This is a genomic window from Nocardioides sp. WG-D5 (genome assembly GCF_054031175.1).
Genome location: NZ_CM132928.1, coordinates 2,225,261 through 2,281,624, shown reverse-complemented (window position 1 = coordinate 2,281,624; position 56,364 = coordinate 2,225,261). Strand labels below are relative to the sequence as shown.

The window sequence follows — 56,364 nt, the reverse complement described above, 5'->3', positions numbered from 1 at the left end:
GGAGGCCCCGCCCACCCCGCCGGATCGCACTACTCGGCCACCGACCCCGGCCTGATGTGGTGGACGGCGGCGTTCGCGCTCGACTCGGTCGAGTTCATGTACGACGCCCTGGTCCGTCCGCTCCGCCCGCACGAGCGCGAGGAGCTCTTCGACGGATTCGTGACCTGGGCGGGTCTCTTCGGCATGCCGGCCGACGCCGCGCCGGCGTCCTATCCCGACTTCCGGCGCCGCTTCGACGCCTGGCTCTCCTCGGACGACCCCTACCTGGTCGACGAGGCCCGCCTGGTCGGGCGCCACATCGCCGGGAGCGCCGGCTACCACCTGCCCGGTGGAGCCCCGACCTCCGAGACGCTCCGGACCGTCGTCCAGGGCAGCCTTCCGGCGATCGTCCGCGAGCACTACGGCATCCCGTGGTCGGCCGCGGCCGAGACGAGATGGCGGGCCGTACGCACCGCCAGCCGCCTCGCCCACGGCCGCCTCTCGCTCCTCGGGCCCACGCCGTTGCTGCGGGGGAGGAGCGAGCACTTCTACAAGGTCGTCCAGCGCGGTGAGCAGTCCTTGGTGCGCCGGGGCGGTGTCAGCATCCCCGGCGTCTCCGACGTCACGCCGGCTTGACGTCCAGCACGACCTCGAACTCCAGCAGGTCGGCGCCGGTCGAGACCGGCTTGCGCGGTGCCTCGCCCGGCGGGGTCGCGTGGGCGGCTCGCGCGTCCCCGTCGCGCCAGGCCGCGAAGGACTCCTCGGAGTCCCAGTGGGTGACGACGAAGTAGCGGTCGTCGCCGGCCACCGGGCGCAGCAGCTGGAAGCCGAGGAAGCCCGGCGACTTCTCGACGGCGCCCGCGCGGGCCGCGAACCGCTTCTCGAGCTCGGCGCCCGCACCCTCCGGCACCTGGATTGCATTGATCTTCACCACAGACATGCCGCAAACCTATGCGAGGGCTGGGGACGCGGCGTACGTGCCTGCGACGATGGACGGCATGTCCGAGCCGGTAACCGTGACCATCGCCCGCCGAGTCTCCGTGGAGCGCCGCGACGAGATGGTCGCCTGGATGCAGGCGGGGATTCGGCTGGCCAGCGAGTTCCCCGGCTTCCTCGGCGCGGGCTGGGTGCGGCCGTCTCCGGACTCCGACCAGTGGCATCTGCTCTATCGGTTCGACTCCCACGAGACCCTGGGGCGCTGGGACAACAGCCGCCAGCGCGGCTGGTGGCTGGGCGCGGGCGAGCCGTTCGTGGAGGAGACCCGGATCGAGCGGCGCACCGGGATCGAGGGCTGGTTCGACCCGCCCAGCACCTACGACGTCGAGCAGGTCTCCGGTGTCGCGTCGCCTCCGCCGCGGTGGAAGCAGACGATCACGATCTTTCTGATGTTCTACCCGGTCAGCCTGCTCGCCAACTGGCTGATCGGACCGCTCGTCGCCGAGTGGACGCTGCCGCTGAAGGTGCTCGGCGTGATGGTCGTGACGCTGCCGTTCATGACCTACTTCGGGCTGCCGTGGATCACCCGCAACATGGAGTGGTTCCTGCACGGGCGCCCGGCGCCCTGGCGCCGCTAGGCCTTCGGCTTGCTGTCCTCCGCGGAGAGGACGGCGTCGAGGAGCCCCGGGAACCGCGCGTCGAGGTCCTCACGGCGCAGCGAGAGGCGACGCGCGCGGCCGTTGGCCTCGTTGCGGACCACCCCGGCCGTACGCAGCACCTTCATCAGGTGCGACTTGGTCGACTTCGGCACGTCCGGGTTGCTCAGGTGGCATTCGGCCATGTCGAGGGGGCCGTCGACCAGCTGACGGGCGATCGCCAGGCGCTCGGGGTCGCTGAGCGCGAAGAGCACGGTCGTCAGTGAGAGCTCCGACCGCTCGGGATGCGGAAGGTCCGGGGAAGAACTCATGGTTCGATAATAGTTGCACAGTCGTCGGGAGGCACGTACTCTCCTAAAAGGTTCGAAAAAATTCGAACGATGGATGGAGTGGTGATGTCGGCAGAGGTAATGAGCGCGACGACGACGGACGTCGTCGCAGGGCGGCGGCTCGGCGCCGGGATGGCCCTCGGGGCCGTGGTGCTGATGATGGCCGGGGCCAGCGCGCCCTCGCCCTTCTATCCCGACCTCCAGGTCGGGCTCGGCCTGCAGCCCTGGGTGATGACGGCGGTCTTCGCCGTCTACGCCGTGGCGCTGCTGGGCACGCTGCTCGTGTTCGGCTCGGTCTCCGACCATGTCGGCCGACGGCCCGTGGTGACGGTCGGGTTCCTCCTGCTGGCGGGCAGCTTCGCGCTCTTCCGGGGAGCCGATACGGCGGCCTTCCTCTTCGAGGCGCGGATCCTGCAGGGGGTCGCGAGCGGCCTGCTGCTCTCGACGCTGTCGGCCACCGTGGCCGACTTCGAACGACCGTCGCGACCCGGTTCGGCCGCGGTGGTCAACGCCGTCGCGCCGATGGTCGGGCTGGCGCTCGGTGCCGTCGTCGCCGGCGTGGTCCTCCAGGTGAGTGGTGACGCGCGGCTCCTCGTCTTCGACGCCCTCGTCGTCCTGTCGCTCATCCTGGCGGCAGCTGTCTGGCTCGCGCCCGAGACCGCGCCCCGCCACGAGGGTCTGCTCGCCTCGCTGCGTCCGCGGGTCGCCGTGCCGCCGGGGATCCGGGGCCTGCTCGCCCGCAGCGCCCCGGCGATCTTCGCCGGCTGGGCCACCGGTGGGCTCTTCCTCTCCCTCGGGGCCGCGATCGTACGCAGCGAGCTGGGCGCCACCAGCCACATCCTCCAGGGGCTGGCGATCGGAGCCCTCGCCGGAGCGGGGGCGGTGGCGGCGTACGTCTTCCGCAACCGGTCGGCCCGCGCGACGACGCTCTACGGCACGGCCGCACTGGCCGGCGGCACCGTGCTCAGCCTGCTTGCCCTGCTGACCGGCTCGGCGGCGGCGTACCTCGTCGCCGTGGTCGTGGCCGGCACCGGCTTCGGCACCGCCTTCTTCGGCATCCTGCGCACGATCATGCCGCTCCTGCCCGCCCACGAGCGGGCCGAGGTCTTCGCGGTGATCTTCATCGTGTCCTACCTGGCCTTCGGCATCCCTGCCGTCGTCGCCGGGCTGCTGACGCCGGAGATCGGGCTCGCCGCCACCACCTACGGCTACGGCGCCGTCGTCGTGGTGCTCTCCTCCGTGGCCGGGCTGCTGCGCTGGCGCAGCAACGACTGACCGCCCCCGCGGCCGGTCAGCGCCGTCAGGGGTGGGCGATCGCCCCGCCGCCCTTCCGCTCCTGGTACGTCGCCGAGAGCTCGTCGTAGGTCCGGCTGATCCGGGCGAGGTGCTCGGGGTCGGCGAGCGGGGCGAGGGCGGTGCTGGTGAAGTAGTCGTTGGTGCGGTTGTAGAGGTCGCGTGCCGGGTCGACCTCGTCGCGGTCGGGGTCGGGGACGGCGTAGACGCCCTTCAGGATCGCCAGGTCGTAGGGGATCGCGAAGGAGGCGGCCGAGTCCTGGTGGCTGAAGAGGTAGGCGAACTCGGGGATCCCGGACCAGGCCACGCCCGAGAGGCACAGCGAGCACGGCTCGTGGGTCGCCAGCAGCAGGCTGTCGCCGGGCGCCGGCCGATCATCGGCCGGCAGCTCGAAGAAGCGCTTGATGGCGTGGATCTCCCCGTGCCACAGCGGGTTCTCGGTCTCGTTGTTGGTCTCGGCGACCACCATGGACAGGTCCGCCCGCCGCAGGATCGCGGCACCGAAGATCTTGTTGCCCGCGGCCACGCCGGCACGGGTCAGCGGGACGATCTCCTGCTCGATGACGTCCAGCAGGCGGCGTACGTCTGCCTCGTCGAACCGGACCTCCGGCGACATCAGATCAGGGCCTCGCCGCCGTGGGTGGCGAGCTTGCGGGCGACCTCGGCGAGGTCGGCGCGCCAGATCTCGGCGGGGCCGGGCGGGAGGATGTCGTCCCAGTCGGGCGAGAAGCTGCCGCGTACGGAGAGCAGGTCCTGCGGACGGGCCAGGAACCACATGTGCAGGTGCTCGGCGCCGTCGCCGATGCGCATCGCGTGGCAGCGGGCGATGTTGGGCAGGCTCTCGATGATCCGGACGAGCCGCACGGTGAGGACGCCGAACTCGGCCGCCTGGTGCTCGTCGAGATCAGGCAGGTCGTAGTGCTCGAGCGGCTCGAGGATCAGCACCAGCGGGAGGCCGGACTGCTTCAGGTGCTTCACCCGCCAGCTCTCGTCCTGCCAGATCACGCCCGGCAGATCGGTGCCGCACAGGTTGCAGTCGACGCCGTCCTCGCCCGAGCGCGGCTCCTCCGGAGCCGGAGGAGCGAGCGGCTTCGGGGCGATCTCCCCGTCGCGGACGACCCACGGGAAGACGTCCCACTCGGTGACGCTCGGGGCGGGCAGGTCGCCGGCGGCCTGGACGCGGGCGTAGATCTGATCTGCTGTCTCGGCCATGGCTCGAAACCATGCCATATCCGGCGCCACCGCGCGGCGTGGTTTCTTAGTCGAGTGAGTGACTTGACTAAGATGCCTCCATGACCACCGGTTTGCTTCCGTCCCTCCCGTCCTACGACGGTGCCGAGCTCGTCATCCCGGCGCCGGGCGAGGGCCCGGGCAACTGGGCCGGCGCCGCGAGCGCCGTCTTGGTCGACGGCGTCTTCTGGCTGACCTGGCGCAACCGGCGCCCGCTCTCCGACGGTCGCGGCGTGACGGTCAGCGTCGCCCGGTCGACCGACGGGGTGCGGTTCGAGACGGTGACCGAGGTCCACCGAGACCAGTTCGGCTGCGAGTCGCTGGAGCGGCCGGTGCTGGTCGCGCTGCCCGAGGGCGGCTGGCGCCTCTACCTCTCCTGCGCCACCTGGGACTCCAAGCACTGGTGGGTCGACAGCCTCACCGCCGACACCGTCGAGGGTCTCCCGGGCGGCGACCGCCGGGTCGTCCACCCCGGCAGCGACACGGTCGCGGTCAAGGACCCCGTGATCGCGATCGACCCGGTGACCCAGACCTGGCAGATGTGGCTGTGCTGCCACCCGCTCACCGAGCCGGGCCACGAGGACCGGATGACGACCCGCTACCTGACGAGCACCGACGGCCTGGAGTGGCACGACGACGGCGAGGTCCTCGCCGGCCGTCCTGGCCGGTGGGACGCCCGCGGTGCCCGGGTGACCACGGTCGTCTCGCACGACCCGCTCGTCGTCCTCTACGACGGCCGCGCCGACGCCGCGTCCAACTGGTACGAGACCACCGGCGTCGCCCGCTGGGACGGCACCCGTCTGGTCGCCGACCCGGAGACGGCCCCCATCACCAGCCCGCACTCCGACGGCGCGTTCCGCTACGCCAGCGCCGTGCCGCTGCCCGACGGCCGGATCCGCTACTACGTGGAGGCCGCCCGCGAGGACGGCGCCCACGACCTGATCACGCTGGTTCGCTGAGCGGCCGAGCCCGCTCCTGGAACGACCCGCGGCTCGCGGTGGAGAGCCAGTCGGAGAAGTCCTGGCCGCTCACCTTGGTGAGCAGCTCGATGTCCTCGGCGAAGGCGGGCAGGAGCTGCTCGCGCTGCTCCGGTGTCAGCCGGGGACGGTGGTGGTCGCCCGGCCCGGCGAGCTGGCGCAGCAGCGGCGGGTAGGTCCTGCGCCAGACCTCCGGCGGCGCGAACTGGGCGAGCCAGGCACCGCCCCTGACCACCGGACCGAGCACCTTCGGGCGCCAGCCGGGTTCGACGTACGTCCTGCTGTTGTCCCTCGGGATGTGGTCGACGTGGCCCTGCTCGATGCCGAGGAAGCGGCAGGCGCGGTCGACGGTCGCGGCCGGCTCGTCGACGATGTCGCGATAGCGCACGACCAGGACCCGGTCCTCGCCGACCAGGTCGTAGAGGTGGTCGAGCTGCCGGCCGTAGAGCCCGAGCTCGCGGTAGCGCCAGAACGGCGCCCAGCCGTCGTGGGCGCGCTTGTCCTGGAGCCGGAACGCCGTGGGGAAGTCGGCGACGGGCTCCAGGCCGTCGCACCACAGGTGCATCCAGTTGGAGTAGGCGCGGTCGATCGGGTCCCGCACGACCGTGATCAGCTTCACCCCCGGAAGCTCCCTCGCGATCCGCCGCTGCGCGCTGGTGGACCAGAGGTAGAACGGCGTGCTCTCGCCCCGCACCGCGTGCTCGGGGGCGGCGGCGAAGAGGCGGTCGTAGTCCTGCCGCCGCCAGACCCACTCCTGCTGGGAGTGCTTGTCGCCCGGGCCGCGCCAGTGCGGCGGGGGAGCGTCGTCGCAGAGCCAGTACTTCGGCTCCTTCGGCGTCGTCGCGAACACCTGCGGGTGCGTCGCGAGCGCCGAGTGCAGCGCCGTGGTCCCGGCCTTCGGTGCCCCGATGATCAAGAAGTCTGGCTGTGGTCGTCGTTCCATGGGCGGCCCTCCCGCTTAAATTGCTCGAAACAGTCTACTTAAGCGAGAAAAGGTTCTGGAAGTCCATCTCTTAGGCTGATCCCGTGGCTGAACTCAACATCCCTCCGGCGCCGGCGATCCCAGGCGCGAAGCACCTCCACTCCGGAAAGGTGCGCGACCTCTACGAGCTGGAGGAGGGTCCGTACGCGGGCCAGCTCCTGATGGTCGCCAGCGACCGCATCTCGGCCTTCGACCACGTCTTCGACACGGTCATCCCGGACAAGGGCGAGATCCTCACCAAGCTGTCGCTGTGGTGGTTCGAGCAGTTCGAGGACCTGGTGCCGACCCACGTCCTCTCGACCGACGTGCCCGCGGCCGTCGAAGGCCGGGCGGTGGTCGCCCAGAAGCTCCACATGCTGCCGGTCGAGTGCGTCGCGCGTGGCTACCTGACCGGCTCGGGTCTGCGTGAGTACGAGGCCACCGGCGAGGTCTGCGGCATCCGTCTCCCTGCGGGCCTGGTCGACGGCTCCCGGCTGACCCCGCCGATCTTCACCCCGGCGACGAAGGCGGAGCTCGGCGACCACGACGAGAACGTCACCTATGAGTACATCTCCCGGCTGATCGGCGAGGACGACGCCGCCGCGGTGCGCCGGCTGACCCTGGCCGTCTACCAGCGCGCCGACGAGATCGCCCGCGGCTGCGGCCTGATCCTGGCGGACACCAAGTTCGAGTTCGGCGTACGCCAGGACGACCTCGGCATCCGCACGATCGTGCTCGCCGACGAGGTGCTCACCCCGGACTCCTCCCGCTACTGGGACGCGAGCCAGTGGCACCCCGGCAGCGCGATCCCCAGCTTCGACAAGGACGTCATCCGCCGCTGGCTCCTCTCGCCCGAGTCCGGCTGGGACCGGGCCGCCGGTGATCCGCCGCCCGAGCTGCCCGAGGAGATCGTCGCGCGCACGCGGGCGAAGTACGTCGAGGCGTACGAGAAGCTCACCGGCCACCGCTTCTGACGAACGCCAGGCAAAGTTTCAGGGACACGTGTCGCACTAAAGTTGAGACCGTGTTCCCTGAGAACCTACGCACGGGTAGGTTGTGACGCGTAACACGCACACCACTGGAGGCCATGTGTCCACGTACAACCTCGCTTCGCTGCTCGAAGACTCCGCGGCGAACTACCCCGAGCGCACCGCGATCGTGCTGGGTGACATCCGTCTGAACTACGCCCAGGTCAACGGAGCCGCCAACCAGGTCGCGAACCTGCTGGCGAGCAAGGGCATCGGCGCGGGCGACCGGGTCGCCCTGATGAGCCCGAACCTGCCCTACTTCACGATGGTCTACTTCGGCATCCTCAAGGCCGGGGCCACGGTCGTGCCGCTCAACGTGCTGCTCAAGGGGCGCGAGGTGGCCTACCACCTCCAGGACTCCGACGCGAAGGCCCTCTTCGCCTTCGAGGGCACGCCGGAGCTGGCCATCGGTGCCGAGGCGCACGCGGGCGCGCAGGAGGCCGGTGTCGAGAACTTCTTCCTGATCACCGCCGACCCGACCGCCGCCTCGCCGATCGAGGGCGTCACCACCCTCGGTCAGGGCATCGGCACCCAGCCGCCGACCTTCGACACCGTGGCCACCGACGAGGACGACACCGCGGTCATCCTCTACACCTCCGGCACCACCGGGCAGCCCAAGGGCGCCGAGCTGCGTCACCGCAACATGCGCGACAACGCCCTGGCCGGCACCGAGCTCTTCGGTGCCTCCGCCGACCGGCCCGACACCTACCTGGCCGTGCTGCCGCTCTTCCACGCCTTCGGCCAGACCGTCGTGCAGAACGGCGCGATCGCCTTCGGTGGCACCGTCGTGCTGCTGCCCCGCTTCGACGCGGCGGCCGCGCTGGCGACGATGCTCAAGGAGAGCGTGAGCTTCTTCGCCGGTGTCCCGACGATGTACTGGGGCCTCCTCGGCGCCCTGTCGGAGGACACCGACGTGGCCACTCTCGCCAAGAACCTGCGCGTCGCCGCCGCCGGTGGCTCGGCCCTCCCGGTCGAGATCCACAAGGAGTTCGAGAAGCGCTTCGGCGTGACCATCCTCGAGGGCTACGGCCTCTCCGAGACCTCCCCGGTGGCCTCGTTCTCGCTCTACGGCCAGCCGGTGCGCCCGGGCTCGATCGGTGTGCCGATCCCCGGTGTCGAGATGCGCCTGATCGACCCGGCGTCGTGGGACGACATCGAGTGGACCCCCGACGCGATCGGCGAGATCGCGATCAAGGGCCACAACATCTTCAAGGGCTACTTCAACCGCCCCGAGGCGACCGCCGAGGTGCTCACCGCGGACGGCTGGTTCCGCTCCGGCGACCTCGCCAAGCGCGACGAGGACGGGTGGTACTACATCGTCGACCGCGCCAAGGAGCTCATCATCCGCGGTGGCTTCAACGTCTACCCGCGCGAGATCGAAGAGGTCCTGCTCACCCACCCGGCGGTCTCGCTGGCCGCCGTCATCGGCGTCCCGCACGACTCCCACGGTGAGGAGATCAAGGCCGTCCTCGTCCTCAAGCCCGGTGCCTCCGCGACCCCCGAGGAGATCGTGGCCTGGTCGAAGGAGCAGATGGCGGCCTACAAGTACCCGCGCATCGTCGAGATCGTCGACGCCCTGCCGATGACCGCCACCGGCAAGATCCTCAAGCGCGAGCTGAAGTAGGGCATTCCGTACGCCGGCAGGAGCCGTAGCCCGAAGATCGCAGTCACTCCGTGGCTGCGATCTTCGGCTTCTGGTCGGTCCGGAAGGCGAGCATCGGCCGGGACGTGGCGCCCACGGCGGCCAGGGCGAGCAGGCAGGTGAGGCCACCGCTGACCAGGGCGAACGGGCCGGAGGTGAGCTGGGCGACGGCGCCGCCGCGGAGGTTGCCGACCTCCGGCCCGCCGGCCCCGACGATCATCTCGATCGCGGCGGTCCGGCCGCGCAGGTCGTCGGGCACCGCGAGCTGGATCAGGGTGCCGCGCGTGACCACGCTGACCGAGTCGGCCGCGCCCGCGACGGCGAGCAGGGCGAGGCACAGCCACGGTGAGGTGACCAGCCCGACGGCGCCGAGGCTGAGGCCCCACACGGCGGCGGCGCCGATCGTGATCACGCCCGGCCGGCTGCGCCGTGTGAACGAGCCGGAGACGAGGGACGCCGCGACCCCGCCGACCGCGATCGCGGTCAGGAACAGCCCGAGCGTACGTGGGTCGCCGCCGAACCGGGCCTCGTTGACCAGCGGGAACAGGCTCACCGGCATGGCCAGGACGGTGGCCGCCAGGTCGACGAGCAGCACGCCGCGTACGACCGGCTGGGTCGCCGCGAAGCGCAGTCCTTCGAGGACTCCGTCACCGCTCGTCCTGGCGGCGGGAGCGAAGGCCGGGAGGCCGAGGACCCCGAGGAAGCCGGCGGCGAAGGAGGCGGCGTCGACGGCGTACGCGATCTCGAGACCCGCGTAGCCGATGATCAGGCCGCCCAGCGCCGGGCCCAGGAGCATCGATCCCTGGAAGCTCAGCCGGTTGAGGGCGAGGCCGGCGGCGACCTGATCGGCCGGGAGCAGGCGCGGGATCACGCCCATGCCAGCGGGGGCGGCGACCGCGCCGGTGGCGGCGATCAGCGCGACCAGCGCGAGGACGGGCCCGAGCGATGCGGGGGAGGTGCCGAGCCAGCTGGCCTGGGCGACCAGGAGCAGGCCCAGCATCAGCTGGACGACGGTCGTGACCATGAGGATCGAACGCCGGTCGGCACGGTCCGCGACGGAGCCGCCCCAGAGCCCGACGGTCAGCATCGGGACCAGCTGGACGAGGGCGACGATGCCGGACCAGAACGGGCTGTGGGTCGACTCCCAGACCTGGTACATGACCGCGACGACCGAGATCTGCCCACCGAGCCCCGAGACCGCCCGCCCGATGAAGAAACGGCGGAAAGCGGGTGACGTACGCAACGGCGTGATGTCGATCAGCAGATGGCGCACGAGGACCGACGGTAAAGCCCGTGATGGCCGAAGGCCAACGGTTTAGGTGAGCGGCGTATGGCCCACCTAGACTGCAGCCATGCCTCGCGTTGTCGTCGACGTCATGCCCAAGCCCGAGATTCTCGACCCGCAGGGGAAGGCCGTACTCGGCGCCCTGCCGCGGCTCGGGTTCACCGGGGTCACCGAGGTCCGTCAGGGCAAGCGGTTCGAGCTGGAGATCCCCGAGGTCACCGACGAGGCGCTCGCCCAGATCGAGAAGCTGGCCGAGACCTTCCTCGCCAACACGGTGATCGAGAACTACGTCGTCCGCGTGGAAGAGCCGGCCAAGTGAAGATCGGCGTCATCACCTTCCCGGGCACGCTCGACGACGTCGACGCGCAGCGCGCCGTCCGCATCGGTGGCAACGAGGCCGTCGCGCTCTGGCACGGCGACCACGACCTCCAGGGCGTCGACGCGGTGATCCTGCCGGGCGGCTTCTCCTACGGTGACTACCTGCGCTGCGGTGCCATCTCCCGCTTCGCCCCGATCATGACCGAGGTCATCGAGGGCGCCCAGAAGGGCCTCCCGGTCCTCGGCATCTGCAACGGCTTCCAGATGCTGGTGGAGTCCCACCTGCTCCCCGGCGGCCTGCTGCGCAACGACCACCTCAAGTTCATCTGCCGCGACCAGAAGCTGCGCATCGAGAACACCTCGACCGCCTGGACCTCCGCGTTCACCCAGGACCAGGAGATCGTGGTCCCGCTGAAGAACGGCGAGGGGCAGTACGTCGCCGACGCCGACACCGTCAAGCGGCTCGAGGACGAGGGCCGCGTCGTCGCGCGCTACCTCGACGTGAACCCCAACGGTTCGGTCAACGACATCGCCGGCATCACCAACGAGGCCGGCAACGTCGTCGGCCTGATGCCCCACCCCGAGCACGCGGTCGAGACCCTCACCGGCTCCGGCCTCGACGGGCTCGGTTTCTTCACCTCACTTGCGGAGAAGGCCTTCGCCTGACCTCTCGCCTCAGCGACCCCGAGACAGGTCGTACCAGGTGATGTCGGTCGCCATGCCGTTGGTCGTGCGCCCGAGGCGCCGCTGGTAGGCGACCAGGCCGAGGTGGGTGGTCCAGTCAAGGACGCCCGTGACCTTGACCCGCTCCTCGGTGCGGGTGGTCGAGTTGAGCGCGCGCTGGAGGTCGCGGACCTGGTCCCCGGCGGAGCCGCGCTTGAGGATCGGATGCCGGTTGGCGGCCCACAGCGTCTTCCAGGCACCTCGGGTCCACAGGTCGCGAACGGCCAGGCCGTGGCTGCGCTGCCAGTCGTGGACGGCGGCCCGAAGCGCCGACCCGTAGTAGCCGCTCATCACACCGTCGAAGGTGCCGCGGGTGCCGAGCATGCACTTGAGCGCCTTCACGTACGCCGCGGGCGGGGTGTAGGTCGACGTCGCCGGCGCGAGGTCGGGGTAGTAGTCGAAGTCGACGCGTACGCCGCCGCAGCGGACCACGGGCGGGGCGTAGGACCCACGGCCGACGTCGAGATAGTCGGAGTCGATGTTGATCGTGACGCCGCCGTGGGTCTCGTCGTGGCCACCGCGATACTGCTTGACCCGGTCATGGTCGCTCCACACGGTGTCGGGGATGTAGGTCGTCGAGGTGTTCGCCTTGCCGTCCCAGTCGGCGATCCACAGGTCCGAGGGGAACGTGAACCCGCTCGGCTGGGCGCGCCAGACGTCGTAGATCGCCTTGATCCCCGACGCCGCGCTGGAGTACATCGCCGAGCGGTAGCCCAGCACCTTGATCCGGTAGCTCCACGCCGAGATGAACCACATCGCCGACTCGCGACAGGTCCGGTTGGCGATGTCGAAGGCCTCGAGGTCGTAGAACATCGTGCTGCCGGCAGCGATCCCGTACGCCTGCGCCGCGGCCACGGCCGCGTTGGCCTCGGCGATCGCCTGACGCCTCGCCGCCGCGTAGCCGTCGGCCGGGTCGGGGTTGATCTTCGGGTCGTCGCCGTAGCGGGGATAGCGCGGGTTGCACGAGGCCTGCGGGCCGAGCGTGATCGGCAGCAGTCGCCAGCCGCGGGCCTGCTGGTTGCGCACCCAGGTCGCCGAGAGGTACGTCTGGACCCGGCAGGCACGGGACCTGCCGGCGATGTAGATGCCCACGCCGGTGAAGTTCGAGTGCTTCCACCACTGGTCCATCGCGGTCTGCGACGGGGCCTGGCACTGGTCGAACCCGAAGCCGGTGAAGTTGCCCGGGGTGACCGGGTTCGCGGACGTCGCGGGACCGGCAGAAGCCAGTCCCGCGACGACCATCATGCCTGCGATGACGCCGGCGCCGAGTGCGCGCCGGGCGCGCCTGATACTGATACCCCCCATGGTTCACGGGATAGCACCAGGCGGCACCCTGCGCCATAGCCCGGGCTAGTCATACCGCGGGCCCACCTGAGCGCGACGGCTCAGTCGACCTCGACCGCCGCCCGCCCGGCGACGTACGACCGTGCTCCGGAGGGGCGCCGGAGCACGACGCTCAGCGAGGCGATGATCCCGAGCGCACCGAGGGCGGCGGCGGCGTAGAAGGCCTCGCGCATCCCCGGCACGACCTCGCCGGGAGTGCCGTTGGCGACGTAAACCGAGGCGATCACGGCCAGGCCGATCGACCCGCCGAGCTGCTGCATGGTCTGCACCAGGCCCGAGGCCGAGCCGGCGTGGGCGGCGTCGACACCCTCCAGGCCCAGAGCCGTGGTGGAGGTGAAGACGAGCGAGGCGAAGGCACCGTTGAGGAGGAACGGAGCCAGGACGGCGCCGGCGTACGTGCTGGTCTCCGACAGCGTGCTCAGCCACAGGAACGACACCGTGAGACCGGTGGCGCCCAGGACCAGCACCCGCGACATCCCGATCCGGGCCGCGATGCGAGGCGCGATCCGGGACATGCCGAAGATCATCAGGGTGAGCGGAAGGAACGCCAGCCCGGAGGCGAGCGGCCCCATGCCGAGCACGCCCTGCAGGTAGATCACGGTCAGGTAGAACGTCGCGAACTGTGCGCCGACCAGCCCGACCGCGGCGATGAACGCGGCGACACGACGGTGGCTGTTGAAGAGGTGGAGCTGCAGCAGCGGGTGCGCCACCCGGCGCTCGGTGAGCACGAGGGCGACCAGCAGGAGCAGGCCGACGGCGATGCCGCCGATGGTGCGTACGGAGGTCCAGCCGTGCTCGGGGGCGCCGATCAGCGACCAGACGATCGCGGCCGCACCACCGGTGGCGGTCACGGCCCCCACCATGTCGAAGCGTCCCGGTCGCCGGGCGGTCTCGGAGACGAGGCGGCCGACGAGGGCGAGCACGACGAGCCCGATGGGTACGTTGATGAACAGCGTCCAGCGCCACGACGCGATGTCGGTGAGGATGCCGCCGAGGATCAGGCCGATCGACGCGCCGCTGGAGGAGACCGCCGCGAAGAGCGCGATCGCCCGGGCCCGGCCGGCCTCGTCCTTCGCCGAGGTGGTCAGCAGCGCGAGCACCTGAGGTGCGGCGATCGCGGCGCCGAAGCCCTGAAGCGCCCGGGCGATGACGAGCAGATCGTCGGTCGGGGCGAGCCCGCCGGCCAGGGAGAAGAGGGTGAAGACGGACAGGCCGGCGACGAACATGCGCCGCCTGCCGAAGACGTCGCCCAGGCGACCGCCGAGCAGCAGCAGGCCGCCGAAGGCGAGGGTGTAGCCGTTGAGGACCCAGGTGAGAGCCGCCGGGGTGAACGCGAGGTCGTCGGCGATCCGGGGGAGCGCGACGTTCACGACCGCCGAGTCGAGCACGATCATCAGCTGGGCGACCAGGACCAGGGCGATCCCGGCGCCGGCGGCCTTGGTGGCCGCGGGTGGCGTGGGTGGTGCCACGGTGGTTGTCATTCGAGAGCTCCTGTTGGAGACGGAAAAGGAGTACAGTGAAGCGGAGGAAGTCTCCGCTTGCATGGAACACTACCGGAGGGTGTCTCCGTTTAGCAACGCGTTTATCCGTGCCGGTGGTGACTGCTGTTAACGTGAGGCCCCCGCAGAGCGGCGGGAGCCACTGAGGAGGTCCGGATGAGAGCCGACGCGCAGCGCAACCGCGAGCGGCTGATCGAGGTCGCCCACGCGGTCTTCAAGGAGCGCGGTCTCGACGCGCCTCTCGACGAGGTCGCCCGGCGTGCGGGCGTCGGTCCCGGCACCCTCTACCGGCACTTCCCCACGCGTGAGGCGCTCCACGAGGCGATCATGGCGACCTGGATCGAGGAGGTCTCCGCCCACGTCGAGAAGGCGATGGCGACCGAGGGCGGGTGCCGCGAGAAGCTGCTCGCCTGGTTCGAGGAGTACGTCGCGCTGCTGACCCGCCACCAGGGCGCCGCCGCCAAGATCACGGCCTCCCTGGGCTGCCAGGACTCCCCGCTGCGCACCAAGTGCCAGACCTACGCCGACGCCAACCAGAGCGTCCTGGCGGAGATGGCCGAGCACGGCGTGCTGCGGGAGGGCGTCGACAACCTCGACGTGTGCCGTCTCCTCGGCGGCGTCGCGACCATGGCCGACCAGTCCTCGCTCGACCCCCAGGACGTACGTCCCATGCTCGACGTCATTGCGAACGGCGTCCTCAAATCCTGACCTGCTCTGGGGCAGACTGGGGGTATGTCCTTCACCTCGCCGGTCGGCGGCCCGCAGAGCCCGCTGAAGCTGGAGTTCCCTCAGTCGCTCGCGACCTATGACGACTACGCGGCCGCGCAGAAGTCCGTCGACTTCCTCTCCGACAAGGAGTTCCCGGTCGAGAACTGCATGATCGTCGGCACCGAGTTGAAGCAGATCGAGCGGATCACCGGACGCCTCACCTGGAGCAAGGTCGCGCTCGCCGGCGTCCTCTCCGGTGCCTGGCTCGGTGTCTTCGTCGGCCTGATCATGTCGCTCTTCGGCGGTGAGAACTTCCTGTTCATCCTGCTCTCGACGGTGCTGCTCGGCGTCGTCTTCGGCCTGATCTGGTCGCTGATCGGCTACGCCGCGACCAAGGGCACCCGCGACTTCTCGAGCGTCAAGGTGATCGTCCCGACCAAGTACGAGGTCCTGGTCGAGCACAAGGTCGCCGCCCGCGCCCGCGAGCTCCTCGCCGACCTGCCCGGCGCCCTTCCCAACCCCTTCTCCTGAGCGCCCACCGCCGCACACGTCTCGGATGATGAGACGTGTGCGGCGTTCGTGTGTAGCCACGCGTGTTCCGGGGAAGAACTCCGTTGAAGAGGGAGGCCCCGATGTCATCTCAGATCAACGTACGTCCCGGCGAGCTGGTCAAGCTCGCCGACCGCTGCATCGACTGGGCGATGGACCTGACCGCTGCGACCACGGACAACGCCGGCGCGCTCCACGTCGCCCAGCGCGATGCCGGCAACACCCAGGGCGGCTACGACACGACGGCTGCCCATGGGCCGTTGGTCGAGGCCGCGTCGAGCGCACTCGAGTCGTTCGCGGCGGTCTTCGAGGCCGACGCCGACGCCCTGATGCTGTGTGCGTTCGACCTCTCCGCGACCGATGAGGAGACGGCCCGAGCCGCCCAGTCGAGCAACTCGCTGCCTCCGGGGCCGCTGCCGCGACCGCCGGAGCCGACCCCGGGTCCGAAGCCGCCGTCGCCCACGCCGAGCCCGTCGCCGGGCCCCACCCCGACCCCGCGCTGAGGAGCACGAGATGTCCGAAGGCACCTGGAAGCTGTGGGACGACGCGGCCTCGATCGACGAGGCGTCGCGAGGCTGGGCCTCGGTCGCGAAGGCGCTCGACGGCGTCACCGAGTCGTTCATCAGCGGCTCCAAGGACGTGGTCGCCGACTGGGAGGGCCGGACGGCCGAGTCCTACGAGGCGCACCGCAAGACGCTGCTGACCGACCTCGACAAGGCGCGCGAGCTCGCCGACAAGGGGTCCGCGGCGATGGCCCGGATCGCCGGCACCGTACGCATCGCCCAAGGTCACCTCGACCAGTCCTGGGCGACCGTCGCCCACATTCCGCACCAGGGCAGCCCGTCGGGCGACATCCGGTTCCAGCCCGAGACCCCCGAGGACAGCAAGCTGGTCACCGACGCCATCGCGCGCGCCTACGAGATCCGCACCGGCCTCGATCGCGACCTCGACGCCGACCGGCAGGTGCTCGTCGACACCACCGCCGCCTGGCAGGGTCTGTCGACGAGCATGGCGGCCATCGCCGAGTCCGGACAGGACCCGTTCCACGTCCCGGCCGACGTCGACTCGGTCGGCATGATCAACGTCGACGGCAAGACCTACATCAACACCGGCAGCGGCGACGACGTGGTCACGGTCGGGATCAATCCGCTGACCGGGAAACAGGTCGTCACCGTCAACGGCCAGATGTACGAGGTGCCGCCCGGCAACGAGATCGTCATCCGCGCCGGCGAGGGCAACGACGAGATCAACGTCCCGCAGGGCACCAACGTCAATCTCTCCCTGCTCGGTGGCAGGGGTGATGACCGGCTCAACGGCGGCAGCGGGAGCGACCGCATCCTCGGTGGCCAGGGCCGCGACCACGTCTTCGCCGGCGACGGTGACGACCGGGTCTCGGGAGGCACGGATCGCGACTACATCGACGCCCAGGGCGGCAACGACCTCGCCACCGGAGCGGGCGGGGACGACACCGTCTACGGCATGGCCGGAAACGACCGGATCAGCGGTGGTCGCGGCCAGGACTACCTCGAAGGTGCCGACGGCGACGACGTGCTCGTCGGTGGCGACGGCAACGACATCGCCTCCGGCGGCGACGACAACGACCGGATCCACGGTGGCGCCGGAGACGACGTGAGCTACGCCGGGCGGGGGACCGACACCACCTACGGCGGCTCGGGCGACGACAAGGCCCACAGCGAGTCCGGTGACACCGATGAGGACGTCGAGAAGCACGTGACGGTCCAGATCACCGAGGTCCCGGAGTGGATCAAGATCGAGGGGTCACCCGAGTTCGTCGCCCGGACCCGTGCCGACCTCGAGATGCTGGCCGCGTCGCCCACGGGGCAGCAGATGCTCGCCGCGCTCGACCGGAGACACGACGACTCGGGTGTGTTCGGGATCGGGCAGGAGAACCTGACCATCCGCGAGTACGTCGGTGACACGCCGAACAGCTCGGCGTCCGACGGGCCGATGGGTGGCAACGAGATCAAGTACATGCCGGACATCGACACCATGAACACCGGCAACCGTGCTCCCCAGACGCCTGTCGACGGCCCGCCGGTCGCGGTGCTCTACCACGAGATGGCGCACGTCTACGACTACATGCACGACACGCTCGAGCCCGGCGAGTATCACGGTGACGACCCCGAGAACCAGGGGACCAACAACCGTGAGCGCGAGGCTGCCGGTCTGCCCGTCGACCACGACAACGACCCGAGCACGCCGGAGCAGATCGACCCGGACCATCCCTACGTCTACACCGAGAACGGGCTCCGCGACGAGATGGGGGCACCGCATCGTGACCACTACTAGGTTGATGATGCTCGCATCGCTGCTGACGGCGGGAGGTCTGGTGATGAGCGGCTGTGCGAAGGCTCCCGAGGGGGAGCGGGAGATCGAAGGGGTCCGGTTCGAGTCGGAGATCGCCGTGGCCGGAGACGCGCTCGAGGTCAGCTATCGCGTGGTCAACGACGCGGACATCGACGTCTACGTCGTCGACTCGGTGCCGACGTACGCCAACGGAGCGCTGCAGCCGGCTTCGGCGGACACCGTCTACGTCCTGGGCAGCGGCGGGAGCCGGGCCGAGGTGAGCAAGCGCGTCTTCCCCGTGCCGGACGACACGTCGTTCGCCCAGATGCCGGCGGTCGGCTGGGTCAGGCTCGCGGCGGGCGAGGAGATGGAGCGAGACGTACGTGTGTCGTTGCCGCTCGAGGCCCATCGCCCGTTCGACGACGACTCGGCACCGGACCTCCCGGACCCGGTCGACGAGGTCATCTTCTGCGTCGGTGTCCTCGACCTCCGCGACCTCTATCCCGACGGCGTCCCGGCCGAGGTCACCGGCCTCGCCCACTCCGACTCGGCCGCGGCGTCCCAGCAGATCTTCTGCTCCGATCCGGCATCCGTGGACTGATGAAGCGGGTCGGCGTGCTCGTGGTGGCGCTGCTGATGCCGCTCAGCGGGTGCGCCGAGGATTCGCCCTACGGCGAGTTCGGCCCGTCGGGATCGGCGCCGGCGCCAGTGGCTACCTTCGATGCCGAGGTGACGGTCGCCGACGCCGAGGTCCAGGTGAGCTACCGGTTCGCCAACGAGGGTGATGAGCCCCTGCTGCTCATCAACCGGCCTGCAGTTCCTGCCGGTGCCGGCGTCCGTTACCGGAAGGACGCGGCGTACGTCACCGAGGACGTCGACGGTGGGGCGCTGTTGTCGCAGGCGCTCTTCGGCTTCCCTGACACCGATCAGACCTGGGCGTCGATCCCGAGGGTAGGGGTCACGGAGGTGGCGCCGGGCGAGGCTGTCGAGGTCGAGGTGACGTCGGCATTGCCGTTGACCTGGTTCCACCCGTTCGGGACCGACCTCGGAACGGGACCGATGTCCCTCCCGAGCGATGTCGCCCAGGTCAGGTTCTGCCTCGGCGTGGTCGGCGCGCGGCGCCCCGAGTCGATGACGCCTCGGACCGAGGAGGACGGGACGCGGACCGTCGGCCACGCGAGCGCCGCGCAGCACCTGTTCTGCTCAGAGCCCGAGGAGCTGTGAAGCCGAGCATGGTCCATGGGCCACGGTCGGCTTCACGCCCTCGGACTCAGCGGCCGTGGGCCAGGTCGTACCAGGTCACCTCGGTGGCCATCCCGTTCGCGGTGCGGCCGAGACGCTTCTGGTAGGCGACGAGGGCGACCTGGGTGTTCCAGTCCAGGACGCCGGTGATCTTCGGACGCTCGGGTGCGGAGGTGGCGCTGAGGGCGCGCTGGAGGTCGCGGACGCTCTCGCCGGCGGAGCCGCGCTTGAGGAGCGGGCGGCTGTTGGCCGCCCACAGCGTCTTCCAGGCCGCCTGGGTCCAGGTCGTGCCCACCGCCAGACCGTGCGAGCGCTGCCAGGCGTTGACCGAGCTCACCAGCCCCCGGTCGTACGTACCGTCGATGGCGCCGCCGAAGTTCCCGCGCTCGCGGAGCATGCACTCGAGCGCCTTGGTGTAGATCGGCGAGGGGGGGTAGGAGCTGGTGCGCGGCTTCAGGGCGGGATAGCTGGTGAAGCTGACCGGCACGCCGCCGCAATGGGTCACCGGACGCGCGTAGGAGCCTCGGCCGAGGTCGACGAAGTTGGAGTCGATCTCGATGGTGGTGCCGCCGTGGGTCTCCTTGTGCGGGCCGCGGTACTGCTTGACGCGCTTGTGCGGGTTCCAGGGGGTGTCGGGGATGTAGCGGGTCGAGGTGTTGGCGCGGCCGTCCCAGTCGGCGATCCACAGATCGGCGGGGTAGACGAAGCCGCGGGGCTGGGCGTGCCAGACGGCGTACATCGCCTTGATGCCGGACGACGCGCTCGAGTACATGCCCGGTCGGTAGCCGAGCGCCTTGACGCGGTGGCTCCAGGCCGAGACGAACCACATCGCCGACTCGCGGCAGCGCTCGTTGCCGGCGTCGAAGCCCTCGAGGTCGTAGAACATCGTGCTTCCGGCGGCGATGCCGTAGCGCTTGGCGGCCTCGACGGTGGCGTTGGCCTGGCTGATGCCCTGGCGCTTGGCCTTGGCGTACTGGTCGGCCGGGTTGGCGCTGATCCGCGGGTCGTCGCGGTAGCGCGGGAAGTGCGGGTTGCAGGATGCCTGCGGCCCGAGCGTGATCGGGAGCAGCCGCCACCCGCGCGCCAGCTGGTTGCTCACCCAGGTCGCGCTGAGGTTGGTCTGGTTACGGCAGCCGCGGGAGTTGCCGGCGATGTAGATGCCGACGGCGCCGAAGTTGGAGTGCCTCCACCACCGGTCCATGGCCGTCTGTGACGGCGCCTGGCACTGGTCGAAGCCGTAGCCGGTGAAGTTGCCCGGTGTGACCCGGTTCGCGGCGGCCGCGGGGCTGGGTGCTGCCAGCCCCGCGACGCCGACGACGCCTGAGATCAAGCTCGCGCCGAGCGCCCGTCTGACGTTCCTGAGCCTGGTGAAGTCCCCCATATTTCGTCACGGTAGTCACAACCGTCACTCAGTTACCAGGAGACGCGCGCAGGCGCCGCCGTTTGGTTGACCTGACATCAGGACGGGACGGGCGTACGTCAGGAGTACGGCAGCAGCGTCTCGTCGATCTTCTCCCAGGCCGCCCGCAGCTCCGCCAGGTCCTCGGGTCGCTTCCGAGCGAGATCGGCCTGCTCGCGTACGTCCTCGCTCAGGTCGTAGAGGTGGTCGGTGCCGTCGAGCTGCAGGTACTTGAGGGGGCCGCGGCGCAGCGCCCGCTGCCCGCGCATGCGCCAGAAGAGGTCCTGGGTCTCGCGCGGCCGGCCGCCGAAGAGGAGCGGGACCAGGCTGGTGCCGTCCAGCGGGTAGTCCTCGGCCGGCGTCGCCCCGGCGAGCTCCAGGAACGTCGCGGTCCAGTCGGTCGTGGCCACCGGCTCGTCGCTGACCTGGCGACCGCGCAGGGTGCCGGGCCAGCTCAGGATGGTGGGCACCCGGATACCGCCCTCGTTGAGCCCCGACTTGGCACCGGTGAACGGCCACACGTTGGAGAACCGCTCGCCGCCGTTGTCGCTGGCGAAGAAGACGACGGTGTCGCGGAGCTGCCCGGTGCGCTCGAGGGCCTTGATGACCTGGCCGATCGACTGGTCGAGATCCTCGACCATGGTCTTGTACGTCGCCAGCGAGCCGCCGTCGGTGTGGAAGAGCACGCCCTTCTCGCCGCCCTCGATCCGGGCGGTCAGCTCATCGCTCACCGCCTTGTCCTCGGGTCCCTCCCAGGGCCAGTGCGGGGTGGTGAAGTTGAGGTTCAGGAGCCATGGGGTGTCGTGGTCGCGCTCGATGAAGCTGACGGCCCGCTCGGTGACGATCTCGGTGTAGTAGCGAAGGTCCTCGACCTCCACCTCGTCCTCGTAGAGGTCGTGGGCGCCGTTGTGGTTGATCTTCGAGAAGTAGTCGAGGCCGCCGGAGAAGTTGCCGAAGAACTCGTCCCACCCGACCCGGGTCGGGCTGTACCAGGGCAGGTAGCCGCAGTGCCACTTGCCGAACAGGGCCGTCGCGTAGCCCTGCTCCTTGAGCAACGAGGCCAGTGTCGGGTGGTCGAGCGGGATGCCGTGCAGCTTGTTCGGCGCCGAGATGGGTTCCGGCAGGCCGCCCGCGAGGCGGCCGGGGTAGCGCCCGGTGTAGAGCCCGAAGCGGGTCGGGGAGCAGACCGAGGAGGCGGAGTACGCATCGGTGAACCGCACGCCCGAGGCCGCCAGCCTGTCCAGGTGGGGCGTCTTGATGTCGGGGGAGCCGTAGGCGGACAGGTCGGCCCAGCCGAGGTCGTCGCCCAGGATGACCAGGAGGTTGGGCTTGCGCCGGGGCCGGTTGACCTTGCGGGCCTGGAACGGCTCTTCGTCGGTGGCGTTGGCGGGGGCGGCGAGGCCGGTGGCGGCGATCGCGCCGGCCCCGGTGGCCAGGAGGCTGCGTCGGCTGAGCGTGCTGGGGGAGGACACCGTATGGCCTTTCTTTAGTGAATAACTACGAATAGAAGACTAGGCGGCGCCCCCTCCGGTGGGCCGGGGTCTCGGTCGGCGGACGTGGTCAGGACGTTCGTCCTGGCTGATTTGCCCTAACCAAAGCCGCTCCGCGGCGTTAACTTGGTAAAGAAACGGACCGCAAAGGGGGTTGGGGCCGGTGCAGAGACGACGTGATCGGGTCACACCGGTCCTCTTCGCGATCACTGTTCTGCTCGCGCTGGCAGTCGCCGGGATCATCCACGTCGCGCACGGCGGCGAGGTGGCCGGGCCGTTCGTGGCCGCCGACCAGGTGAGCTCGACCACGAAGCGGGTCAACACGCCCTACGTCTGCTGGGACGGCAACGGCTCCGGCTCGCTGACCCGGTGCCCCGACCCGCGCGGCGAGGACGGCATGAGGTGGGTCTTCCCCGGTTACGCCGACGTCGCTCGCAGCGGCGAGTGCACCCGGGGCGCGACCGGCCCGCGAGATCTCTTCGTGGAGTGCTCGCTCTCCTGGCGCGGCAGCCCGATCCATCTCCACTACGCCTACCGGAGCGACTGGCAGGACGGCCGGCAGAAGTTCGACGCCACCGGCTCGACCCCGATGATCGAGCAGCGCCCCGACGGCGCGATGTCGCTCTCCTGGCGTCCGCGCCGGCTGGCCACCCCGCACGGCGAGGCCTCCTGGATCACCGCCGAGATGGTGGAGGGTCACGGCTGGAGCGTCGCCGCCTACGCCGGCGACGGCGAGGTCGCCCGGCAGGCGCTCGAGGAGTTCGGTGAGGTCCGCGACCTGCGGGAGTGGCGCGGGCTGCCCAGATGATCGGCGCCCGGTGACGACTCGGGGGATTGGGCACTTCTGACGTAGATTTCTGCCCGTGACCGAGACTTCGTCCGCTGCCGTTGCGTCCGATCTTCCGCTCCTGGACACCGTGCACCACGCTGCCGGTGATCCCGACCGCGAGCAGCCCTGGGCCGAGCTCGGCCTGAAGGAGGACGAGTACGCCGAGATCAAGCGCATCCTCGGCCGCCGGCCGACCGGCGCGGAGCTGGCGATGTACTCGGTGATGTGGTCGGAGCATTGCTCCTACAAGTCCTCCAAGGTTCACCTGAAGCAGTTCGGCGAGATCCCGCAGGAGACCCCGGCCGGCAAGATGCTCGCCGGTATCGGTGAGAACGCCGGCGTGCTCGACGTCGGTCAGGGCTACGCGGTCACCTTCAAGGTCGAGTCCCACAACCACCCCTCCTACGTGGAGCCCCACCAGGGCGCCGCGACCGGCGTCGGCGGCATCGTCCGCGACATCCTCGCGATGGGTGCCCGGCCGGTCGCCGTCATGGACCCGCTCCGGTTCGGCCCGCTGTCCGAGGAGGACACCCACCGGGTGCTTCCCGGGATCGTGTCCGGCATCGGCCACTACGGCAACTGCCTGGGCCTGCCCAACATCGGTGGCGAGGCGGTCTTCGACGCCTCCTACCTCGGCAACCCGCTGGTCAACGCGCTCTGCGTCGGCGTGCTCCGCCACGAGGACCTCCACCTGGCCAAGGCGTCCGGCGCCGGCAACCTGGTGATCATGTACGGCGCGCGCACCGGCGGCGACGGCATCGGCGGCGCCTCCATCCTCGCGAGCGTGGAGTTCGACGAGGACGGTCCGGCCAAGCGGCCGAGCGTCCAGGTCGGCGACCCGTTCATGGAGAAGCTGCTGATCGAGTGCACCCTCGAGCTCTTCTCGGCCGGCATCGTCCGCGGCATCCAGGACTTCGGTGCGGCCGGTATCTCGTGTGCCACCTCCGAGCTCGCCGCAGCCGGCGACGGGGGCATGCACGTACACCTCGAGCGGGTGCCGCTGCGCGACTCGACGCTCGCTCCGGAGGAGATCCTGATGAGCGAGTCGCAGGAGCGGATGATGGCGGTCATCGCGCCCGAGGACGAGGCGACCTTCATGGACATCTGCGCCAAGTGGGACGTCGAGGCGGCCGTGATCGGCACCGTCACCGGCGAGGGCCGGCTGCGCGTCGACTGGCACGGCGAGACCATCGTCGACGTCGACCCGACCACCGTGGCCCACGACGGCCCGGTCTACGAGCGCCCCTACGCCCGCCCGTCCTGGCAGGACGCGCTGCAGGCCGACGTGGCCGAGAAGCTGCCGCGCGCGGCCTCCGCCGAGGAGCTGCGTGAGACCATCCTGACGCTGGTCGCCTCGGAGAACCTGTGCGACAAGTCCTGGATCACCGAGCAGTACGACCGCTACGTCCGCGGCAACACGGTCCTCTCCCAGCCCTCCGACGGCGGCATGATCCGCGTCGACGAGTCGACCAACCTCGGTGTCGCGCTCGCGACCGATGCCAACGGCCGCTTCGCCAAGCTGGACCCCTACGCCGGTGCCCAGCTGGCGCTGTCGGAGTCCTACCGCAACGTCGCCTCCGTCGGCGCCAAGCCGCTGGCCATCTCCGACTGCCTCAACTTCGGCTCCCCCGAGGACCCTGACGTGATGTGGCAGTTCGCCGAGGCCACCCGGGGTCTGAAGGACGCCTGCCTCGAGCTGGGCATCCCGGTCACCGGTGGCAACGTCTCCCTCTACAACCAGACCGGTGAGGTCGCCATCCACCCCACGCCGGTGGTCGCGACGCTCGGTGTGATCGAGGACGTCACCACGCGTACGCCGTCGGACTTCCAGGCCGCCGACGAGGTCGTCGTGCTCCTCGGTGAGACCCACGAGGAGCTCTCCGGCTCGGAGTGGGCCCACGTCGTGCACGGTCACCTCGGCGGGCTGCCTCCGAAGGTCAACCTGGGTGCCGAGAAGGCGCTGGCCGAGCTGCTCGGCGAGGCCCGCTTCATCACCTCCGCCCACGACCTCTCCGACGGTGGCCTGATGCAGGCGCTGGCCGAGCCGGCGATGTCCTCCGGCATCGGCGTCTCGGTCACCCTCGCCGGCGACCCGTTCGTGGCGCTCTTCTCCGAGTCGGTCGCCCGTGCGGTCGTCACCGTCAAGGCCGACGACGTCGAGCGGCTCACCTCGCTCGCCGAGCGTCACGGGGTCGCGGCGACGAAGCTCGGTGTGACCGGGGGCGCCACCTACGCGATCTCCTACGACGGCGGCGCCGTCGAGATCCCGCTCGAGGAGCTCACCGGCGTCTGGCGCTCGACGCTGCGCGACGCGCTGGCCTGACGGTTCGCCCGCCGCCGCGGCTTGCGGTGGATGATCCACTCGGCGATCAGCAGGTTCACGACCCAGCTGACCCACGCCGAGGCCGCGGCGGCTCCGGCGAGCGTGGGGTCCTCGGTGCCGATGTCGGCGCCGGTCATGACCTCGGGCACGAAGATCATGATCAGCACCATGCCCCAGAAGCGGTTGGCGACGATCGAGAACGCCATCGCGTAGCTGCGGTACATCCACTCGCGGTGGTCCTTGAACCGCCGCTGCCGGGCGGCGCGGTAGCCGAGCACGGTGAACAGCAGGAACAGCAGCGCGAGGAGCGTGTTGCCGACCTGCTGGGAGGGGCCGGCCACGGGGAACTGGCTGGTGACCAGCGCCGCCACACCCGTCGGGATCGCGGTGACGACGTAGGTGCGGCCGGTCCAGCGGTGCACCGTCGGATGGTTGGTGCGCAGCCAGGGCCACAGCTGGAGCACTCCGCAGCAGAGCATCACCGAGCCGAAGAAGATGTGCGTCACCAGCGCCGGGTAGAAGGCCGGCCCGCGGTCGGTCTCGACGAGCGACTGCGACGGGTCCAGCCCGACATACCGCGGCAGTGCCGTCATCAGGAAGATCACCGTCACCGCGGCCAGCGGGAAGACCCACCATTGGCGCGCCAGAGGTCGTGGAGGTGTGCTCATGGGCCGTCCGATCTAATAGCGTATGGCATTAACTGTTTATAGAGTACGCAGATCCGATGGGCGGTCAACCGGTTTCGGGAAGGAGCAGGGCATGATGGACGCGATGAGCTCTGACCTGATCCCTCGTCTGTGGGGCAAGCCTCCGGCCGGCCGACGCGGCCCCAAGCCGGCGCTGAGTGTCGCCCAGATCGTCGAGGCCGCCTACGTCATCGCTGATGAGCAGGGCCTTGCGGCTGTCTCGATGGCCCGGGTGGCCGAGGCGGTGGGCTGCTCGCCGATGGCGCTCTACCGGCACGTGAAGAACAAGGATGAGCTGCTCATCCTGCTCGCCGACCGCCTCAGCGCGGAGCTCCCCGCGCCGTCGCGTGACCTGGGGTGGCGAGAGGGCCTGGCGGCCTGGATGCGCGCGCAGGTCGACCTGGCGCTCAGCAAGCCGTGGTTCCTCGATCTGCCGCTCGGCGCGTCGCTGCCCGGGCCCAACCGGCTCGCCTGGCTCGACCTGGGGTTCTACTACCTGCGCGAGGTGGCGCTGCCCGCCGAGGAGAAGCTGGCGATCCTGGGGATCATCGCGCAGTACGGCCTGGGTGAGGCGAGGATCGAGGTCGAGGCTGCTCGGCTCGCGGAGAACCCCTACGCCTCGTTCGAGCAGATGCTCGTGACGTACGCGGATCCGGAGCGCTTCCCGAACCTGATGGAGTCGATGGCCACATGGCGGCCTGCCGGGCCCGGTGAGGGATCCGATTCCGACGACCCGTCCGCGTTCGGGCAGAGCCTGCTCATGGCCGGGATCGCTGCCCACATCGAGCGCCACATCGAGCGCCACATCGAGCGCAGCGCCCCAGAGTAAAGGCCGATACCCTGGCGGGGATGTCCCCCCACCTGCATCGCCCCATGTCCTCTGTCCTCGTCCTGCTGCTGGCGGCCGCCGCGCTGCTCGTCGGCGCTGGTCCGGCTTCCGCGGGGGAGGGTGGCACGATCAAGCGGCTGGCCAACGCCGCGCGGGCCGACGCCGGTCTCGACCCGCTCACCCGCGACTCCGCTCTCGACGGGCTGGCGCGGAAGTGGGCCTACAAGATCGCCGCCGACGGGGAGCTCTCGCACAACCCCGACCTCGCCGAGCAGGTGCCGGAGGGGTGGCAGGGCGTCGGGGAGAACGTCGCGATGGGCTACCCGACAGGCGCCGAGATGCACCGGGGCTGGATGGGCTCCGACGGGCACCGCGCCAACATCCTGGGCGACTACACCCACATCGGGATCGCGTTCGTGGAGGTCGACAACACCACCTGGGGCGTCCAGGTCTTCGCGAAGTACCCGCCGGGGGTGCGGCCGACCGAGAAGCCGAAGACCGCCGCACCGGCACCGACCGCGCCGGCGACGACCGAGGCGCCGAACCCTCGCCAGGCCGCGAAGCCCAAGAAGTCGGCGACCTCGTCGCCGACCCCGTCGCGTACGCCGTCGGTCTCCGCATCGCCGTCGGAGTCGCCCTCGGCCTCGCCGTCGGAGTCGGAGTCGCCTTCGGCCCTGGCCGGGAGCGACTCGGAGACGGCGGGCCCGGTGACCTTCACCGACGCCTCGGACGGACCGACTCCTTCCTCGAGCGGGCTGTTCGGGATCGGCTACGTCGAGATCGCCGTCGCGGTGCTCGGGCTCTCCGCGCTGGGGCTGCTCATCGCGTTCCTGCTGGCGTGGCGCCGGGGCCGCGAACGGCGCCGGCGCGACCTCGAGGCCACTCGGCCGATGCGGCCGGCCGGACCCTACCCCGGCGGTGGACCGGTCCATCGGGGTCCGGTCCCTCCCGTCCACTCCGTCCGCCCCGGCTACCCTGGCCGCCCCGTCCCGGGTCCTCCCGTTCCGGGTCACCCCAACCCGTACCCGGGCGGCCACCGCCGGTGGTAGGCGCCTAGTCGGTGACCGCCGCGGTCACCGGCTGAAGGCTGTCGGCCGGAGCCGGCCGAGCCGAAGGCGTACGCCGGAAGACGACGAACGCGATGACCGCCGAGACCGCCATCATCGTGACCGGCAGCCAGAACGCGACCTGAAGCGCCTCGGCGGCCAGGGGCGCGACGGCCACGCGCTGGGCGGGTGACACGGTGCTGAGCGCGCCGACACCGTCGCCGCCCAGCCCCGGCAGGCGCGCGGAGAGCGCGGCGGCCAGGAGAACCGAGACGCCGGCGGTGCACAGGGCGGTGGCGACCTGGTTCATCACGTTGATCATCGTCGATCCGGCCGGGATCGCGCTGTCCTCGAGGTAGCGGGTGGCGATGGTCATCGTCGGCAGCATCACGAACCCGGCGCCCGCGGTCGCGATCGCGTGGGTGGTGGCCAGGAGCGACATCGGCGCGTCGGCGCTCAGCTGGAGCGCCAGGGCGCCGAAGCCGAGGGTGGCGACCACGATGCCGGAGCCGATCACCGGCAGCGGCGGGAAGCGGTCGATGAGCCGACCGGAGATCTGGATCATGATCCCGGCCGCGATCCCGGCAGGAGCCATCAGCAACCCCGCGGTGGTGGCGGACTCGCCGCGTACGACCTGCCAGTAGAGGGGCACCAGGATCATCGAGCCGAAGTAGCCGCCGGCGAAGCAGACCAGCAGCGCGGCGCTGCCGCCGGTCAGGCGACGGCCGAGGAGCCGGATGTCCAGGAGCGGGGCCGCGGCGCGGAGCGCGTGCCGCACGAAGAGCGCCACCAGGACGATCCCGGCCCCGATCGGCACCAGCACCTGAGCGTCGAGGAGCGTGCCCTCGGCGAACGATGTGCCCAGGACGAGGAGCGCCATCGCGGGAGGGAGCAGGAGCAGGCCGCGTACGTCCAGGCGGGCGCTCGGCCCGCGGTCCAGGCGCGGGAGGTTACGCAGGCCGAGGATCACGCCGAGCACACCGAGCGGCAGGTTGATGAGGAACATCCATCGCCACGACATGGTGTCGAGCAGCCAGCCGCCGAGCACCGGTCCGAAGACGGGGCCGACCAGCACCGGCAGGCCCATCAGCGCCATCAGTCGGCCGCGCTCCTCCGGCGGCGCCGAGCGCAGCGTCAGGGTCATCGCGGCCGGCATCACGAAGCCGCCGCCGAGCCCCTGCAGCACCCGGAACGCGATCAGCGACTCGACGTTCCAGGAGGCCGCGACCAGGCCGGAGCCGACGGTGAAGACACCGATCGCGGTCAGGAAGACCTGACGGGCGCCGAACCGGCTGATCGCCCACGCGGCGGCCGGGATGACCGTCGCCAGGGCGAGCGTGTAGCCGGTGGCGACCCATTGGATCACGGGTAGCGAAGCGCCCGTCTCCTGGGAGAGACGGGCGATCGCTACCGCGACGATCGTGATGTCGATCGGGATCATCACCGTGCCGGCGATGACGGTGAGCACGATCGTTGTCGGGCTCGGGGCGGTTCGGGGTCGGGGTGTCATGCGTCCAGTCTGGAAGCTAAAGTGAACTTGAGGTCAAGGGGTTTCGGCCCGACCGTTCAGCTCGACCGCTCCATGGTCCGTACGCCGACCAGCACTCCCACCACCGCGACGGCCGCGCCCGCGACGAAACCGCTGGCGACGACGTCGAGGGGGAACTCACCGGCGAAGAGCGCCCGCTCCGCCTCCACGACGTACGTCATCGGGTTGATGTCGCTGAGGAACGTCAGCCAGCCGGGTGCGCCGTCGAGCGGGAGCAGGACACCGGAGAGGAGCAGCAGCGGGAAGATCAGCATCTGCTGCACCGTCCAGAAGATCCAGTCCTGCTCCTTGGCGGCGGTGGCCAGGGCGAAGCTGAACGCGCCCAGCCCGATCGCGAAGAGCGAGACGATGACGGCGCCGACCAGGACCCCGCCGAGATGGAGGTCGAAGCTGAACGGGGTCACCACGGCGAGGATGACCGCGGCCTGGAACAGAACCGGCACGACCTCCTTCAGGGCCCGTCCGACCAGGAGAGACGGCCGGGAGAGGGGCGAGACCAGGAGCCGCTCGTGGGAGCCGGAGCGGATCTCCGCGGTCAGGTCGGCGCCGGTCATCGAGGCGCCCATCAGCGCGGTCATCACGACGATGCCCGGCACGAACCACTGCAGCGCGCTGCCGTTCTCGACGGTGGGCAGGAGCGGTGCGAAGAGGCCCAGGAAGACCAGCGGCTGCACCATCGCGAAGAGCATGGAGGCGGGCTGGCGCAGCTTGGGAGTGAGCTCGCGGACCAGCACGGTCCAGGTGTCGGTGAGGAACCCGGTCGGCCTGCTCAGCGGCTGGGTCGTACGTCGGACCTGGGTGGCGGGGATGGTGAGGGTGGTCATGCTGCTGCTCCTTCGGTCTGGGTGGTGGTGGAGTCGGCCGACTCGCGCAGGCTGCGGCCGGTGAGGTCGAGGAAGACGTCGTCGAGGGTGGGGGCGTGGACCTCCATCCGGATCGCCGGCGTGCCGTGGGCGGCCAGGTCGATGGCCATCGCCGGGGCGCTGTCGGCACCGCGCGGGGTGCGAATCGAGACCTGCGTACCGGCGCGCTCGATGAGCGTCGGACCGGTCAGCACCGACTCGGCACGGGTGGCGGCGGCGGTGGCGTCGGCCTCGTTGCCGAAGCCGAGGAGCACGAGGTCGCCGAGCCGCTCCTTGAGCCGGGTGGCGGTGTCGTCGGCGATCACCACGCCGTGGTCGACGACGATGACCCGGCCGGCGAGCGCGTCCGCCTCCTCCAGGTAGTGGGTGGTGAGGACGATCGTGGTGCCGTCCTCGTGGAGCCGGCGGATCTGCTCCTGGAGGTTGGCGCGGTTCTGCGGGTCGAGCCCGGTCGAGGGCTCGTCGAGGAACAGCACCTCGGGGTGGTTGAGCAGCCCGATCGCGATGTCGAGACGCCGCCGCTGGCCTCCGCTGAGCGTCTGGACCGGACGGTCGGCGTGCTCCTGGAGGTCGAAGGCGGCGAGCAGCTCGTCGATGCGCGCCTTCGCGGCGGCCCGCGGGATGCCGTGGGCGCGGGCCTGGGACATCAGCTCGTCGCGGCCGCGCTGGACGAAGGCCGCGGCGTTGCCCTGGCCGACGTAGCCGATCGAGCGGCGGACCGCCGCGCGGGAGCGTACGACGTCGTGGCCGGCGACCTCGGCGGTGCCGGAGGTGGGCGGGATGAGCGTGGTCAGCATCCGCAGGGTGGTCGACTTGCCGGCTCCGTTGGGGCCGAGGAAGGCGACGAGCTCGCCCTGGTGGATCTCGAGGTCGAGCCCGCGTACGGCCTCGACGGTCTTCTTTCCGCGGGTGAAGTGCCTGGTCAGAGCCTCGGTGCGGATCACCGGCCGCTGGTTGGTGTGGTTCGTCATGTCTCCAGCCTCTGAGGTCATCCGGCCAGTTTCTGTCCGCTTTTGAAAATTTTTTGCGAGATCCGGTTTAGAAGTCCGGTGAGTGGGTAAGAGGGAGATAGCGCGACGACGGTCGGCTCGAGGAGGGGGCGAGCCGACCGTCGCGCGATCTCGGGCTGGTCTTCGCGAATCAGGTCACGACCTGGCCGCAATGGCGCTTAAGGTCGTGGCATGAGTACGAGCGCCCGGATGCTGCAGCTCCTCTCCCTGCTGCAGACCCACCGTTTCTGGCCCGGCACGGAGCTGTCCGTACGCCTCGAGGTCAGCGAGCGCACGCTGCGCCGCGACATCGAGCGGCTGCGCGATCTCGGCTACGACGTCGATGCCACCCGCGGGGTGGCCGGCGGCTACCAGCTCCGGGCCGGCAACGCGCTGCCGCCGTTGCTGCTCGACGACGAGGAGGCGGTGGCGATCGCGGTCGGGCTGCGTACGGCCGCGGCCGGCCTGGTCGCCGGGATGGGCGACACCTCCGCCCAGGCGCTGGGGAAGGTCGTCGCGCTGATGCCGCCCCGGCTGCGCCGGCGGATGGACGCGGTGACCTCGCAGACCGACTCCCTCCCGTGGGGTGGCCGGGTGCCCCTGGACGCCGGTGTGCTCGGCGTCCTGGCGCAGGCCTGTCGCGACGACGAGGCGCTCACCTTCACCTACCAGGCGCCCGAGGCCGAGCCGACCCAGCGCCGCGTCGAGCCGCACCGGCTGGTCACGCTCGGCAACCGCTGGTATCTCCTCGCCTACGACCGGGTCCGCCACGACTGGCGCTCCTTCCGGGTCGACCGGATCAGCGACCCGACGACCACCGGCCAGACCTTCCGTCCGCGGGAGATCCCCGGAGGCGACGCGGCCTCCTACGTGCAGGCGGGGATCCGCTCCCGGGCCGCGACCTACGACATCTGTGTCCTGATCCACGTCGAGCCCGACGTGGTCGCGCGGCGGGTGGGGCGCTGGGGCGAGGTCGAGGCCGCCGAGGGCGGCTGCCGGCTGCGGATGCAGGCCGACGACCTGGGCTGGCCGATGATGATCCTCGCCGGCGTCGAGGCCGAGTTCACGGTCGAGCAGCCGGCCGAGCTGGCCGAGCTGGTCAGGCAGGCGGGGGAGCGGTTCGTCCGCTCAGGCGTTTCGGGTTAGCCACTCCTCGCGCAGGAGTCCGTAGACCACCAGGTCCCGGCGTTCGCCCGGGTAGGCCTGCGCGCCGCGCATGGTGCCCTCGTGGGTGAACCCGAGCCGCTCGGCGACCGCACGGCTGCGCTTGTTGCGGACCGAGGTGTCGATGATCGCCCGGGCGATGTCGTACTCGTTGAAGAGCGTGTCGAGCAGCGCCGAGACTGCCCGGGTGACCAGGCCGCGGCCCTCGTAGGCCTCGCCCAGCCAGTAGCCGATCGTGGCCGACTTCTCGTAGAGGTTGATCCGCGCCGTCGTGGCGCCGGCCACCTGACCGTCCTGGCGGATGACGCACGGGATCGCCTCGCCCTTGACCCACTGGGTCAGCAGGTAGGTGCCGAAGCTGGAGATGCTGATCATGGACTGGTCGGCGTGCGCCCACGGCTCCCACTCGCGCAGGTGGTCGAGGTTGGCGTTGATGAGCTTGTGGACGGCGAAGTCGGTCGATCGGTCGCGCAGGACCATCTCCGCGCCGTTCCCGAGGTCGATGCTGAACAAGGTGTTCTCCTACTGAGCCGGACCGGAATCTGGATGGTAGTCGTCCTGCAACGCATCCAGGAGCAGGGTGCCGTAGGCACGCATCTGACCCAGCACCGGGACGACCTCGCCCTCGAAACGGCAGATGACTGCGTACGCCGCCCGCCGGCCGGCCATGTCGAGCAGTCCGACCTCGGCGCGGACGCCGTCGTCGGTTCCGGTCTTGCTCCACACCTGGACGCCGTTGTCGGGGTTGGTGTGGGCCAGCGGGTCCAGGCCGAAGGCGGAGGAGACCATCGACAGGTCGGCGGACGGCGCCAGCCAGGACAGGACGGTGGGGTGCGGCGTACGGAAGTAGGAGACCCAGTCGGCGGCGCAGCCGACGGAGAGCGTCGGCGGGTCGTCCGGCGTCCGTACGTCCCGGACCGAGTCGTTCAGCATCGACCCGCCCGGGGCGAGCCGCGAGGCGACGGCCTGGACCGGGGCGAGCCCGACGTGGCCGAGGAGCACGTTGGTGGCCAGGTTGTCCGAGACCGCGCCGACCAGCCGGGCGCAGTCGGTCAGGGTCAGCGCGGGCGCGTCGAGGTGCTGCCACAGCCCGCTGTCGGCCACCGGCTCGACGCTGTCCTTGCGCAGCGTCAGCTGCCCGAGGGACGGGTCCGCGTCGAGCAGCTCGGCGAGGTGGTGCAGCAGGAAGAGCTTGCCGATGCTGGCGGTCGGCAGCAGCAGATCCGGGTCGGACTCGATGAGCACCTCCCCGGAGCCCGCCTCGACCGCGAGGATCGACCAGTCCGTCCGTGAGGTCATGGACCCGAGACTAGGCAGAGGTCGATGACTGCTCCTCGCGCAGCTCGCCCACGACCTGGATCTTCTGCCAGATCTTGCGGGAGAGGTCGACGGTGAGGCCCTCGACGGTGCTGACGGTGTCGAGCACGACGTTGTCCTGGGAGTCCTCGGCGCACAGCGCGGCGGTCTTGCCGACGAGGCTGAGCAGCTCGGAGCAGTACTCCAGGTAGTGGATCAGCTCGTCGGCGTCGAGCGTGAGCCGGACGCTCGCCGAGGTCGGCGTGAAGTCCGCACGCAGCCGCTCGGGGTCCTTGGTGAGCTGGTGCATGTCGATGATGTGGGCCAGCGAGCGCAGCCGGTGGAGCAGCTTCAGCGCTCGCGACCGCAGCAGCCGCTCCGGGATCGTGTAGAGGAAGAAGATCGCGACCGCGGCGAAGATGAGGTCGTTGACCGTGCTCTCCATCAGCGGCAGCCACTGGACGCCGGTGAGCGTCTCGTCGGCGAACGCCGTCGCGAGGGCCCAGACGATGGCGACCAGGGTCAGTGCGAGGACGGCCACGATCAGCGTACGAGAGACAACGCGGGTCCAGCCGAGCCGACGGCGGAGTCGGTCCCCGACGCCGGAGGACTCCCGGATCAGGCCGGCCAGCTCCTCGGCGACCTTCACCAGACCACGGTCGGGGAAGCGCGCCGCGATCCGCCCGCGCAGGGTCTCGACGGTCGTCAACACCATCGCCGACTCGAGTCTCTCCAGTCCCACGTCACGGAGCGTAGTGGTCGCGCGCCGCCGCCGCGGGCAACCGCCACAGAAAGGGGAACCTCTAGGCTGTCGACGTGCCAGCCCGACTCAAGCCCGCGGCCGCCGCCGACGTGGCCGATGCTCTCGGTCGCGTACGCGCCGGGGAGTCCGCCAAGGCCGATCTACGGCTCCTCACCAAGCACTTCCTCGCCGTGCTCGAGCAGCGTGCTCCGGGCAGGAGCGTCGAGGTGCGCGTCCCGCCGTACGCCGCGGTGCAGTGCGTCGAAGGCGTCCGCCACACCCGGGGCACCCCGCCGGCGGTGATCGAGACCGATGCGCTCACCTGGATCGCCCTCGCCACCGGGCAGATGACCTGGTCCGAGGCCGTCGACCAGGCCCATGTCAGGGCCTCCGGAGAACGCACCGACCTGTCGCCCTACCTGCCCCTGTAGGCCGTCGCCACTGAGGTTCGGCCCCGGCGACGCCCCGGCACGCACCCGGCGGCGTTGTCGTCGGTCGACGGCCAACACCGGGCCGCCTCCCTCCTCCGCCTTGCCGGCTACGCACCGGAACGCCACCGGACCGCGAACCTGAGCGGCGACGGCCTACTTGTAATCTCACCCTATGACCCTCTCCACCGAAGACATCAAGACCCGTGTAGACGAGCTCTTCCCCGGGATCCGCAAGGACCTCGAGGACCTGGTGCGGATCGAGTCCGTGAGCGCTGACCCGGAGCGGCTGAGCGAGGTCGAGAAGAGCGCGGAGAAGACGCGGGACCTCTTCGCGGCCGAGGGCTTCGAGGTGGAGATCGTGCGCGCCTTCGACGGCGCCCCGCCGGCGATCGTCGGTGAGAAGAAGGGTCCCGAGGGCGCCCCGACGGTGCTGCTCTACGCCCACCACGACGTCCAGCCCGAGAACGACCACGCCGACTGGGACACCCCGCCGTTCGAGCCGACCGAGGTCGGCGACCGCCTCTACGGGCGCGGTGCGGCCGACGACAAGGCGGGCATCGCTGCCCACATCGGCGCGATCCGCGCCCTCGGCGACGAACTGCCCGTCACCGTCCGCCTCTTCATCGAGGGCGAGGAGGAGGTCGCCTCCGCGACCCTGCCCGAGCTGCTCGGGAAGTACCAGGACAAGCTGAAGGCCGACGTCATCGTCATCGCCGACTCCGGCAACTGGGACATCGGCGTCCCGGCGCTGACCACGTCGCTGCGCGGTCTCATCCGCGTCGACGTCGAGCTCCGCACCCTGGGCCACGCGGTGCACTCCGGCATGTGGGGCGGTCTGGCTCCCGACGCGATCATGGCTCTCGTACGCCTCCTCAACACCCTCTGGGACGAGGACGGCGCTCCCGCGGTCGAGGGGCTCGTCTCCGGCCCGGCGGCCGACGTCGACTACCCCGAGGAGCGGCTCCGTGCCGAGTCCGGGGCCATCGCCGGCCTGCAGTGGGTCGGCAAGGGCAGCGCCGTCGAGCGGATGTGGACGCAGCCGGCGATCACCATCACCGGCCTGGACGCCCCCAAGGTCGACGGCGCCTCCAACACGCTGTCCCCGAGCGCGCGCGCCAAGGTCACCATCCGGCTCGCCCCCGGCGACTCCGGCGAGAACGCCGTCGCCGCGCTCACCCAGCACCTGGAGAAGCACGTCCCGTGGGGCGCCGAGCTGACCACCAAGGTCGTCGACACCGGTGAGCCGATCGCCCTGGACACCACCGGTCCGGCCTACGACGCGGCCCGCGCCGCCTTCACCGAGGCCTGGGACGGCACCGCTCCGATCGACATGGGTGTGGGCGGCTCGATCCCGTTCATCGCCGAGTTCCTCGAGGCGTTCCCGCAGGCCAGCGTGCTGGTCACGGGCGTCGAGGACCCGGACACCCGGGCACACGGCGCCAACGAGGGTCTCCACCTCGCCGAGTTCAAGAAGGTCGTCGTCGCCGAGGCGCTGCTGCTCCAGAAGCTGGGCGTCTAGATGTACTCGGCCAGGAGGTTGGTGACACTCCGGGTTGGTCGTTGACGGAGCGAAGACCTCCGGGTGCGGTGGTTGCTGTCTAGGTCATCCACCATCCGGAGGTCTTCGTGTCCCACCGTAATGCCCGGCTGAACTTTCGTGGTCGGCAACTCTTGGTCCAGCGAGTCTGCGAGGACGACTGGACCGTCGCACACGCGGCCAAGGCCCAAGGTGTCTCCCGCCAGTGTGCCCACCGCTGGATCAACCGGTTCCGTGCCGAAGGCGAAGCCGGCCTACACGACCGGTCTTCGCGCCCGCGCCATTGCCCGACCCAGACACCAGCCGTGGTCGAGGAAGCGATCGTGGCCAAGCGCCACCAAGAGCGCCGCGGCCAGGACTGGCTCGGACCCGAACTCGGTGTCCCCGCACGGACCGTGGGCCGGGTCCTACGCCGCCACCGGGTCCCCTACCTGCGTGAGTGTGACCCGCTGACCGGCGAGGTCATCCGGGCCTCGAAGACCACCGCGGTGCGCTACGAACGCGACCGCCCCGGTGAGCTGGTCCATGTCGACGTCAAGAAGATCGGCAAGATCCCCGACGGCGGCGGCTGGAAGGCCCACGGCCGAGAAAGGGGCCAGAGCGGCGCACAGAAACGAGCCCGGATCGGCTACGACTACGTGCACTCGATGGTCGATGACCACTCCCGGATGGCCTACTCCGAGATCCTTCCCGACGAGAAGGGCCACACCTGTGCCGGGTTCATCCTGCGCGCCGCCGACTACTTCGCGGCCCACGGCATCACCCGCATCGAGCGTGTCATCACCGACAACCACTTCTCCTACCGCAGATCCAACGACGTAGCCGAGGCGATCACCACGCTGGGAGCCAAGCACAAGTTCATCAAGCCCCACTGTCCCTGGCAGAACGGCAAGGTCGAGCGATACAACCGCACCCTGGCCACCGAATGGGCCTACCGCCAGGTCTACCTCACCAACACCGACCGAACAGCAGCGCTTGCGCCATGGCTCGAGCGCTACAACACCACCCGACGCCACAGCGCACTCACAGGACTCCCGCCGATCAGCCGACTGTCACCAACGTGACGGCCGAGTACATCTAGACGCCGAACAGCGTCACTGCCACCTGGGTGCCCGCACCTGGGGGTGAGGCGATCTCGAGCGCCCCGTGGTGGCGGGTGACGATCTGGTCGACCAGGGTCAGCCCGAGCCCAGCTCCGCGCGAACCACCGAGCGCGGAGTTGGTGCCTCGGAAGAACGGCTTGTAGACCTCGGACAGCTCCTCGGCGGCGATGCCGACTCCGGTGTCGGCGACGATGATCGTGACCTCGTTGCCGGCGCTGTAGAGCATCACCTGCACCCGCGATCCCCGGTAGCTGTAGGTCAGCGCGTTCTTCACCAGGTGGAGGAAGGCTGCCCGCAGCTCGCGCGGGTCACCGACGACGTACGCAGGACCGGTCGGTGTCGTCAGGACACACTCGATGTCCTTCTGAGCGGCCTCGGGATCGAGCTCGTCGAGCACGTCGTCGAGCATCTCGGAGACCTCGATCGTGGTCTCGCCGGGCGCGTTCGCTGGGTCGCGGATCCGGGAGAGCAGCAGGAGGTCGCTGACGATGCCCTCGATCTGGGCGCTGCGTACGGTGAGCGTCTCGACCTGGACGATCCACGGCAGCGTGTTCGGCTGCTCGGCGCTCAGCGCGTTGAGCGAGGTGCCCAGGGCGTTGACGGGGATCCGGAGCTCGCGGGCGACGGCCTCGATCAGCTGGTTGCGCTCGCGGTCGGCGTCGGCGAGCTGGCGGGCGAGGTCTCGCTCCTGGGTGTAGGCGTTGGCGGTGAGCACGATGCGCCCGAAGTCACGGCCGAGCTCCATCGCCAGTCGGCCCTCGGCGTCGGTCCAGATGGGCCGCCCGGGCGAGCGGAGCAGGACGATGTGGCCCAGCCATTCGTGGTCGGCGCCGACCGGCACCACCAGAGCGCTCTCCGCTCCCAGGGTCTCGAAGAACTTGTCGGCCACCGCGGCCTGCTCGTTCCACTCCGCGGAGTTGTTGATCCGATCACGGCACATGATCGAGTAGGTGCCCTCCGCCCAGTAGCGGGAGGTGTTGCGCGAGGTGAGCGCGGCCAGGCCCGGATCCGGGTCCCAGTTGAGGCCCGGGGTGGCGTGCACGATCATCTCCCGGTGGGGGCCCTTGGTCGCCATCCAGATGCCGTCGGCACCCAGGCCGCGGATCAGCGCGTCGTGGCTGGTGTCGAGCACGTCGGCGAGGCTGAGCTTGGAGCTGGCGTCGCGCAGGAACTCCTTCGCGGTCTCCAGGTTCGCGGCGCGCTCGTAGAGCCGCTCGCGCTCGAGGTAGCCGAGCACCACCCGCCGAGCGCGCTTCGCGAACCGGTTGAGCACCCGGCGCTGCGTGAAGTCGGGCCGGCGGCCACTGACCGGCATGTCGATCGAGAGGCAACCCTGGAGGGAGCCGTCGTCGCCGTAGATCGGTGCGAGCAGCATGTCGTGGGGGTGCCAGGCGTCGGGGGCGTCGATCATGTTGGTGGTGGAGACCCAGCTGCCCTCGTGAAGGTTCACCCGGTCATGAGGAATGAACCGCCAGGCGCCCCAGTTCTCGCCGCGGGAGAGGTTGACCTCCACCTCCGAGAGTGGCCATCGGGCACCGAGGACCTCCTCAGCGGTCTCCCGCCGCCCGTGTGCTGCGTTGAGGCCGCTGGTGAAGCCGTGGATGGCGACCATCTCGACCTGGTCGCCGCGGACCACGTTGATCGCGGCGATGCCGAAGCCGAGCAGCTCGCAGATGCCCTCGGCGATCATCTGGAGAGCAGGGTCGACCACCGGCAGCGACGTCTTGCCCGGCGTGCTCGATGGCACGTCGAGGGCATCGACTGACTGTGGTGGGGGCATCCTTGCTCTCAGGTAGGTCGGTCAGGGCGGATGTTGCAACGGCGTGGCAGTCCTGAGGACCTGGGCACCACGGAGTGTTGCACGAAACGCACGCCTTGTGCAGGCGTAGACGGCCGTCTCGACCCAAATTGTGACGTTCGGTTAACCGAACGAGGTCGCGCCGTTGGCCAACGGAAGGACCAGCGAGACGCGGGTGCCGGTGCCGGGCTCCGAGCGCAGCGTCACCCGGCCGTCGTGGCGGCGCGCGACCCGGTCGACGATGCTGAGCCCGAGCCCGACGCCCTTCCGGCCGCCGATCGCCTGGCTGGTCCCGCGGTAGAACTCGGTGAAGACCTGCAGCTGCTCGGCCGCGGGGATGCCGACGCCGTTGTCGGTCACCGAGATCGCCGCCTCGCTCGCGCTCTCCACGATGTAGAGGCGTACGTGGCCGCCACGGTGCGTGTAGACCAGGGCGTTGTCGACCAGGCGCAGGATCGCCGCCTTGATCTCGCTGCGGTCGCACAGCACCTCGACGCTGTGGGAGGGCACGTCGAGGCTCACCTCGATGCCACGCTTCTCCGACTCGTACGTCCTCTGCTCGAAGATCTCGCGCAGCAGAGGTGCCAGATCGACGTAGGTCAGGGTCGGCCGCGAGGCGGGGTCGGAGAAGCGGGAGAACAGGAGCAGGTCGTCGACCATGGCGACCAGCTGGTCGGACCGGCTGATCAGGTTGCCGACCTGCTGGAACCAGGTGGTCGAGCCGCGGTCCTCGTGGCGCAGGGCGTCGATGCCCGTGGTGAGGGCGGTGAGCGGGTTGTGCAGCTCCTGTGCGACGGACTCGATGAGCCGGCTGTGCACCTTGTCGGCCGTGGCGAGCCGCTGGGCGAGGTCGCGCTCCTGGGTGTAGGCGTTGGAGGTCAGCACGATGCGACCGAAGTCGCGTCCGAACTCCATCGCGAGGCGTCCCTCGGCGTCGGTCCAGAGGGGGCGGCCGGCGCCGCGCACCAGCACGAGGTGACCCAGCGCCGTCGTCTCCACGCCGATCGGCACGACCAGGAGCGAGTCGGCCCCGACCGCGTCGAGGAACTCGATGCCGATCCGGGCGAACTTCCTCCGCTCGGCATCACCGTGGTGCTGAGCATGGAGAAGCAGGTCGCGGTTGACGATGGCGTGCTGGCCCTCGTTCCACAGCCGGGTGGCCTGGTGGGCCTGGTAGGCCTGCCCGGCGGCGACGTTGTTGCTGTCGCCGGCGTTCCAACCGAGTCCGGGGGAGGAGTAGACCACGGACCCGCCCTCCCCGTCCTGGGCCTGCACGTAGAGACCGTCGGCGTCGAGACCTCGGCTCATCGCCTCCTGGGTGGCCTCGAGCACCCCGGTGAGACCGAGCTGGGAGTTGGCCTCGCGCAGGAAGCTCTGGGCCTCGAGCAGGTTGTTGGCCCGCTCCTCGAGGTATTCGCGCTGCAGCGTCAGCAGCACCGCCCGCCGGGCCTGGCGGGCGAACCGGTTGAGGATCCGCTGCTGCCGCCGGCCGGGCCTGCGGCCGTTGGTCGGGCGGTCGATGGAGAGTACGCCGACGAGCTCGCCGTTCTCGTCGTAGAACGGAGCCAGGAGCTCGTCGAGCTGGTGCCAGTCCTGCGGGTCCTTCAGGATGTCCTCGTCGGTGTCGGGGACCCAGTAGCCCTCCGCCTCGCCGATGGTGTTCTTCTCGTGCGGGACGAACTTGATGTCGCCCCAGTCCTCGGACATGTCCAGCAGGTCGGTGACGACCGAGACCGGGAACCGGGTGCCGAGCATCTCGGCGACGGTCATCTCGCCCTCGACCGTGTGGCCGGTCTCGTCACCGTACGCGGCGACTATCTCGAACTCGTCACCTCGCCGGATGTTGATGACCGCGGCGCCGAAGCCGACGAGCTCGGTGACGCCCTCCGCGATCAGCTGCAGACCGGGGTCCGGGGTCGGGTACGCCTCGGAGGCGCCGTCTGGCACGTCCGGACCCTCTGAGGGCGTACTGGTCATGAGTTCTCCGCCGAGATGAAAATGCAACCCGTTCCCGGGGCGTAAGGTTAAACAATGGGCAGCGTCACACGGAATGTGCTTCCCACGCCAGGGGTGGAGTCGACCGATATCAGTCCGCCACGACGGCTGACGATCCGCGACACGATGGTCAGACCGAGGCCGGTGCCCGGCTGTTTGAGCGCTGTCGGGTTGGTCGAACGGAAGAACTCGGTGAAGAGGCGGTCCTGGTCCTCCGGCGAGATCCCGAGGCCGTGGTCGGTCACCCGGAGCTCGAACCAGCCGGGGCTGGTGCGCGTGCTCACGATGACCTGACCGCCCTCTGGGCTGTATTTGATCGCGTTGGTCACCAGGTTGATCACAACCCGGTCCAGGTCGCCCGGAGCCAGGCTCACATGGACGTCGTCGGGGGGCATCTCGAAGACGAGCTCGTGGGCGTCGCTGGTGGGCATCTCGGCGCTGAGCTGGCTGTAGATCTCCTCGAGCACGCGCGCGACCTGGATCGGCACCGTCGCCGGAAGATGGTCGGGGTCGGAGACCTTCGACAGCATCGCGAGGTCGGCCACGATCTTCTCGGTGCGGTCGCGGTTGCGCGTGAGCGCGGTCAGCACCTCGGCGTACTCCTCCTCGGACTCCGCGTAGGGCAGCGACTCGATGTTCCACCGGAAGGCGGACAGAGGGTTCTTCAGCTCGTGGGCGACCGTCGCGATCAGCCGGCTCTTGTGGGCCTCGAGCTCACGCAGGGAGTCGACGGCCGCCTTCTGGCGCAGGTAGGCCCGGGAGTTGTGGACCACACGGCCGAAGTCGCGGCCTAGGTCGGCAGCGGTGATCAGCTCGAGCTCGCTCCAGTGCGGCTTGTCGGGACCACGGCCGAGGAGCATCGCGCCGTACCACGTCTGGCCGGAGCCGATCGGGACCCCGACGATCGAGCCGACCTTGTAGTGGCGGATCCACTCGGTGATCCGCTGCTGCGCCTCCGGGTCGGGGTGGGGCAGCCGCTCGGCGCCATCAGGGGTCTGGACGGTGATGCTGCGCTGGTCCCACAGGTATTGCCCGTAGTCGACCATGAACGGGCTGGTCAGGTCGCCGATCGGGAGCTTGAAGTCCTCCCGGTAGACCTTGGTGCGGATGCCCCGGCCACCTGGCTTGGACATGTGGAGCCAGAAGTCGGTCAGGTCGAGGACGTCGACCAGCCCGGTGCTCAGCGAGTTGAGGATCTCGTCGGGGTCGAGCTCGCGCCCGGCGCGGCGGATCACGTCGCGGGCGGCCTCCGCGAGGCGTACCTGCTCGGAGAGCTCCTCGCGCTCCAGGGCGAGCAGGATCGCGCGCTGCGCCTGCACCGCGTGGCGGCCGAGCACGGCGCGCTTCTCCCGGTTGGGCCGCAGCCCGTCGGTCGGTACGTCGACGATCAGGGTCCCGCGGAGCTTGCCGGCGTCATCGCGCAGCGGTGCGACCAGCAGGTCGAGCGGGTTCCAGGCGCCGGCAGCGTTGATCGGCTTCATCGACGGGATCCAGCCGTAGACGTCGGCGGTCGGGTCCAGCCGCTCCGCCGGCACGAACTTGAAGATGCCCCAGTCGTCGGCGCGGGCGAGCTCGGCCTCGAGCCGTTCGATCGGGGTGACGGTGCCCAGCAGGTCGGCGCGCGCGGACTCCTGCCCGGAGACCACCACCATGTGGAGGTGGCCATCGGCACGGGCGACGCTGATGGTGGCCATCTCGAAGCCCGCCAGCGCGGTCAGGCTGTCGGCGATCAGCTGGAGGTCGGAGAGGTCCTCACCAGGGGTGAGCAGCCCCCCGAGCTCGGCGAGATCGGTGGTGATCGTCGTCATCGTCGTGGTGAGGTCGCTCCTGGCGCGTTTCCCGCCCAACGGTGGTGGGGCGAAGCCCGGTGGCACCGTCAGTCGGTGACCACCGGCGGGCGGGGGCGCTGAAGAAGTCATCGGGGCGATTATCCGGGAAGACCGTCCCGGGCGGTAGGGCAGACGTGGAGAGTTCTTTGCAATCATGATCCCGAGACGTTCATGTGACCACTCTTACAGGACGGTCAAGGGTTCGTTGATCGCCAGAGTGCGGCCTTACACTCGATGCCGTGGTCAACCTCACCAGCTCAGGTAGGCACGTGTCCCGACGCAAGGGTGGCGACGGCCGGCTCACCGCCGCCCTCGACCCCCACGACCAGGGTCCTCAGGACCACTGCGGGGTCTTCGGTGTGTGGGCGCCGGGCGAGGACGTCGCGAAGCTGACGTACTTCGGCCTGTACGCGCTGCAGCACCGTGGCCAGGAGTCGGCGGGCATCGCGGTCAGCAACGGACGCCAGATCCTCGTCTACAAGGACATGGGCCTGGTCTCGCAGGTCTTCGACGAGCCGACCCTCGAGTCGCTCAAGGGCCATGTCGCCATCGGCCACGCCCGCTACTCCACCACCGGTGCCTCGGTGTGGGAGAACGCGCAGCCGATCTTCAAGCCCACGCCGGACGGCTCCGTCGCGCTGGGCCACAACGGCAACCTGATCAACGTCGCCGAGATGCGTTCGGCCGTCGAGGCGCTCCCGGAGCACTCCGAGGGCCGCCACGCCCCGGTGTCGACCAACGACACGTCGCTGCTGACCGAGCTGCTCGCCTACCACCCCGACTCCTCGCTGGAGGCGCGCGCGCTGGAGGTGCTGCCGACGATCCGCGGCGCCTTCTCGCTGGTGTGGATGAACGAGGACACCCTCTTCGCCGCGCGTGACCCCCAGGGGATCCGCCCGCTGGTGCTGGGCCGTCTCGACCGCGGCTGGGTGATCGCGTCCGAGGACGCCGCCCTGGCCACCGTCGGCGCGAGCGTGGTCCGTGAGGTCGAGCCCGGCGAGATGATCATCATCGACGAGTCGGGTCTGCGCTCGGTGCGGTTCGCCGAGACCGACCGCAAGGGCTGCGTCTTCGAGTACGTCTACCTGGCCCGCCCCGACGCCAACATCGCCGGCCGCAACGTCCACGAGTCCCGCGTCGAGATGGGCCGTGAGCTGGCCCGGGAGTTCCCGGTCGACGCCGACCTGGTCATCCCGGTGCCCGAGTCCGGCATCCCGGCCGCGACCGGCTACGCCCTGGAGAGCGGCCTGCCGTTCGGGCAGGCGTTCGTGAAGAACGGCTACGTGGGGCGCACCTTCATCCAGCCCTCGCAGACCCTGCGCCAGCTCGGCATCCGGCTCAAGCTCAACGTGCTCGAGCACATGGTGCGTGGCAAGAAGGTCGTCGTGGTCGACGACTCGATCGTCCGCGGCAACACCCAGCGTGCCCAGGTGCGGATGCTGCGCGAGGCCGGCGCCCTGGAGGTCCACGTGCGGATCTCGAGCCCGCCCGTGAAGTGGCCGTGCTTCTACGGCATCGACTTCGCCACCCGCGCCGAGCTGATCGCCAACGGCCTCTCCGTCGACGAGATCGCCGCCTCGGTCGGTGCGGACTCGCTCGGATACATCTCCCTCGACGGGATGATCTCGGCGACCCGCCAGGAGCGCAGCGCGCTCTGCACGGCCTGCTTCACCGGCGAATACCCCGTAGAGCTGCCCGACGAGAGCATGCTCGGCAAGCACCTCCTCGAGGTCTCGCTGCAGTCCCCGACCGAGGGCAAGGCCCTGCCGGTCCTGAACAACCCGTGATCGGAGATCTTGACGTGACCCAGAGCCAGAACGCGTACGCCGCAGCAGGTGTCGACATCCATGCCGGTGACCGCGCCGTGGATCTGATGAAGGTCTGGATCGAGAAGTCCCGTCGGCCCGAGGTGCTCGGCGGGGTCGGCGGCTTCGCCGGTCTCTTCGACGCCTCCGCCCTCAAGGGTTACGAGCGCCCGCTGCTGGCCACCTCCACCGACGGCGTCGGCACCAAGGTCGCGATCGCGCAGGCGCTGGACAAGCACGACACGATCGGCTTCGACCTGGTCGGCATGGTCGTCGACGACCTCGTCGTCTGCGGCGCCGAGCCGCTGTTCATGACCGACTACATCGCCACCGGGAAGGTCGTCCCGGAGCGGGTCGCCGCGATCGTCAAGGGCATCGCGGAGGCCTGTGTCGAGGCCGGCTGCGCGCTGGTCGGCGGCGAGACCGCCGAGCACCCGGGGCTGCTGGCCGCCGACGAGTACGACGTGGCCGGCGCGGCCACGGGCGTCGTCGAGGCGGACAACCTGCTCGGTGCGAACCAGGTGAAGGCGGGCGACGTCGTCCTCGCGATGGAGGCCTCCGGCCTGCACTCCAACGGCTACTCCCTCGTACGCCACGTGCTGCTCAACTCCGGCGCCTACACGCTCGACGCGCAGGTCTCCGAGTTCGGCCGCACGCTCGGTGAGGAGCTCCTCACCCCGACCCGCGTCTACGCCAAGGCCTGCCTCGAGCTGGCCCGTGGCACCCGGACCCACGCCATGTCCCACGTCACCGGCGGCGGCCTCGCCGCCAACCTGGAGCGGGTCATGCCCGCGGAGCTCTCCGCGCGCATCGACCGCACCACCTGGACCCCGGCGCCGGTCTTCGACCTCGTCCGCCGCACCGGCGACGTGGCCCTGGAGGACCTGGAGATGACCCTCAACTGCGGCGTCGGCATGGTCGCCCTGATCGATCCCGAGGACGTCGACGAGGCCGTCCGCATCCTCGCCGGCTACGACATCCGCGCCTGGGCCGCCGGTGAGGTCACCGCGACTCCCGGCGGCAAGGTCGAGCTCACCGGGGCGTACGCGGGCTGGTGACCAGCCTCGCTGGTCGAGCCCGGCGAGCGCCAGCGAGCCGGTGTCGAGACCAACACAGTTCGTATGCGACTGTGTTGGTCTCGACACGCCTTCGCCTAACGGCTCCGGCGGCTCGACCGGCGGACTACTTCTTGCGCACCTGCACCACGGACGGCCGCGGGCCGGCGAACTCGCCCTCACCGGCAGTGCCCTCGACGTAGTCGGGGAAGCGGGAGTTCGGAGCCTCCCAGGTCCCCTCCTCGCCCGGGTGCTGGACGGCGACGAACACCGAGCCGTCGCGGTCGTGGATGACCGGGCCGCAGGTCTCGGCGTCGCGGGGGACGGCGAGGAACTGCTGGACGTGGCCGCGCTCGGGGCCCTCGAGCGGGACCTTGAACAGCCCGTCGTTCTTCTGGATCGAGCTCGGCTGGCCGTCGGTGGAGATCCACAGGTTGCCCTGGGAGTCGAAGGCCAGGTTGTCCGGGCAGGAGATCGGCGAGACCTTGTCCTTCGGGTAGCCCGCGAAGTAGGTCGACGCGTTGGTCGCCGGGTCACCGGCGACGATCACGAGGTTCCACCGGAAGACGCGCGAGGTGTGGTCGCCGTCGTCCTCGGTGATCTCGATGACGTGACCGTCGCGGTTGGTGTTGCGCGGGTTGGGCTCGTCGGCCGGGGCCTTGCCCGTGGTGCCGCGCTGGGAGTTGTTGGTGCAGGCGACGTACACCTTGCCGGTCTTCGGCGAGGGCTGGACATCCTCGCAGCGGTCCATCTTGGTGGCGCCGGCCTTGTCGGCGGCCAGGCGCGTGTAGACGAGGACCTCCTCGACGCTCATCCCGGAGACCTTGCTGCGGCCGTTGACCACGAGCGGGATCCACTGGCCGTAGCCGTCGAACTTCCCGTCGCTCGGCAGCGTGCCGGTGCCGTCGATCTCGGCCGCGGGGGAGTCGCCGTGGAAGCGGGCGACGTAGAGGCTGCCCTCGGTCAGCAGCTGGAGGTTCTTCGCCCGGTTGCTGGGGCTGTACGTCCCCTTGGAGACGAACTTGTAGAGGTAGTCGAAGCGCTCGTCGTCGCCGGTGTAGGCCACGACCTTGCCGTTCTCGGCGATGACGATGTTCGCGCCCTCGTGCTTGAGACGGCCGAGCATGGTGTGCTTGCGCGGCGTCGAGGTCGGGTCGGTCGGGTCGATCTCGACGATGTAGCCGAACCGGTTCGGCTCGTTGGCGTAGTCGGCCGAGCGCGCGTCGAAGCGCGGCTCGATGGCCTCCCAGCCGTAGGTCGAGGCCTTGTCGGCCAGGCCGTAGCGCTTCTCCTGGTCCGAGGTGCCGGTGGCGCGGAAGTAGCCGTTGAAGTTCTCCTCGCCCGACAGGATCGTGCCCCACGGCGTGGTGCCACCGGAGCAGTTTCCGATGGTGCCGAGCGCCACGGTGCCGGTCGGGTCAGCAGCGGTCTTGAGCAGGTCGCTGCCGGCCGCGGGCCCGGTGATCTTGAACGGCGTGGAGGCCGTGATGCGCCGGTTCTTCGGAGCGGAGGGGACGTACGTCCACTTCTCGCCCGGCGCGGAGCGCTCGAGCTCGACGATCCCGAAGCCGTGGGCGGCCATCGCGATCTTGAGCTGCTCGGTGGCGTCGAGGCCCGGCGGGAACATGATGTTGGCGTTGACGTACTCGTTGTTGCAGCACAGCAGGGCCTTGGTGCCGGCCTTGTTGGTCACGATGACGTCGGTGTAGTCGTTGTTGTAGCCCCAGGCGAGCGCCTGCTTCTCGGCGGTCTGGTTGTTGACGTCGAAGGGGACTCCGCCGGGCAGGATCGGGTCGCCCCAGCGGATGATCGGCTCCCAGGTGTAGCCCTGCGGCACCACGAAGGTGTCCTCGGTGGCCGCGACCGGGGTGATCGGCTTGAACGGGAGGTTCGTACGCCCGCCGTGGCCTCGTCCCGCGAGAGCCGCCTCGAGGGGGCTGGCAGCGGCGGCCAGGCCGCTGCTGCCGACCGCGAGGGCCACGGCACCCGCGCCGGCGAGACCGAGCGCGTGACGGCGGCTGAGGGCCTTGCCGGCGATGTCACGGAAGTAGCCGTTGTCGGAGGTGTTCGGCGCCGGCTTGGCACAAGCGCTGTCGCACTTGAGGGCGCAGGTCACGGCGCTGCGCTTGCCGCGCGTGTGGCCGGCCATGGGCAGCAGGGACAGCATGGTGCGGCGGCCGTTCGTGACGGCGGGCGCACCCTGGTCGCTGCTGCACGAGGGACAGGCGGTGTCGGTCTGGATGTCGCTCAGTTCGGTCACTGCATTTCCGTTCAAGACGCGTTTTTGTCAGGTCTCCCAAGAATCGGAAGGGAGGCTATGTGCGGCGGGACAACCGTCCGGCCCCTCAATCTGTCCCCGAGGTGAACGCGGGATGACGAGTCACCAGGCCCGGAATCGTGTGACCTCGGTAACATTCGCTCCCAGCGAACGGATTTTCGACACCCCGGCGTGCGGATTCTTGGGATGAACCGGTAGCGTTGTCTCTACGAGAAACCTGTGAACAGCCCGGGACTATCCCGGCCAAGTGCGACGAGGGGGCTGGACCCTATGGGGCGCGGCCGAGCGAAAGCCAAGCAGACGAAGGTCGCACGCGACCTGAAGTACCGGACCTATGAGACGGACTTCGGGGCCCTTGCGCGCGAACTTCACGGTGATGACGACACCAGTCAGAAGTCCGATCAGCAGCCGGACGACTACGACGACTGGTCGGACTACGACGCGGGATCCTCGCGCGACTAGGGTCGGTCGGCCAAAGCGGTGACGCCTTGGCCGACGCCACCCTCAGACCGATCGACCCGGTGTCGATCGGCTCAGGACAACCTCCCCGTGAGTGCCGTAGCCGGTTAGCCGGCCGCCGTGAGGCGTGCCGTCGAAGGCGACGTGCAACCACTCCTCCCCGAGCGGGATCAGGGTGGGCCACGGAAGGTTGGAGACGTACGCCGAGCGGAGCTCTGCGACCTCGTTGAGGTCCAGGTCGAAGATCGGGTAGCGAGCACGGACGCGACGCGGGTTGTCGCGTCCGTCGCTGGCGCCCACGACGACTGTGCCGCCCAGCGGGACAAGCGTGGTGCCTTCGGTGGCCGTGCGGTCGGTCCGTGCTGCCCGCAGGCTGAGCGCGTCCAGGCTCGGCCCGCTGGCGAGCATGGGATGGAAGTCGAAGTACTTCTTCGCGCTCACGTAGCCGACCAGCCACTCGCCGTCACGGCGGACGAGGTGCGGGTCCCAGACCCCGACCCCGTCGGTGGGCAGCGCGAGCGGCGTGGCGTCGAGGACGTGCTCACCCCGCGTCAGGTCCTCGCGGGAGCGGGCGACGGTGACCCCGACGGGGCTCCACGGCTTGCTCGGGTCCGTCTTGTCGGGTGCTTTGAAGCCTGCCCACGTGCTCGTCGCGACCAGCCACTCGTCCCCCTCGCCTACGAGGTGGGTCGCATGGTCGCCGTAGACCAGCCCGTCGCGGCGGAAGTACAGCGCGCCCCGGTGGACGAGGTCGTACGTCACCGGGTCCAGCGCCCACACCGAGGTGTGCGCCGTGGGGAAGAAGCCCGGTCCGGCACTCGTGGCGGTGAGCAGGACGCTGCCGTCGACGTCGTGGAACGGCGAGCCGTCGGCGTACGTCACGACCCGGATGTCGCGCAGGCCGAGCTGCCCGAAGGCGCCGGTGCGCACGTCCTCGGCAGCACCCTCGTGGCCGGCGGCCAGGTCGGCGAGCCAGGACTCGTCCCGTGGCTCGATCCCGACCTCGGAGAGGTCGACCCGTGCCCTCGCCACCCAGGTGCCGTCCGCACAGGTCAGCGCGGTCAGCATCGTCCCGGTCAGGGTCAGCGCGAACCGGTCGACCCCGCGGCCGGCCCGGCCGTGGCGCCGACTCGCGTGGGACGTACGCCGCGACCCGGTCGTCACCTCCAAGGAGACCCGCCGCCCGTCGTAGCTCCCGGTGAGCACGTCCCCACCCGAGGTGAAGCTCAGCGAGACCGGGCCGTCACAGGCCGCCTCGATCGCGGCGTTGGCCGCGGGCCGGGATGAGCTGGTGGACGCGACCGCGATCGTGACGGGGCGCTGGCGACGTACGATCTTGAATTCGGGGAACATCGGCTCCAGTCTTCCGGGCGCGCGAGCACCGGCCAAGGGCGGGGGCCGCCCTAACGCAGCCCCCGGACGTAGGCGGTGGCCCGCCGCAGGTCATGGAGCCGCGCCTCCCAGGTGATGCCGAGGAAGAGCAGCAGGAGCCCGGCCGCGCCGAGCACCCACCACTGCTGCAGCGACTCCGCCGACGGCATCTGCGCCAGGGCCAGGACGGAGGCGACCAGGGCACCACCGATCAGTGGTGCGGCCCAGCGCAGCCACGCGCCACCGATGATGAAGGCCAGGCACGCGATGCCGAGCACCGCGGTCCGCATCGAGACCGGGTCCTGGAGAGCCGCCGGGACGGACGGGACCAGCGCCAGGAAGACACCGGGTCCGAGGACCGGCAGCGAGGCGACCTCCCGGTCGAGGCGCAGCCTGACGACGCCGAAGACGATCAGCGCGATCGCGGGCGGCAGGGTGTAGGACTCCCAGGTCCCGACCGAGGTGTCGACCAGCCGGATCCACAGCGCGACGGTGGCCAGCGAGAGGCCGACCCAGCCGAGCCAACGGCGCTCGGCGCGGGCGATCGCGTGCGCCGAGACGCCGGCAGCGGCCAGGACCAGCAGGATGCTCAGCCAGGGGAGGTCGACACCACGCGACCCGACCGCGACCGGCCCGTCCGGGGTCAGCACGATCGTCGGACCGAGGCTGACCGTGCCGACGACGATCGTGACGACCGCGGCCACCGCGGCGGCGATCTCGACCGAGGGCAGCACCCGGAAGATCGTGACGACGGTCAGGATGACGATGATCCCCGCGGCGGCGTGCGGCTTCGCGATGTCGTTGAGGTTGGCGAACATCCAGCAGAACGCGGTCAGCGTGATGACCCAGTAGGGAGCGGTGACCGCCTTGGTCTGGTGCTCCGGGGAGAGACGGTCGACCGCGATCGCCGCGGCGGTGAGCACCCCCGCCACGATCAGCGCGAGCAGCTCGTTGCCGAAGGCGGCGCCGAGCGAGCCCAGGCCGAGCAGGCCGGCGATCGTCAGCCGCGGTCCGGACTGCTGCGGGTCGTGACGCAGGATCGACGCGATGCACATGACCCCGGCGATCAGCAGCAGGATCGCCAGCCAGTCGGTGTCCACCCTCCAGCCGTCGGCGACGGCACCCAGGCCGATCGACACGGCGGCGCCGGCGGCGGCCGCGGCCTCGATGGCCGGGCTGCGGCGGATCAGCACGATGACGCCCATCGCGACGACGACCACCACCGCGGTGTAGGGGCGGTCGACGTCGGCCAGCCGGGCCGCCTGCCAGACGGCTGCGGTCAGGGCGAGGATCCAGTAGGCGGTCGCGACCTCCCTGGTCGTGCCGGACTGCATCCGGTCGACGAGCACGGCGAGGGCGGTGAGGATGACGGTCACGACCAGAGCCGGCACGTCCCCGGAGAGGACCGCGGCCGTGGCCGCCCCGATGCCGACGGTGCCCGCGACGGCCAGCGCGGGAGGCTGGCGGTGGTGCAGGCCGATCGCCGCGGCGAGGATGGTGGCGAGGGTCAGCATGACCGCTGCCCAGGTGACGTCGACGGCGCCGATCCCGATCGAGATCGCGGCACCCGCCACGGCCGCCCACCAGCCCGAGCCGCGGAAGCGGAAGAGCGTGATCAGCCCGAGGACCGTGACGATCGCGCAGGCGGCCCACTGACGCTCCACGTCGATCAGCGGCGCGAGCGACCACAGGCCGAGGGTGAGCGTCGCGACCGAGTAGCTGGCGGTGACCTCGCGGTCGGCGCCGACCAGACCCTGACCCGCGTACGCAGCCACCCCTGCCAGAGCGAGCGCGACGACCACGGTCAGCAGATCGCTGGGCAGCGCCGTGGCCAGCGCGACCAGGCCGAAGATGCCGGCGGCGAGGAGCCGTGGCCAGCGCTCCGCCCACCAGGCCAGCGCGACCGCGACACCGAGCAGCAGCAGGGCCGGGACGAGCAGCGGCGCCGCGTAGCAGGCGGCCGTGATCGCGAACCCGGTGACGCCACCGGAGAAGATGAACCAGCCGACCGTGTCCCGGTAGCTGCGGAACGCGGGCGGGTTGGACCGGTAGAACCAGGCGGTGCCGAGGGCGAGGATCGCGAGCATCGCCGGCAGCGTCAGCCAACCGGGCAGCAACGGCCTCGGACCGGTGACCGGCGAGAACGCCGACTCGGTCCAGGGCACCGCCGCGAGCCGGACGGCGGCGGAGGTCGCCAGGACGAGGACGGTGAGGCCCAGGCCGACGGCGTACGGCGTCAACGCGGCGGCCGACCAGCGCCACGGGCGGGGGAGCGTCATGAGCGCCCCGGCGGCGATCAGCGTGACCACCACGGCCACGACGGTCAGCGTCACCGCGCCGTCGTCGAGCGCAGGCTGGGTGAAGGTGTAGGCCGCGATCAGGAGCGATACCCCGACCATCGCGACCTTGGCGTCCTTGGGCAGCGGGAAGAGCAGCGCCACGATCGTCAGCACCGCGGCCGCGCCGAGCAGCAGCGGCAGGGTGCCGCCACGCAGCAGCTCGGAGCCGGTCAGCGCCGGGTCGGCCAGACCGCGGACCATCAGCATCAGCCAGAAGCCCGCCATCACGACCATCGCGCCGATCGTCAGCGCCTGCAGGTCGGTCTTGCTCGCCACGATCACCACGACGAGGGCGATCACCGCGGCGACCAGCGGGAACCAGATGAGGTCGGAGATGAGCTCGAGACCGATGAGGGCGGTGAGTACGCCGGCGGCGGCCGCCACCTGTGGTCCGATCACCGAGTCGAGCTTCTCGGTGCGCGCGCCGACCAGGGACATCGCGGTGCCCGCGAGGAAGACGGCTATCCCGACGATGACCAGGAAGCCACGGTCCCAGTCGACTCCACCGAGCCAGCCGGCGTACTTCATCCCGGCTATGTCGAGGGCGATCAGTCCCAGCGCCAGCGTCCAGACACCTTCGGTGCCGGCTCTCAGCTCGAGATGCAGCAGCAGCGCGCCGCCGATCGTGAACAGCGCGGTGAAGACGAGCAGCATCGTGGTGCGCCCGCCGACGCCCATCGCGGCCCACGCGACGGCGAGGAAGACGACCCCCGCGACCAGCAGGAACAGCACGCCGACACCGACCAGGATCAGCGGCACCGTGATCGGCGCACGCCGTGCGACGGGAGCACCGGGGAACGCGGCCGCCCCGGCGACGGCGCTCGCGGCCGGGTCGGCGAGCGGCACGGCGACGGGCTCGGGCTGGATCTGCGGAGGTGCCGACGGCGGCGGCGCGAGCGGCATCGGGGCGGGTGCGGGCGGCACGGTCTGCCGCGCGGCCCGGCTCGCCTCCTCGCGGATGGAGCGCAGCCGGGTCATGAGTACGTCGGCTCGCAGCAGCGTCCCGTAGAGCTCTTGGGCGACGGCGTTCTCCAGCGGCAGCCCGCAGTGCGGGCAGGGGCTGGTGCCGGGCTCGAAGGCCTCCCGGCAGTCGGGGCAGCGACCAGGATCGGCGTACTTCACAGCCAACCATCCTTGCGTAGTTCCGCCGATGAGCGTGCGGGAAACGCAGAGCAACGAGACAGCGCGGCGAAATGACAACCGGCTCCGACCGATAACTGCTGGTCGGAGCCGGTTGTTGCTTGTGGGCAGGGGCGGGGTCGAACCGCCGACCTATCACTTTTCAGGCGATCGCTCGTACCAACTGAGCTACCTGCCCAAGCGAGGTGAAACATTACCGGAAACGACCGCGACGTTCCGAATCGGGACCCGCGGACGGACGTACGGCCTCGCTTTGGCGGCCCCGGACGCAGGCCTCTAGGATGTCCCGGCAGGCCCCCTTCGTCTAGCGGCCCAGGACCCCGCCCTTTCACGGCGGTAGCGCCGGTTCGAATCCGGTAGGGGGTACACAGTCTTTCCACGGTTCGAGTCTGGATCTCGCGCCGCACCGCCGGTATCCGTACGGATACTCATATCGAAGGCGTACGCCGCGAGGTTGGTGCGACACTTCGGACTGTGAGTGCGTGGACGTCGCCGGCGGCGATCGAGGTCGAGAGCAGGCTGTTCCGGGCTCTCGCGGTGCTGCGCGTGGTCGTGCTCGTCAACGCCGTCGGGCTGACGATCTACCGGGCCGGCAACTTCGTCTCGCCCGTGGCCGCGCTGATCTGCGCGCTCGTGATGATCGGCTGGACCGCCTTCGTCGTCTGGGCGTACGCAGCGCCGAGCCGCCGCACGGCTGTGCTCGTCGGCGCCGACCTGGCGATCGCGCTCGGGCTTCTCCTCGTGACCCCGCTGGTGAAGAGCCCGGGGTTCCAGGCGAGCGTGCCGGGGTTCTGGGTGAGCGGTGCGCTGCTCGCGTGCGCGATCCACTACCGCTGGATCGGCGGTCTGCTGGCCGGCGTCGCGCTGGCGGCCGTCGACCTCGGCCTCCGTCAGGAGATCGACCAGTCGATCTACGGCAATGCGTTCCTGCTGGTCATCGGGGGCCCGGTGGTCGGCTACATGTGCGAGTCGGTGCAGCGGATGGCGCTCGAGCGCGACGAGGCGCAGCGTGCGGCGGCGCGGGCGGAGGAGCGCGCGCGGCTCGCCCGGGCGGTCCACGACGGGGTGCTCCAGGTCCTCGCCCTCGTCCAGCGTCGAGGTGGCGAGCTGGGCGGTGACGCCGCCGAGCTCGGCAGGCTGGCGGGGGAGCAGGAGCGAGAGCTCCGAACGCTGATCCGGGGCGAGCAGCCCGGCCGCGGGCCGGCGGTCGGGATGACCGATCTGGCAGCTGCTCTGGCCGAGCTCGAGACCGGCACCGTGACCGTGTCCGGACCCGCGACCGCCGTCGAGATGCCCGCCCACCCGGCCGAGGAGATCGTCGCCGCGACCCGTGCGGCCCTGGACAACGTACGCCGTCATGTCGGGGAGGACGCCCGTGCCTGGGTGCTCCTGCAGGCCTTTCCCGACCATGTCGAGGTCTCGGTGCGCGACGAGGGGCCGGGGATCCCCGACGGTCGTGTCGCGGAGGCGGAGCAGGACGGAAGGCTCGGCATCGTCGGTTCGATCCGTGGCCGGATCCTCGATCTCGGGGGCACGGCCGAACTCATCACTGGAAGGACGGGAACGGAATGGGAACTGACAGTGCCGCGAGGGTGATGGTCGTCGACGACCACCCGATGTGGCGTGACGCGGTCGAGCGCGACCTGGCCACCGCCGGGTTCGAGGTCGTCGCCACCGCCAGCACCGGCCGTGAGGCGATCACCCGGTTCGCCGCGACCCGGCCGGAGGTCGTGGTGCTCGACCTGCAGATCCCCGAGCCCGACGGCGTCCAGGTCACCACCGAGGTGATCGCGCTCCATCCGGCGACCAAGGTCCTCATCCTCTCCGCCTCGGGCGAGCAGAACGACGTCCTCGCCGCGGTCAAGGCCGGCGCGACGGGCTATCTGGTCAAGTCGGCCTCGCGCGAGGAGCTCCTGGATGCCGTGGAGCGCGTCGCCGCCGGCGACCCGGTCTTCACCCCCGGCCTCGCCGGGCTGGTCCTGGGCGAGTTCCAGCACAGCGCCGCCACCGAGGTGCGCGGTGACAAGCCGACCCTCACCGACCGCGAGACCGAGATCCTCAAGCTCGTCGCCAAGGGGCTGAGCTATCGCCAGATCGCGGACCGGCTCGTCCTCTCCCACCGCACGGTCCAGAACCACGTACAGAACACCCTGCGCAAGCTGCAGATGCACAACCGGGTCGAGCTCACCCGCTACGCGATCGAGCAGGGTCTCGACGGCGACGACTGACGTGTCCGCCGCCCGGCATGGGGGAGAATCCAGGGGTGGTCTCGCTTCTCTATCTTCACGGTGTCGGCAACGGTGACCCGCGCGACGCCTGGCGCCGGGCGCTGGACAAGGCGCTGCAGGACGTCGGCTACCCCGGGCTCGACGGGGTCGAGGTCATCGCGCCGAAGTATCCCGACGTGCTCCGCACCGACGACGGCGACCGGACCATCAAGCTCCCGCCGATCACGGCCCCGAGGCTGAGCGCCGAGGAGCAGCGGATCGTACGCCGCCGGGTCGAGCGCGCGACCGCCGAGCTCGAGACGATCCTCGGCGAGCCGGTGCCCGCCTCGCCGGTCGGGGTCACCGACTCGTTCGCGCCGATCGTGCTGCGGGTGCTCCGCCAGGCCCACAACTACGTGACCAAGCCCGGGATCCGGGCCCGTACGCTGCGGATGGTCCTCGACGAGCTTCCCGAGCAGGGGGAGATCGTCATCGTCGGGCACAGCCTCGGCTCGATCATCGCCATCGACCTGCTCCGCCGGCTCCCGCCGAAGCTGACGGTCACCGGCCTGGTGACGATCGGCAGCCCGGCCGCCCACCCCAACCTCCACGAGGACTCCGACCGGCTGGAGATGAAGGCGCCGGTCGACCACGTCGGCTGGTGGGTCAACGTGTGGAGCAACGGCGACGCGGTCACCGGCCTGCGTGGCATCTGGCGCCACTTCCCGTGGGCGCTCGACCTCCAGGTCGGCCTCGGCCTCGACCACCGCACCACGACCTATCTCCGCTCCAAGCCGGTCGCCACC

At 70.3% G+C, this 56,364-nt stretch carries 51 protein-coding genes and 2 tRNA genes (2 of these 53 only partly in view); 29 read left to right on the top strand and 24 right to left on the bottom strand.

What is annotated here, in order from left to right:
• Positions 1-615, top strand: partial view of an oxygenase MpaB family protein gene (locus ACWZJV_RS11165; protein WP_457181487.1) — the 3' portion only. 285 nt of this gene lie to the left of the window's left edge; only the last 615 of its 900 coding nucleotides appear in the window; its start codon lies beyond the left edge, outside the window; the stop codon is at positions 613-615.
• Here ACWZJV_RS11165 and ACWZJV_RS11160 read toward each other — a convergent pair.
• Entirely contained in the window at positions 602-919 is a 318-nt protein-coding gene (locus tag ACWZJV_RS11160; protein ID WP_165111380.1) for an antibiotic biosynthesis monooxygenase family protein, read from the bottom strand. The two genes, ACWZJV_RS11165 and ACWZJV_RS11160, sit on opposite strands and share 14 nt — an antisense overlap.
• A 58-nt stretch (positions 920-977) precedes the next feature.
• On the opposite strand from ACWZJV_RS11160, the gene ACWZJV_RS11155 reads away from it, so the two are divergent.
• Entirely contained in the window at positions 978-1,553 is a 576-nt protein-coding gene (locus tag ACWZJV_RS11155; protein WP_196872650.1) for an antibiotic biosynthesis monooxygenase, read from the top strand.
• Here ACWZJV_RS11155 and ACWZJV_RS11150 read toward each other — a convergent pair.
• Complete coding sequence (locus ACWZJV_RS11150; RefSeq protein WP_008360492.1) at positions 1,550-1,882, bottom strand: ArsR/SmtB family transcription factor; 333 nt, start codon at positions 1,880-1,882, stop codon at positions 1,550-1,552. The two genes, ACWZJV_RS11155 and ACWZJV_RS11150, sit on opposite strands and share 4 nt — an antisense overlap.
• A gap of 84 nt (positions 1,883-1,966) precedes the next feature.
• Between ACWZJV_RS11150 and ACWZJV_RS11145 the strand changes: the two genes are divergently transcribed.
• Positions 1,967-3,175, top strand: coding sequence for an MFS transporter (locus ACWZJV_RS11145; RefSeq protein WP_457181486.1), 1,209 nt, complete (start codon positions 1,967-1,969; stop codon positions 3,173-3,175).
• Between the two features lie 25 nt (positions 3,176-3,200).
• Here ACWZJV_RS11145 and ACWZJV_RS11140 read toward each other — a convergent pair whose 3' ends face one another.
• Together ACWZJV_RS11140 and ACWZJV_RS11135 are read right to left on the bottom strand one after the other, a co-directional pair.
• Positions 3,201-3,809: a nucleoside deaminase gene (locus ACWZJV_RS11140; RefSeq protein WP_457181485.1), complete on the bottom strand. Its 609-nt coding sequence runs from the start codon at positions 3,807-3,809 to the stop codon at positions 3,201-3,203.
• Positions 3,809-4,405 carry a hypothetical protein gene (locus ACWZJV_RS11135; RefSeq protein ID WP_040755876.1) on the bottom strand — a complete coding sequence of 199 codons (597 nt, stop codon included), beginning with the start codon at positions 4,403-4,405 and terminating at the stop codon, positions 3,809-3,811. Before ACWZJV_RS11135 ends, ACWZJV_RS11140 begins: the two co-directional genes overlap by 1 nt.
• An 80-nt stretch (positions 4,406-4,485) precedes the next feature.
• Here ACWZJV_RS11135 and ACWZJV_RS11130 point away from each other — a divergent pair, with 80 nt between their 5' ends.
• Entirely contained in the window at positions 4,486-5,382 is an 897-nt protein-coding gene (locus ACWZJV_RS11130) for a hypothetical protein (RefSeq protein WP_457181483.1), read from the top strand.
• Here ACWZJV_RS11130 and ACWZJV_RS11125 read toward each other — a convergent pair.
• Positions 5,366-6,343 carry a sulfotransferase family protein gene (locus tag ACWZJV_RS11125; RefSeq protein ID WP_457181481.1) on the bottom strand — a complete coding sequence of 326 codons (978 nt, stop codon included), beginning with the start codon at positions 6,341-6,343 and terminating at the stop codon, positions 5,366-5,368. The genes ACWZJV_RS11130 and ACWZJV_RS11125 overlap by 17 nt on opposite strands.
• A gap of 83 nt (positions 6,344-6,426) precedes the next feature.
• Between ACWZJV_RS11125 and ACWZJV_RS11120 the strand changes: the two genes are divergently transcribed.
• Together ACWZJV_RS11120 and ACWZJV_RS11115 are read left to right on the top strand one after the other, a co-directional pair.
• Positions 6,427-7,335 carry a phosphoribosylaminoimidazolesuccinocarboxamide synthase gene (locus ACWZJV_RS11120; RefSeq protein ID WP_457181479.1) on the top strand — a complete coding sequence of 303 codons (909 nt, stop codon included), beginning with the start codon at positions 6,427-6,429 and terminating at the stop codon, positions 7,333-7,335.
• Between the two features lie 115 nt (positions 7,336-7,450).
• On the top strand, positions 7,451-9,013 hold the full coding sequence (locus tag ACWZJV_RS11115; RefSeq protein WP_457181477.1) for a long-chain-fatty-acid--CoA ligase: 1,563 nt from the start codon (positions 7,451-7,453) through the stop codon (positions 9,011-9,013).
• A gap of 43 nt (positions 9,014-9,056) precedes the next feature.
• On the opposite strand, the gene ACWZJV_RS11110 is transcribed toward ACWZJV_RS11115, so the two are convergent.
• Positions 9,057-10,304, bottom strand: a complete 1,248-nt coding sequence (locus tag ACWZJV_RS11110) for an MFS transporter (protein WP_457181475.1) — start codon at positions 10,302-10,304, stop codon at positions 9,057-9,059.
• 79 nt (positions 10,305-10,383) lie between these two features.
• Here ACWZJV_RS11110 and purS point away from each other — a divergent pair, with 79 nt between their 5' ends.
• The gene (purS, locus tag ACWZJV_RS11105) at positions 10,384-10,635 is read left to right on the top strand and encodes a phosphoribosylformylglycinamidine synthase subunit PurS (RefSeq protein ID WP_196872656.1); all 252 of its coding nucleotides are present in this window, start codon (positions 10,384-10,386) and stop codon (positions 10,633-10,635) included.
• Entirely contained in the window at positions 10,632-11,300 is a 669-nt protein-coding gene (gene purQ, locus ACWZJV_RS11100; RefSeq protein WP_008360516.1) for a phosphoribosylformylglycinamidine synthase subunit PurQ, read from the top strand. Before purS ends, purQ begins: the two co-directional genes overlap by 4 nt.
• A gap of 9 nt (positions 11,301-11,309) precedes the next feature.
• Here the strand turns inward: purQ and ACWZJV_RS11095 are convergent, their stop codons facing one another.
• Together ACWZJV_RS11095 and ACWZJV_RS11090 are read right to left on the bottom strand one after the other, a co-directional pair.
• Entirely contained in the window at positions 11,310-12,662 is a 1,353-nt protein-coding gene (locus ACWZJV_RS11095; protein WP_457181472.1) for a glycoside hydrolase domain-containing protein, read from the bottom strand.
• Positions 12,663-12,742: 80 nt separating this feature from the next.
• Positions 12,743-14,182: an MFS transporter gene (locus ACWZJV_RS11090; RefSeq protein ID WP_457181470.1), complete on the bottom strand. Its 1,440-nt coding sequence runs from the start codon at positions 14,180-14,182 to the stop codon at positions 12,743-12,745.
• Between the two features lie 174 nt (positions 14,183-14,356).
• On the opposite strand from ACWZJV_RS11090, the gene ACWZJV_RS11085 reads away from it, so the two are divergent.
• The 6 genes from ACWZJV_RS11085 to ACWZJV_RS11060 all read left to right on the top strand — a co-directional run bounded on the left by ACWZJV_RS11085 (position 14,357) and on the right by ACWZJV_RS11060 (position 18,988).
• Entirely contained in the window at positions 14,357-14,908 is a 552-nt protein-coding gene (locus tag ACWZJV_RS11085; RefSeq protein WP_008360520.1) for a TetR/AcrR family transcriptional regulator, read from the top strand.
• A 24-nt stretch (positions 14,909-14,932) separates the two neighbouring features.
• On the top strand, positions 14,933-15,439 hold the full coding sequence (locus ACWZJV_RS11080) for a general stress protein (protein ID WP_457181467.1): 507 nt from the start codon (positions 14,933-14,935) through the stop codon (positions 15,437-15,439).
• A 101-nt stretch (positions 15,440-15,540) separates the two neighbouring features.
• Positions 15,541-15,960: a hypothetical protein gene (locus tag ACWZJV_RS11075; RefSeq protein ID WP_231380144.1), complete on the top strand. Its 420-nt coding sequence runs from the start codon at positions 15,541-15,543 to the stop codon at positions 15,958-15,960.
• 10 nt (positions 15,961-15,970) lie between these two features.
• Positions 15,971-17,767 carry a M91 family zinc metallopeptidase gene (locus ACWZJV_RS11070; protein WP_457181465.1) on the top strand — a complete coding sequence of 599 codons (1,797 nt, stop codon included), beginning with the start codon at positions 15,971-15,973 and terminating at the stop codon, positions 17,765-17,767.
• A gap of 7 nt (positions 17,768-17,774) precedes the next feature.
• Entirely contained in the window at positions 17,775-18,365 is a 591-nt protein-coding gene (locus ACWZJV_RS11065) for a hypothetical protein (protein WP_457181463.1), read from the top strand.
• Positions 18,365-18,988, top strand: coding sequence for a hypothetical protein (locus ACWZJV_RS11060; RefSeq protein ID WP_457181461.1), 624 nt, complete (start codon positions 18,365-18,367; stop codon positions 18,986-18,988). Before ACWZJV_RS11065 ends, ACWZJV_RS11060 begins: the two co-directional genes overlap by 1 nt.
• A 46-nt stretch (positions 18,989-19,034) precedes the next feature.
• On the opposite strand, the gene ACWZJV_RS11055 is transcribed toward ACWZJV_RS11060, so the two are convergent.
• The gene (locus ACWZJV_RS11055) at positions 19,035-20,387 is read right to left on the bottom strand and encodes a glycoside hydrolase domain-containing protein (RefSeq protein WP_457181459.1); all 1,353 of its coding nucleotides are present in this window, start codon (positions 20,385-20,387) and stop codon (positions 19,035-19,037) included.
• Between the two features lie 98 nt (positions 20,388-20,485).
• Positions 20,486-21,877 carry a sulfatase-like hydrolase/transferase gene (locus ACWZJV_RS11050; protein WP_457181457.1) on the bottom strand — a complete coding sequence of 464 codons (1,392 nt, stop codon included), beginning with the start codon at positions 21,875-21,877 and terminating at the stop codon, positions 20,486-20,488.
• Between the two features lie 181 nt (positions 21,878-22,058).
• Between ACWZJV_RS11050 and ACWZJV_RS11045 the strand changes: the two genes are divergently transcribed.
• Together ACWZJV_RS11045 and purL are read left to right on the top strand one after the other, a co-directional pair.
• The gene (locus tag ACWZJV_RS11045; RefSeq protein ID WP_457181455.1) at positions 22,059-22,703 is read left to right on the top strand and encodes a hypothetical protein; all 645 of its coding nucleotides are present in this window, start codon (positions 22,059-22,061) and stop codon (positions 22,701-22,703) included.
• A 55-nt stretch (positions 22,704-22,758) separates the two neighbouring features.
• The gene (gene purL / locus ACWZJV_RS11040) at positions 22,759-25,047 is read left to right on the top strand and encodes a phosphoribosylformylglycinamidine synthase subunit PurL (protein WP_008360539.1); all 2,289 of its coding nucleotides are present in this window, start codon (positions 22,759-22,761) and stop codon (positions 25,045-25,047) included.
• Here purL and ACWZJV_RS11035 read toward each other — a convergent pair.
• Complete coding sequence (locus ACWZJV_RS11035; RefSeq protein ID WP_008360541.1) at positions 24,966-25,715, bottom strand: DUF2306 domain-containing protein; 750 nt, start codon at positions 25,713-25,715, stop codon at positions 24,966-24,968. The genes purL and ACWZJV_RS11035 overlap by 82 nt on opposite strands.
• A 103-nt stretch (positions 25,716-25,818) precedes the next feature.
• Here ACWZJV_RS11035 and ACWZJV_RS11030 point away from each other — a divergent pair, with 103 nt between their 5' ends.
• A complete protein-coding gene (locus tag ACWZJV_RS11030) occupies positions 25,819-26,562 on the top strand; it encodes a TetR/AcrR family transcriptional regulator (RefSeq protein WP_457181452.1) in 744 nt (247 codons plus the stop codon).
• 44 nt (positions 26,563-26,606) lie between these two features.
• Positions 26,607-27,611 (top strand): CAP domain-containing protein, encoded by a 1,005-nt coding sequence (locus ACWZJV_RS11025; protein ID WP_457181450.1) that lies wholly within the window; start codon positions 26,607-26,609, stop codon positions 27,609-27,611.
• 4 nt (positions 27,612-27,615) lie between these two features.
• Here ACWZJV_RS11025 and ACWZJV_RS11020 read toward each other — a convergent pair whose 3' ends face one another.
• Genes ACWZJV_RS11020 through ACWZJV_RS11010 form a run of 3 tightly spaced genes read right to left on the bottom strand, consistent with a single transcriptional unit; the run spans position 27,616 to position 30,991 of the window.
• A complete protein-coding gene (locus tag ACWZJV_RS11020) occupies positions 27,616-29,118 on the bottom strand; it encodes a DHA2 family efflux MFS transporter permease subunit (protein ID WP_457181448.1) in 1,503 nt (500 codons plus the stop codon).
• 56 nt (positions 29,119-29,174) lie between these two features.
• The gene (locus ACWZJV_RS11015) at positions 29,175-29,981 is read right to left on the bottom strand and encodes an ABC transporter permease (RefSeq protein WP_457181446.1); all 807 of its coding nucleotides are present in this window, start codon (positions 29,979-29,981) and stop codon (positions 29,175-29,177) included.
• Positions 29,978-30,991 (bottom strand): ATP-binding cassette domain-containing protein, encoded by a 1,014-nt coding sequence (locus ACWZJV_RS11010; protein ID WP_231380147.1) that lies wholly within the window; start codon positions 30,989-30,991, stop codon positions 29,978-29,980. The genes ACWZJV_RS11015 and ACWZJV_RS11010 overlap by 4 nt, the downstream gene beginning before the upstream one ends.
• A 210-nt stretch (positions 30,992-31,201) precedes the next feature.
• Between ACWZJV_RS11010 and ACWZJV_RS11005 the strand changes: the two genes are divergently transcribed.
• Positions 31,202-32,155 (top strand): helix-turn-helix transcriptional regulator, encoded by a 954-nt coding sequence (locus ACWZJV_RS11005; protein ID WP_008360545.1) that lies wholly within the window; start codon positions 31,202-31,204, stop codon positions 32,153-32,155.
• Here ACWZJV_RS11005 and ACWZJV_RS11000 read toward each other — a convergent pair.
• Genes ACWZJV_RS11000 through ACWZJV_RS10990 form a run of 3 tightly spaced genes read right to left on the bottom strand, consistent with a single transcriptional unit; the run spans position 32,138 to position 34,211 of the window.
• Positions 32,138-32,686: a GNAT family N-acetyltransferase gene (locus tag ACWZJV_RS11000; RefSeq protein ID WP_457181443.1), complete on the bottom strand. Its 549-nt coding sequence runs from the start codon at positions 32,684-32,686 to the stop codon at positions 32,138-32,140. The genes ACWZJV_RS11005 and ACWZJV_RS11000 overlap by 18 nt on opposite strands.
• Positions 32,687-32,695: 9 nt before the next feature.
• A complete protein-coding gene (locus ACWZJV_RS10995; RefSeq protein ID WP_457181442.1) occupies positions 32,696-33,472 on the bottom strand; it encodes a serine hydrolase in 777 nt (258 codons plus the stop codon).
• A gap of 10 nt (positions 33,473-33,482) precedes the next feature.
• A complete protein-coding gene (locus tag ACWZJV_RS10990; protein ID WP_457181440.1) occupies positions 33,483-34,211 on the bottom strand; it encodes a hypothetical protein in 729 nt (242 codons plus the stop codon).
• Positions 34,212-34,285: 74 nt separating this feature from the next.
• On the opposite strand from ACWZJV_RS10990, the gene ACWZJV_RS10985 reads away from it, so the two are divergent.
• The 3 genes from ACWZJV_RS10985 (at position 34,286) to ACWZJV_RS10975 (ending at position 37,243) form a co-directional block, all read left to right on the top strand.
• Positions 34,286-34,642 carry a sterol carrier family protein gene (locus tag ACWZJV_RS10985; protein WP_008360550.1) on the top strand — a complete coding sequence of 119 codons (357 nt, stop codon included), beginning with the start codon at positions 34,286-34,288 and terminating at the stop codon, positions 34,640-34,642.
• A gap of 172 nt (positions 34,643-34,814) precedes the next feature.
• Positions 34,815-36,161, top strand: a complete 1,347-nt coding sequence (locus tag ACWZJV_RS10980; protein ID WP_457181439.1) for a M20/M25/M40 family metallo-hydrolase — start codon at positions 34,815-34,817, stop codon at positions 36,159-36,161.
• 107 nt (positions 36,162-36,268) lie between these two features.
• Positions 36,269-37,243, top strand: a complete 975-nt coding sequence (locus ACWZJV_RS10975) for an IS481 family transposase (RefSeq protein ID WP_457181115.1) — start codon at positions 36,269-36,271, stop codon at positions 37,241-37,243.
• A 13-nt stretch (positions 37,244-37,256) separates the two neighbouring features.
• On the opposite strand, the gene ACWZJV_RS10970 is transcribed toward ACWZJV_RS10975, so the two are convergent.
• The 3 genes from ACWZJV_RS10970 to ACWZJV_RS10960 form a co-directional block, all read right to left on the bottom strand.
• A complete protein-coding gene (locus tag ACWZJV_RS10970) occupies positions 37,257-39,029 on the bottom strand; it encodes a sensor histidine kinase (RefSeq protein ID WP_196872675.1) in 1,773 nt (590 codons plus the stop codon).
• Positions 39,030-39,203: 174 nt separating this feature from the next.
• Entirely contained in the window at positions 39,204-41,027 is a 1,824-nt protein-coding gene (locus ACWZJV_RS10965) for a sensor histidine kinase (RefSeq protein WP_040755884.1), read from the bottom strand.
• Positions 41,028-41,104: 77 nt separating this feature from the next.
• Positions 41,105-42,994, bottom strand: a complete 1,890-nt coding sequence (locus ACWZJV_RS10960; RefSeq protein WP_196872677.1) for a sensor histidine kinase — start codon at positions 42,992-42,994, stop codon at positions 41,105-41,107.
• Positions 42,995-43,173: 179 nt separating this feature from the next.
• Between ACWZJV_RS10960 and purF the strand changes: the two genes are divergently transcribed.
• Positions 43,174-44,691, top strand: coding sequence for an amidophosphoribosyltransferase (gene purF, locus ACWZJV_RS10955; protein ID WP_040755887.1), 1,518 nt, complete (start codon positions 43,174-43,176; stop codon positions 44,689-44,691).
• Between the two features lie 14 nt (positions 44,692-44,705).
• Positions 44,706-45,767, top strand: coding sequence for a phosphoribosylformylglycinamidine cyclo-ligase (gene purM / locus ACWZJV_RS10950; RefSeq protein WP_457181438.1), 1,062 nt, complete (start codon positions 44,706-44,708; stop codon positions 45,765-45,767).
• 124 nt (positions 45,768-45,891) lie between these two features.
• Here purM and ACWZJV_RS10945 read toward each other — a convergent pair whose 3' ends face one another.
• The gene (locus ACWZJV_RS10945) at positions 45,892-48,024 is read right to left on the bottom strand and encodes a PhoX family protein (RefSeq protein ID WP_457181437.1); all 2,133 of its coding nucleotides are present in this window, start codon (positions 48,022-48,024) and stop codon (positions 45,892-45,894) included.
• Positions 48,025-48,312: 288 nt separating this feature from the next.
• Here ACWZJV_RS10945 and ACWZJV_RS10940 point away from each other — a divergent pair, with 288 nt between their 5' ends.
• Positions 48,313-48,504, top strand: coding sequence for a DUF3073 family protein (locus ACWZJV_RS10940; RefSeq protein ID WP_008360564.1), 192 nt, complete (start codon positions 48,313-48,315; stop codon positions 48,502-48,504).
• A gap of 42 nt (positions 48,505-48,546) precedes the next feature.
• On the opposite strand, the gene ACWZJV_RS10935 is transcribed toward ACWZJV_RS10940, so the two are convergent.
• From ACWZJV_RS10935 to ACWZJV_RS10925, 3 genes are all read right to left on the bottom strand, one after another.
• Entirely contained in the window at positions 48,547-49,854 is a 1,308-nt protein-coding gene (locus tag ACWZJV_RS10935; RefSeq protein ID WP_457181436.1) for a hypothetical protein, read from the bottom strand.
• A 50-nt stretch (positions 49,855-49,904) separates the two neighbouring features.
• Complete coding sequence (locus tag ACWZJV_RS10930) at positions 49,905-53,333, bottom strand: SCO7613 C-terminal domain-containing membrane protein (protein WP_457181434.1); 3,429 nt, start codon at positions 53,331-53,333, stop codon at positions 49,905-49,907.
• Between the two features lie 122 nt (positions 53,334-53,455).
• Positions 53,456-53,529 (bottom strand) — tRNA-Phe (locus tag ACWZJV_RS10925).
• Positions 53,530-53,644: 115 nt separating this feature from the next.
• Between ACWZJV_RS10925 and ACWZJV_RS10920 the strand changes: the two genes are divergently transcribed.
• The 4 genes from ACWZJV_RS10920 to ACWZJV_RS10905 all read left to right on the top strand — a co-directional run.
• Positions 53,645-53,717 (top strand) — tRNA-Glu (locus tag ACWZJV_RS10920).
• A gap of 108 nt (positions 53,718-53,825) precedes the next feature.
• Entirely contained in the window at positions 53,826-54,947 is a 1,122-nt protein-coding gene (gene macS, locus ACWZJV_RS10915; protein ID WP_457181433.1) for a MacS family sensor histidine kinase, read from the top strand.
• Positions 54,920-55,579 (top strand): response regulator, encoded by a 660-nt coding sequence (locus ACWZJV_RS10910; RefSeq protein WP_008360571.1) that lies wholly within the window; start codon positions 54,920-54,922, stop codon positions 55,577-55,579. Before macS ends, ACWZJV_RS10910 begins: the two co-directional genes overlap by 28 nt.
• A gap of 35 nt (positions 55,580-55,614) precedes the next feature.
• Positions 55,615-56,364, top strand: the start of a protein-coding gene (locus tag ACWZJV_RS10905) for a PGAP1-like alpha/beta domain-containing protein (RefSeq protein ID WP_457181432.1). Its footprint extends 1,044 nt past the window's final position; only the first 750 of its 1,794 coding nucleotides appear in the window; the start codon lies at positions 55,615-55,617; its stop codon lies off the right edge, out of view.

Bases quoted from the DNA above. Each gene is read 5' to 3' on its own strand.
- ACWZJV_RS11125 (WP_457181481.1), bottom strand. From the start codon at position 6,343: ATGGAACGACGACCACAGCCAGACTTCTTGATCATCGGGGCACCGAAG.
- ACWZJV_RS11070 (WP_457181465.1), top strand. From the start codon at position 15,971: ATGTCCGAAGGCACCTGGAAGCTGTGGGACGACGCGGCCTCGATCGAC.
- ACWZJV_RS11010 (WP_231380147.1), bottom strand. From the start codon at position 30,991: ATGACGAACCACACCAACCAGCGGCCGGTGATCCGCACCGAGGCTCTG.
- ACWZJV_RS10940 (WP_008360564.1), top strand. From the start codon at position 48,313: ATGGGGCGCGGCCGAGCGAAAGCCAAGCAGACGAAGGTCGCACGCGAC.
- ACWZJV_RS11030 (WP_457181452.1), top strand. From the start codon at position 25,819: ATGAGCTCTGACCTGATCCCTCGTCTGTGGGGCAAGCCTCCGGCCGGC.
- ACWZJV_RS11140 (WP_457181485.1), bottom strand. From the start codon at position 3,809: ATGTCGCCGGAGGTCCGGTTCGACGAGGCAGACGTACGCCGCCTGCTG.
- ACWZJV_RS10995 (WP_457181442.1), bottom strand. From the start codon at position 33,472: ATGACCTCACGGACGGACTGGTCGATCCTCGCGGTCGAGGCGGGCTCC.
- ACWZJV_RS11055 (WP_457181459.1), bottom strand. From the start codon at position 20,387: ATGGGGGACTTCACCAGGCTCAGGAACGTCAGACGGGCGCTCGGCGCG.
- ACWZJV_RS10935 (WP_457181436.1), bottom strand. From the start codon at position 49,854: ATGTTCCCCGAATTCAAGATCGTACGTCGCCAGCGCCCCGTCACGATC.
- ACWZJV_RS11065 (WP_457181463.1), top strand. From the start codon at position 17,775: ATGCTCGCATCGCTGCTGACGGCGGGAGGTCTGGTGATGAGCGGCTGT.
- ACWZJV_RS11085 (WP_008360520.1), top strand. From the start codon at position 14,357: ATGAGAGCCGACGCGCAGCGCAACCGCGAGCGGCTGATCGAGGTCGCC.
- ACWZJV_RS10960 (WP_196872677.1), bottom strand. From the start codon at position 42,994: ATGACTTCTTCAGCGCCCCCGCCCGCCGGTGGTCACCGACTGACGGTG.
- ACWZJV_RS11025 (WP_457181450.1), top strand. From the start codon at position 26,607: ATGTCCTCTGTCCTCGTCCTGCTGCTGGCGGCCGCCGCGCTGCTCGTC.
- ACWZJV_RS11035 (WP_008360541.1), bottom strand. From the start codon at position 25,715: ATGAGCACACCTCCACGACCTCTGGCGCGCCAATGGTGGGTCTTCCCG.
- ACWZJV_RS11020 (WP_457181448.1), bottom strand. From the start codon at position 29,118: ATGACACCCCGACCCCGAACCGCCCCGAGCCCGACAACGATCGTGCTC.
- ACWZJV_RS11090 (WP_457181470.1), bottom strand. From the start codon at position 14,182: ATGACAACCACCGTGGCACCACCCACGCCACCCGCGGCCACCAAGGCC.
- ACWZJV_RS11130 (WP_457181483.1), top strand. From the start codon at position 4,486: ATGACCACCGGTTTGCTTCCGTCCCTCCCGTCCTACGACGGTGCCGAG.
- ACWZJV_RS10980 (WP_457181439.1), top strand. From the start codon at position 34,815: ATGACCCTCTCCACCGAAGACATCAAGACCCGTGTAGACGAGCTCTTC.
- purS (WP_196872656.1), top strand. From the start codon at position 10,384: ATGCCTCGCGTTGTCGTCGACGTCATGCCCAAGCCCGAGATTCTCGAC.
- ACWZJV_RS11145 (WP_457181486.1), top strand. From the start codon at position 1,967: ATGTCGGCAGAGGTAATGAGCGCGACGACGACGGACGTCGTCGCAGGG.
- ACWZJV_RS10910 (WP_008360571.1), top strand. From the start codon at position 54,920: ATGGGAACTGACAGTGCCGCGAGGGTGATGGTCGTCGACGACCACCCG.
- ACWZJV_RS11095 (WP_457181472.1), bottom strand. From the start codon at position 12,662: ATGGGGGGTATCAGTATCAGGCGCGCCCGGCGCGCACTCGGCGCCGGC.
- ACWZJV_RS11075 (WP_231380144.1), top strand. From the start codon at position 15,541: ATGTCATCTCAGATCAACGTACGTCCCGGCGAGCTGGTCAAGCTCGCC.
- ACWZJV_RS11155 (WP_196872650.1), top strand. From the start codon at position 978: ATGTCCGAGCCGGTAACCGTGACCATCGCCCGCCGAGTCTCCGTGGAG.
- ACWZJV_RS11060 (WP_457181461.1), top strand. From the start codon at position 18,365: ATGAAGCGGGTCGGCGTGCTCGTGGTGGCGCTGCTGATGCCGCTCAGC.
- ACWZJV_RS11160 (WP_165111380.1), bottom strand. From the start codon at position 919: ATGTCTGTGGTGAAGATCAATGCAATCCAGGTGCCGGAGGGTGCGGGC.
- ACWZJV_RS11135 (WP_040755876.1), bottom strand. From the start codon at position 4,405: ATGGCCGAGACAGCAGATCAGATCTACGCCCGCGTCCAGGCCGCCGGC.
- ACWZJV_RS11005 (WP_008360545.1), top strand. From the start codon at position 31,202: ATGAGTACGAGCGCCCGGATGCTGCAGCTCCTCTCCCTGCTGCAGACC.
- ACWZJV_RS11150 (WP_008360492.1), bottom strand. From the start codon at position 1,882: ATGAGTTCTTCCCCGGACCTTCCGCATCCCGAGCGGTCGGAGCTCTCA.
- ACWZJV_RS11015 (WP_457181446.1), bottom strand. From the start codon at position 29,981: ATGACCACCCTCACCATCCCCGCCACCCAGGTCCGACGTACGACCCAG.
- ACWZJV_RS11080 (WP_457181467.1), top strand. From the start codon at position 14,933: ATGTCCTTCACCTCGCCGGTCGGCGGCCCGCAGAGCCCGCTGAAGCTG.